At 25.8% G+C, this 50,967-nt stretch carries 49 protein-coding genes, 1 other RNA gene and 1 pseudogene; 17 read left to right on the top strand and 34 right to left on the bottom strand.

The window, feature by feature from the left end:
• Positions 1–251, top strand: a pseudogene (gene glyA / locus CRU93_RS10005) (serine hydroxymethyltransferase); the annotation flags it as partial.
• Between the two features lie 72 nt (positions 252–323).
• On the top strand, positions 324–1,169 hold the full coding sequence (locus tag CRU93_RS10000; RefSeq protein ID WP_129104064.1) for a methylated-DNA--[protein]-cysteine S-methyltransferase: 846 nt from the start codon (positions 324–326) through the stop codon (positions 1,167–1,169).
• A 2-nt stretch (positions 1,170–1,171) separates the two neighbouring features.
• On the opposite strand, the gene CRU93_RS09995 is transcribed toward CRU93_RS10000, so the two are convergent.
• Complete coding sequence (locus CRU93_RS09995) at positions 1,172–3,022, bottom strand: 7TM diverse intracellular signaling domain-containing protein (RefSeq protein WP_129104063.1); 1,851 nt, start codon at positions 3,020–3,022, stop codon at positions 1,172–1,174.
• Positions 3,023–3,128: 106 nt separating this feature from the next.
• Between CRU93_RS09995 and CRU93_RS09990 the strand changes: the two genes are divergently transcribed.
• Together CRU93_RS09990 and CRU93_RS09985 are read left to right on the top strand one after the other, a co-directional pair.
• On the top strand, positions 3,129–3,800 hold the full coding sequence (locus tag CRU93_RS09990; RefSeq protein WP_129104062.1) for a response regulator: 672 nt from the start codon (positions 3,129–3,131) through the stop codon (positions 3,798–3,800).
• A 94-nt stretch (positions 3,801–3,894) separates the two neighbouring features.
• Entirely contained in the window at positions 3,895–7,191 is a 3,297-nt protein-coding gene (locus tag CRU93_RS09985) for a GLUG motif-containing protein (RefSeq protein WP_129104066.1), read from the top strand.
• Between the two features lie 5 nt (positions 7,192–7,196).
• Here CRU93_RS09985 and CRU93_RS09980 read toward each other — a convergent pair whose 3' ends face one another.
• Genes CRU93_RS09980 through CRU93_RS09960 form a run of 5 tightly spaced genes read right to left on the bottom strand, consistent with a single transcriptional unit; the run spans position 7,197 to position 12,652 of the window.
• A complete protein-coding gene (locus tag CRU93_RS09980; protein WP_258238888.1) occupies positions 7,197–8,513 on the bottom strand; it encodes a sensor histidine kinase in 1,317 nt (438 codons plus the stop codon).
• Positions 8,506–9,162 (bottom strand): response regulator, encoded by a 657-nt coding sequence (locus tag CRU93_RS09975; RefSeq protein WP_258238887.1) that lies wholly within the window; start codon positions 9,160–9,162, stop codon positions 8,506–8,508. Before CRU93_RS09975 ends, CRU93_RS09980 begins: the two co-directional genes overlap by 8 nt.
• A gap of 9 nt (positions 9,163–9,171) precedes the next feature.
• Positions 9,172–11,058, bottom strand: a complete 1,887-nt coding sequence (locus CRU93_RS09970; protein ID WP_129104060.1) for a PAS domain-containing sensor histidine kinase — start codon at positions 11,056–11,058, stop codon at positions 9,172–9,174.
• Positions 11,055–11,972, bottom strand: coding sequence for a cytochrome-c peroxidase (locus CRU93_RS09965; protein WP_129104059.1), 918 nt, complete (start codon positions 11,970–11,972; stop codon positions 11,055–11,057). Before CRU93_RS09965 ends, CRU93_RS09970 begins: the two co-directional genes overlap by 4 nt.
• A 50-nt stretch (positions 11,973–12,022) precedes the next feature.
• Complete coding sequence (locus tag CRU93_RS09960) at positions 12,023–12,652, bottom strand: LysE family translocator (RefSeq protein WP_129104058.1); 630 nt, start codon at positions 12,650–12,652, stop codon at positions 12,023–12,025.
• 96 nt (positions 12,653–12,748) lie between these two features.
• Here CRU93_RS09960 and CRU93_RS09955 point away from each other — a divergent pair, with 96 nt between their 5' ends.
• From CRU93_RS09955 to CRU93_RS09945, 3 genes are read left to right on the top strand one after another with little or no spacing between them, the layout of a single operon-like run.
• Complete coding sequence (locus CRU93_RS09955; RefSeq protein WP_129104057.1) at positions 12,749–14,146, top strand: phosphomannomutase/phosphoglucomutase; 1,398 nt, start codon at positions 12,749–12,751, stop codon at positions 14,144–14,146.
• Positions 14,121–14,837 carry a carbon-nitrogen hydrolase family protein gene (locus tag CRU93_RS09950; RefSeq protein ID WP_129104056.1) on the top strand — a complete coding sequence of 239 codons (717 nt, stop codon included), beginning with the start codon at positions 14,121–14,123 and terminating at the stop codon, positions 14,835–14,837. The genes CRU93_RS09955 and CRU93_RS09950 overlap by 26 nt, the downstream gene beginning before the upstream one ends.
• A 4-nt stretch (positions 14,838–14,841) precedes the next feature.
• A complete protein-coding gene (locus CRU93_RS09945) occupies positions 14,842–15,291 on the top strand; it encodes a low molecular weight protein-tyrosine-phosphatase (RefSeq protein ID WP_129104055.1) in 450 nt (149 codons plus the stop codon).
• Positions 15,292–15,461: 170 nt separating this feature from the next.
• Here the strand turns inward: CRU93_RS09945 and CRU93_RS09940 are convergent, their stop codons facing one another.
• The gene (locus CRU93_RS09940; RefSeq protein ID WP_129104054.1) at positions 15,462–15,851 is read right to left on the bottom strand and encodes a hypothetical protein; all 390 of its coding nucleotides are present in this window, start codon (positions 15,849–15,851) and stop codon (positions 15,462–15,464) included.
• Positions 15,852–15,853: 2 nt separating this feature from the next.
• Positions 15,854–16,627: an OmpA family protein gene (locus CRU93_RS09935; RefSeq protein ID WP_129104053.1), complete on the bottom strand. Its 774-nt coding sequence runs from the start codon at positions 16,625–16,627 to the stop codon at positions 15,854–15,856.
• Positions 16,628–16,810: 183 nt separating this feature from the next.
• Between CRU93_RS09935 and hcp the strand changes: the two genes are divergently transcribed.
• On the top strand, positions 16,811–18,136 hold the full coding sequence (gene hcp / locus CRU93_RS09930; protein ID WP_129104052.1) for a hydroxylamine reductase: 1,326 nt from the start codon (positions 16,811–16,813) through the stop codon (positions 18,134–18,136).
• A 19-nt stretch (positions 18,137–18,155) separates the two neighbouring features.
• Here the strand turns inward: hcp and CRU93_RS09925 are convergent, their stop codons facing one another.
• The 5 genes from CRU93_RS09925 to purB all read right to left on the bottom strand — a co-directional run bounded on the left by CRU93_RS09925 (position 18,156) and on the right by purB (position 24,368).
• Entirely contained in the window at positions 18,156–18,914 is a 759-nt protein-coding gene (locus CRU93_RS09925; protein WP_129104051.1) for a nitroreductase family protein, read from the bottom strand.
• A gap of 2 nt (positions 18,915–18,916) precedes the next feature.
• Positions 18,917–19,174, bottom strand: coding sequence for a hypothetical protein (locus CRU93_RS09920; RefSeq protein WP_129104050.1), 258 nt, complete (start codon positions 19,172–19,174; stop codon positions 18,917–18,919).
• Positions 19,175–19,506: 332 nt separating this feature from the next.
• The gene (locus CRU93_RS09915; RefSeq protein WP_129104049.1) at positions 19,507–20,538 is read right to left on the bottom strand and encodes a ribonucleotide-diphosphate reductase subunit beta; all 1,032 of its coding nucleotides are present in this window, start codon (positions 20,536–20,538) and stop codon (positions 19,507–19,509) included.
• A gap of 81 nt (positions 20,539–20,619) precedes the next feature.
• Positions 20,620–23,004, bottom strand: coding sequence for a ribonucleoside-diphosphate reductase subunit alpha (locus CRU93_RS09910; protein ID WP_129104048.1), 2,385 nt, complete (start codon positions 23,002–23,004; stop codon positions 20,620–20,622).
• Positions 23,005–23,039: 35 nt separating this feature from the next.
• Positions 23,040–24,368, bottom strand: coding sequence for an adenylosuccinate lyase (gene purB, locus CRU93_RS09905; protein WP_129104047.1), 1,329 nt, complete (start codon positions 24,366–24,368; stop codon positions 23,040–23,042).
• Positions 24,369–24,495: 127 nt separating this feature from the next.
• On the opposite strand from purB, the gene CRU93_RS09900 reads away from it, so the two are divergent.
• Both CRU93_RS09900 and CRU93_RS09895 read left to right on the top strand, forming a co-directional pair.
• Positions 24,496–25,395 (top strand): RluA family pseudouridine synthase, encoded by a 900-nt coding sequence (locus tag CRU93_RS09900; RefSeq protein WP_129104046.1) that lies wholly within the window; start codon positions 24,496–24,498, stop codon positions 25,393–25,395.
• A 32-nt stretch (positions 25,396–25,427) separates the two neighbouring features.
• Positions 25,428–27,323 carry a cache domain-containing protein gene (locus CRU93_RS09895; protein ID WP_129104045.1) on the top strand — a complete coding sequence of 632 codons (1,896 nt, stop codon included), beginning with the start codon at positions 25,428–25,430 and terminating at the stop codon, positions 27,321–27,323.
• On the opposite strand, the gene CRU93_RS09890 is transcribed toward CRU93_RS09895, so the two are convergent.
• Together CRU93_RS09890 and CRU93_RS09885 are read right to left on the bottom strand one after the other, a co-directional pair.
• On the bottom strand, positions 27,315–27,737 hold the full coding sequence (locus CRU93_RS09890; protein WP_129104044.1) for a YqaA family protein: 423 nt from the start codon (positions 27,735–27,737) through the stop codon (positions 27,315–27,317). The two genes, CRU93_RS09895 and CRU93_RS09890, sit on opposite strands and share 9 nt — an antisense overlap.
• Complete coding sequence (locus tag CRU93_RS09885; protein WP_129104043.1) at positions 27,734–28,651, bottom strand: DMT family transporter; 918 nt, start codon at positions 28,649–28,651, stop codon at positions 27,734–27,736. The genes CRU93_RS09890 and CRU93_RS09885 overlap by 4 nt, the downstream gene beginning before the upstream one ends.
• A gap of 148 nt (positions 28,652–28,799) precedes the next feature.
• On the opposite strand from CRU93_RS09885, the gene ffs reads away from it, so the two are divergent.
• The 3 genes from ffs to CRU93_RS09870 all read left to right on the top strand — a co-directional run bounded on the left by ffs (position 28,800) and on the right by CRU93_RS09870 (position 30,767).
• Positions 28,800–28,896, top strand: an RNA gene (ffs, locus tag CRU93_RS09880) — signal recognition particle sRNA small type.
• 409 nt (positions 28,897–29,305) lie between these two features.
• Positions 29,306–30,322, top strand: a complete 1,017-nt coding sequence (locus CRU93_RS09875; protein ID WP_128991815.1) for a DNA-binding protein — start codon at positions 29,306–29,308, stop codon at positions 30,320–30,322.
• Position 30,323: 1 nt separating this feature from the next.
• A complete protein-coding gene (locus CRU93_RS09870) occupies positions 30,324–30,767 on the top strand; it encodes a type II toxin-antitoxin system death-on-curing family toxin (RefSeq protein ID WP_129104042.1) in 444 nt (147 codons plus the stop codon).
• 94 nt (positions 30,768–30,861) lie between these two features.
• Here the strand turns inward: CRU93_RS09870 and CRU93_RS09865 are convergent, their stop codons facing one another.
• From CRU93_RS09865 to queF, 5 genes are all read right to left on the bottom strand, one after another.
• Positions 30,862–31,623 (bottom strand): class III extradiol ring-cleavage dioxygenase, encoded by a 762-nt coding sequence (locus CRU93_RS09865; RefSeq protein WP_129104041.1) that lies wholly within the window; start codon positions 31,621–31,623, stop codon positions 30,862–30,864.
• A 38-nt stretch (positions 31,624–31,661) separates the two neighbouring features.
• On the bottom strand, positions 31,662–32,231 hold the full coding sequence (locus CRU93_RS09860) for a YceI family protein (RefSeq protein ID WP_129104040.1): 570 nt from the start codon (positions 32,229–32,231) through the stop codon (positions 31,662–31,664).
• Positions 32,232–32,271: 40 nt separating this feature from the next.
• Positions 32,272–32,724 carry a MarR family winged helix-turn-helix transcriptional regulator gene (locus CRU93_RS09855; RefSeq protein WP_129104039.1) on the bottom strand — a complete coding sequence of 151 codons (453 nt, stop codon included), beginning with the start codon at positions 32,722–32,724 and terminating at the stop codon, positions 32,272–32,274.
• Between the two features lie 78 nt (positions 32,725–32,802).
• Positions 32,803–33,411 (bottom strand): DNA-binding protein, encoded by a 609-nt coding sequence (locus CRU93_RS09850; protein WP_129104038.1) that lies wholly within the window; start codon positions 33,409–33,411, stop codon positions 32,803–32,805.
• Between the two features lie 9 nt (positions 33,412–33,420).
• Positions 33,421–33,798 (bottom strand): preQ(1) synthase, encoded by a 378-nt coding sequence (gene queF, locus CRU93_RS09845; protein WP_164967665.1) that lies wholly within the window; start codon positions 33,796–33,798, stop codon positions 33,421–33,423.
• 102 nt (positions 33,799–33,900) lie between these two features.
• Between queF and CRU93_RS09840 the strand changes: the two genes are divergently transcribed.
• Positions 33,901–34,695 (top strand): AraC family transcriptional regulator, encoded by a 795-nt coding sequence (locus CRU93_RS09840; protein WP_129104036.1) that lies wholly within the window; start codon positions 33,901–33,903, stop codon positions 34,693–34,695.
• A 45-nt stretch (positions 34,696–34,740) separates the two neighbouring features.
• A complete protein-coding gene (locus CRU93_RS09835) occupies positions 34,741–35,382 on the top strand; it encodes a LysE family translocator (RefSeq protein ID WP_129104035.1) in 642 nt (213 codons plus the stop codon).
• 3 nt (positions 35,383–35,385) lie between these two features.
• Here the strand turns inward: CRU93_RS09835 and CRU93_RS09830 are convergent, their stop codons facing one another.
• From CRU93_RS09830 to dnaA, 4 genes are all read right to left on the bottom strand, one after another.
• The gene (locus tag CRU93_RS09830; protein ID WP_129104034.1) at positions 35,386–35,907 is read right to left on the bottom strand and encodes a hypothetical protein; all 522 of its coding nucleotides are present in this window, start codon (positions 35,905–35,907) and stop codon (positions 35,386–35,388) included.
• A gap of 64 nt (positions 35,908–35,971) precedes the next feature.
• Positions 35,972–38,284, bottom strand: coding sequence for a DNA topoisomerase (ATP-hydrolyzing) subunit B (gene gyrB / locus CRU93_RS09825; RefSeq protein WP_129104033.1), 2,313 nt, complete (start codon positions 38,282–38,284; stop codon positions 35,972–35,974).
• Between the two features lie 26 nt (positions 38,285–38,310).
• Positions 38,311–39,384, bottom strand: coding sequence for a DNA polymerase III subunit beta (gene dnaN, locus CRU93_RS09820; protein ID WP_129104032.1), 1,074 nt, complete (start codon positions 39,382–39,384; stop codon positions 38,311–38,313).
• Positions 39,385–39,543: 159 nt separating this feature from the next.
• On the bottom strand, positions 39,544–40,860 hold the full coding sequence (gene dnaA / locus CRU93_RS09815; protein ID WP_129104031.1) for a chromosomal replication initiator protein DnaA: 1,317 nt from the start codon (positions 40,858–40,860) through the stop codon (positions 39,544–39,546).
• Positions 40,861–41,095: 235 nt separating this feature from the next.
• Between dnaA and ruvC the strand changes: the two genes are divergently transcribed.
• A complete protein-coding gene (gene ruvC / locus CRU93_RS09810; protein WP_129104030.1) occupies positions 41,096–41,563 on the top strand; it encodes a crossover junction endodeoxyribonuclease RuvC in 468 nt (155 codons plus the stop codon).
• Between the two features lie 79 nt (positions 41,564–41,642).
• Positions 41,643–42,215 (top strand): phosphoribosylglycinamide formyltransferase, encoded by a 573-nt coding sequence (gene purN, locus CRU93_RS09805; RefSeq protein WP_129104029.1) that lies wholly within the window; start codon positions 41,643–41,645, stop codon positions 42,213–42,215.
• On the opposite strand, the gene CRU93_RS09800 is transcribed toward purN, so the two are convergent.
• The 10 genes from CRU93_RS09800 to CRU93_RS09755 all read right to left on the bottom strand — a co-directional run.
• Positions 42,205–42,810 (bottom strand): trimeric intracellular cation channel family protein, encoded by a 606-nt coding sequence (locus CRU93_RS09800; RefSeq protein WP_129104028.1) that lies wholly within the window; start codon positions 42,808–42,810, stop codon positions 42,205–42,207. The two genes, purN and CRU93_RS09800, sit on opposite strands and share 11 nt — an antisense overlap.
• Positions 42,811–42,835: 25 nt before the next feature.
• The gene (locus CRU93_RS09795) at positions 42,836–43,561 is read right to left on the bottom strand and encodes a cytochrome b/b6 domain-containing protein (protein ID WP_129104027.1); all 726 of its coding nucleotides are present in this window, start codon (positions 43,559–43,561) and stop codon (positions 42,836–42,838) included.
• Positions 43,562–43,641: 80 nt separating this feature from the next.
• The gene (locus CRU93_RS09790) at positions 43,642–44,562 is read right to left on the bottom strand and encodes a glutaminase (RefSeq protein ID WP_129104026.1); all 921 of its coding nucleotides are present in this window, start codon (positions 44,560–44,562) and stop codon (positions 43,642–43,644) included.
• Positions 44,563–44,616: 54 nt separating this feature from the next.
• Positions 44,617–44,856, bottom strand: a complete 240-nt coding sequence (gene yedF / locus CRU93_RS09785; protein ID WP_129104025.1) for a sulfurtransferase-like selenium metabolism protein YedF — start codon at positions 44,854–44,856, stop codon at positions 44,617–44,619.
• 10 nt (positions 44,857–44,866) lie between these two features.
• Positions 44,867–46,063 (bottom strand): selenium metabolism membrane protein YedE/FdhT, encoded by a 1,197-nt coding sequence (gene yedE, locus CRU93_RS09780; protein ID WP_129104024.1) that lies wholly within the window; start codon positions 46,061–46,063, stop codon positions 44,867–44,869.
• A gap of 188 nt (positions 46,064–46,251) precedes the next feature.
• Positions 46,252–46,608: a diacylglycerol kinase gene (locus CRU93_RS09775; protein WP_129104023.1), complete on the bottom strand. Its 357-nt coding sequence runs from the start codon at positions 46,606–46,608 to the stop codon at positions 46,252–46,254.
• Entirely contained in the window at positions 46,605–48,215 is a 1,611-nt protein-coding gene (locus CRU93_RS09770; RefSeq protein ID WP_129104022.1) for a phosphoethanolamine transferase, read from the bottom strand. The genes CRU93_RS09775 and CRU93_RS09770 overlap by 4 nt, the downstream gene beginning before the upstream one ends.
• Before the next feature lie 103 nt (positions 48,216–48,318).
• Positions 48,319–49,689, bottom strand: coding sequence for a cell wall metabolism sensor histidine kinase WalK (locus CRU93_RS09765; protein WP_258238889.1), 1,371 nt, complete (start codon positions 49,687–49,689; stop codon positions 48,319–48,321).
• Positions 49,682–50,353 carry a response regulator transcription factor gene (locus CRU93_RS09760; protein ID WP_129104020.1) on the bottom strand — a complete coding sequence of 224 codons (672 nt, stop codon included), beginning with the start codon at positions 50,351–50,353 and terminating at the stop codon, positions 49,682–49,684. The genes CRU93_RS09765 and CRU93_RS09760 overlap by 8 nt, the downstream gene beginning before the upstream one ends.
• Before the next feature lie 63 nt (positions 50,354–50,416).
• A partial coding sequence (locus tag CRU93_RS09755; protein ID WP_129104019.1) for a metallophosphoesterase occupies positions 50,417–50,967 on the bottom strand: 551 nt, incomplete at its 5' end.

Raw genomic sequence — 50,967 nt, 5'->3', positions numbered from 1 at the left:
ATGCAGGTATTACAGTTAATAAAAATACAGTTCCTGGTGAAACAAGATCTCCATTTGTTACTTCTGGTATTAGAATAGGAAGTCCTGCTTTAACTGCTAGAGGAATGAAAGAAAAAGAGTTTGAATTTATTGCAAATAAAATTTGTGATGTTTTAGATGACATTGAAAATAGTGATCTTCAAGTTAGCGTTAACAAAGAACTTGAAGAACTTGCTTCTAACTTTGTTATTTACTCTCAATCTACTTACTAAAATTATCAATAATATATTTAAGGTTTAAGTGGTATACTTCTTACACTTAAACCCTTTTATATAAGATATAAGATGAGTCAAGAAAAACTATATTTACAAAATGAAAACTATAATAAAATTGTCAAAGCTATAAAATATATAGACGAAAATTTTAAAGAACAACCATCCATTGATATTATTGCAAAACATATTGGTATGAGTAAATATCACTTCATAAGAGTATTTAAAGAGTATGTAGGAGTGACTCCTATACAGTTTTTACAATCTGTTACACTAAACTATGCAAAAGAACATCTAAAAGAATCAACATCACTACTTGAAAGTTCTCTTGATTTAGGTCTATCAAGTCCAAGTAGACTACATGACTTGTTTGTAAATATTATTGGAGTAACGCCAAAAGAGTATAAAGATTTGGGACAAAATGTTGAAATAACATATGGTTATGGATATACACCTTTTGGAAATGCTTTAATTGCTACTACAAAAAGAGGTATATGTTTTCTTGGTTTTTATGATAAAGAAAAAGATAGTGTTTATAGAAGATTTAAAGAGATTTGGGCAAATGCAAAAGTTATAAAAGATGATGAAAAAGCCAACTCAATCTTAGATAGTATTTTTATCAAAAAAGATAAAAAATTTAATCTATATGTAAAAGGTACAAATTTTCAAATAAATGTATGGAAAGCACTTATAAATATTCCTGATGGATCTATTACCACATATGAAGATGTTGCTAAGTATTTAGATAATCCAAAAGCAGTAAGAGCAGTGGCAAATGCTATTGGCTCAAACCCTATTGGATACTTAATACCTTGTCATAGAGTTCTTGGAAAATCAGGGGCTATGACAGGTTATAGATGGGGAGTTGAAAGAAAAAAAGTACTTGTTGCATATGAAGCTATAAAAAACAATAAATGACTCTATAGTGGAAGAATAATATCATATTGTAAACCATTATTATTTTTACATATAACTTCACCATTTAGTTGATGAGAGATTAATGCATCAATCAGACTAAACCCAAAACCTTGTTTTAATTTTCTTATATCTGTACCTCTTCCATTGTCTTTATATTTAAAATAGATTTTATTATCACTTTTTATAAAAGATATTGTTATTTTTGCATTTTTATCTTTTGAAAAAGCATATTTTATACTATTTAATAGTAGCTCATTTAAAACAAGTCCAATTGGTATTAGATTTGTTTGTTCAAAAAATAAATCATCTTCAACGTCTATTTCATACTTAAGTTTAATAGAGGTCAAACTATTATCAAACTCTTCTACAACTTTAAATAAATACTGCTTTAAATAAATATTACTATCTGATTCAATTTCCAAAAAATTTTCATATAAAATTGACATTGATTTTATTCTTTTTATATTTATATCAATAAGTTCTTTATCATATTCATCTTTGATTTTGTTTTTATCCATAGATAATAATGCACTTATTATTTGCAAATTATTTTTAACCCTATGAGATAGCTCTTTTAATAAGACATTTTTATTTTCTAATTCAATATCTAATTTATTAGTTCTTTGTTTTACTTTATCTTCTAAATTATGATTTAATTTTATTAGTTCATCTCTTGTATTTTTTATCTCTTTAGTTAAAGATGTATATCTATAAGCTAATGCAATTGAGAATAAAATAGAATCAACAACAATACCAATATCAACTCCTTTAAACAAATACCAATTATAATCTATAATAGAAAGAGCTGTAGAAGCTGTCAAAAATGCACCAATACAACCAAAAAGAGTTGCTAAAATATAAAAAGATGCATTTTTATTTCCTTTTATATAAGAATAAACACCAAGAAAAACCATATATGTATTAACAAAAGGTGTAATGCAACTTGCATAAAAAATAGTATATTTATACCCTAAAAGCACAGTTATGATGATTAAAAAACAATGTACATATATAAATAAATTTGTGTATTTATTTATTAATGGTTGTTTGTCTTTTAACTCCAAAAATGACTTCGCAAAAAGTAGTCCAAACAACAAGTATAAAAGTATAGGTATAGATTGCATCCAACTTTGAATATCAGGATAATTATAAAAAATATACTTAAAAGTATAACTATCATAACCTAAACTCATAGTAAGATATGACAGAAGATACAAACAATAATAAAAATATGGTTTAAATCTAGTAATAATAAAAATAAGAAGATTAAATATTAATATAGCTATAATTATACTATAAGTAGCAGTTTCTACAAAAGACATTTTTCGTAATTTCTTATAAAATGAAACTTCACTTAAAATTGATAAAGGCAAAATAAAAGGATCTTTTGTTTTTACTTGTATATAAACAGTTGATTTACCTTTTGAAAAAGTATGTACTTGATTTAAAAGATTTATTTTCATACTTCTTTGATGAAAAGGCAATGTATTTCCTATTTTATACATTGTTAATCTATTTTTATTATCATAAATATAGATATTTATAGTATCAATCCAAGGAGTATCACTTACAAAATATCTTTTTAATTCACTAGTTGTATTGTTTACTACTTTATATTTAAACCAATAAGTTGAATCTGTAAAAAAAGATATAAATACATCATTTTTTAATCTAGAGAAACTGCTATCTTTAAGTTTTGAAACTTCATCTATACTGTATTTGGAAGATTTATCTTCAATAAAAGTACTATATTCACCAATATATTTAATACTATCTTTTGATAAATCAATAGAGTTTCCCAAAAGAGATTTACTACAAAAAAATGATATAAGAATAAATAAAAAAATTTTCAAAATTTACCTTTAAGATATTAAATAATAAAATACTAATAATGAGTTCAATTATATTTGTTTAAGTATAATACACTAATTTGTTTTATAAAAAGAAAAGATAGAGTAAATGAATATTGTAATTTTAGAAGATGAAGCAATTATGGCAATGTTTTTAAAAGATACCTTAGAAAAAAGGGGTCATGATGTAAAAGCTATGTTTAGTAATGCAAATAAAATCTTTGAATTCATAAAAAAAGAAAAAATCGATTTAATCTTTGTAGATATAATGATAAAAGGTGAAATTGATGGTATCAAAGTAGCAAAGAAACTAAGAGAAGAAGATAATAATATAAAAATTGTATTTATCACTTCATACAAAGATACTCAAACTATCCAAGAAGCAAAAGAGTCTAAGCCAAATGGATACTTAATCAAACCAATAACTCAAGAACACTTAGATGCAATTTTAATGGTATGCGAATCAACAATAGAAGAAAAACCAAAAGAGAAAAATGAGTTATTTATTGGAGATTATATATTTGATAAAAAAACAAAAATATTAAGAAATAATAAAAAAATTATATCTTTAAGTGATAAAGAAGTCATTTGTTTTGAAATTTTATTAAAAAATTGTGGTAATTATGTTTCTCGTGAAACATTAATAAATGCAACATGGGAAGATATAAATGATGAAACCAAAAAATCCCTACGAGAGCTTATTTCTAGGCTTAGAAGAAAACTAAACAAACTTAAAATTAATAATATCACGAACATAGGTTATACTCTAATTGAAAAGTAACTTTAAGCTAATTTTAATTTACTTCTCACACCTTTCTAACAATCCTGTTATACAATTCTACTTAATTAAACTAAATATAAGAATTGAGTAAATGATGAAAAGTATAATAAACACAAAAAATAGTTTTAGAATCTTAAAAGGAGGGAAGATAAGTTTAGTAGTAAGTGCATTACTTACTACTACTTCACTTTTTTCTGCTCCATCTGGTGGTGTTGTTACTAGTGGAACTGCAAATATCTCTCAAAGTGGAAATATTACAAACATCAACCAAAGCACAAATAAAGCTTCTATTAACTGGAACAAATTTAACATTGCTTCAAATGAAACTGTTAATTTTAATCAACCAAATAAAACTTCAATTACTCTAAACAGAGTAATAGGAAATGAAAGAAGTGTTATCAATGGTGCACTTAATGCAAATGGTCAAGTTTGGATTTTAAATTCAAATGGTGTTTTATTTGGCAAAAATGCTAAAGTAAATACTGCTGGTATACTTGCTACTACTAAAAACTTATCTGATTTAGATTTTCAAGCTGGAAATTATAACTTTAAAGGTAATTCTACAGATTCTGTTATAAATCAAGGAACTATAAATATCAAAGATTCTGGTTCTGTTATCTTTGCAGCAAATGAAGTACAAAACTCTGGGAGCATAGAAGCAGTAAGAGGAAGTATACATTTAGTTGGTGCAGATGAATACTCTATCAACTTAAATGGAAACTCTTTAGTTAATCTAAAAGTTGATAAAGGTGTATTAGATTCACTTGTTAAAAACTCTGGAAATATTAAAGCAGATGGAGGAGAAGTTTATCTTACTACAAATGCAGTTGATGAGTTGCTAAAAGGAGTTGTTAACAATACTGGTGTTATTGAAGCTAATTCACTTGATGATGTTACTGGTAAGGTTGAACTATTTGCACATGGTGGTGAAGCTCAAGTTGGTGGAACAATTGAAGCCAAAGATGGCTTTATAGAAACTTCTGGAAAAGAGTTAAATGTATATTCAAATACTTTAATTACTGCAAATAAATGGTTACTTGACCCAGTTAATATGACTATTGAATCAACAGGAGGAAGTGACTTAACAGGAGCAAGTGTAAGTGCAACTGCAATACAAAATGCACTTACAAATGCAGATATAGAACTTCAAGCAGATGAAGATATCACAGTAAATGAAAATATCACTTGGTCTGATGCTACGCAACTTAAACTAACTGCTGGTGATGAGATATATGTAAATGCAGCAATAGAAAATACAAACTCTTCAGATGGTGGAGTATATTTTAATGCATATAATAATTTTGATAAAGTAATATTTGGAACAAATGGAAAAGTTATAGTAAACAATGTAAATCAACTTCAGTGGATAAATACTGCTCTTGCGGGGAAATATGAACTTGGTTCTGATATTGATGCTAGTGATACTAAAAATTGGGATAATGAAGCAGGATTTAATCCTATTGGAAACAGTTCAAGGTATTTTACTGGAAACTTTGATGGTCTTGGGCATACTATTGATAAGCTTTTTATAAATAGGCCTACTCAAAATTATGTAGGTCTTTTTGGAGATACCGAAAACTCAACTATTAAAAACATTGGTCTTACAAATGTTGATATAACTGGAAGATCTTATGTAGGAGGACTAGTTGGATATAATTCTTCTTCTTTTAATGGAAATTCATCTATCTCTAACTCTTATGCCTCTGGTTCTGTTTCTGGAAAGGGAGGTTATGTAGGAGGGCTGGTTGGAAAGAATGATTCTTATTATAATGGAACTACAGCTATCTCTAACTCTTATGCCTCTGGTTCTGTTTCTGGAAAGGGAGGTTATGTAGGAGGGCTGGTTGGACAGAATGATTCTTCTTTTGATGGAACTTCATCTATCTCTAACTCTTATGCCTCTGGTTCTGTTTCTGGAGAGGAATATTCTGTAGGAGGATTGGTTGGAGCTAATTCTTCTTTTAATGGAACTTCATCTATCTCTAACTCTTACTGGGATATAGATACAACAGGTCAAACTTCTTCTGATGGAGGTGGTACAGGAATACATAGTTCAACCGCTACAGTAGATGCTTTCACTGAATCAACTTATACTGGTTTTGATTTTACAAATACTTGGTATATGATAGATGGAGAAACAAGACCATTTTTAAGAAGTGAATACTCTACAAATATTACAAATGACCACCAACTTCAACTTATGGCTATGGATTTAACTGCAAACTATACTTTAGCAAAAGATATTACTTTTACAAAAGATATGTGGAGCAATAAAGGGTTTAATCCTATTGGAAATAGTTCAAACAAATTTACAGGAAACTTTGATGGTCTTGGTCATACTATTGATAAGCTTTTTATAAATAGGCCTAGTCAAAATTATGTAGGTCTTTTTGGACATACAGAAAACTCAACTATTAAAAACATTGGTCTTACAAATGTTGATATAACTGGGAATTTTCATGTAGGAGGACTGGTTGGAGAGAATTTATCTTTTAATGGAACTTCAACTATTGAAAACTCTTATGCCTCTGGTTCTGTTTCTGGAGAGGGAAATTATGTAGGAGGACTGGTTGGACTGAATGCTTCTGCTTCTAATGGAACTTCAACTATTGAAAACTCTTATGCCTCTGGTTCTGTTTCTGGAGAGGGGAATAATATAGGAGGATTGGTTGGAGTTAATGGTTCTTCTAATAATGGAACTTCATCTATCTCTAACTCTTATGCCTCTGGTTCTGTTTCTGGAAAGGGAAATATTGTAGGAGGATTGGTTGGAGTTAATAATTCTTCTTCTATCTCTAACTCTTTTTGGGATATAGAGACATCTGGTCAAACAAATGGTATGGGATATGATAATAACAACCAAACTGTAACAGGTTTAAAAACGGCTCAAATGCAAGATATAAATACCTTTAAAAATGCAGGTTGGAATATAAAACTTGATGAAACTCTTCCTATAAAAAATTACCCAGTACTCATTACTAAAAATGGTGTAACTACTTGGGCAATAGGGAAGTATGTTTTACCAACAACACCAAATAAACCAACACCAAATAAACCAACACCAAATAACCAAAATACTGTAAATAAAATAGTAACACCAATAAACAATAAGACTATCACAAAAGATATAGCAAATACAGTAAAAAACCAAAGCGTAAAAGTTAATAATTTTAATCAAGCAAATATAGCTAATAACAAAACTGTTGTCGCATCTGCTGTTGAAACAAACTCTAATAAAACATTAGTTTCACTATCACAACTAAAAGAGCAAAGTGGATCAACTGATGTTAGAGTTAGACTAAGTGATAACTCTATAATTACTTTAGTTAACAATGCTATTAATTTACCAAATGGTATTGAACAAGAATTTTATATAAGTGATAAAAAGTAGTTAAATCAAAAGCTTTTCTCTAGAAAAATGGTAAATTTCATTCCTTTTTCTAAAGAATAGGCTTTTATTTCTGCATTGAAACTTTTTTCTATTATGAGTTTTACCATATAAAGACCTATTCCAAAGCCTTCTTTTTTTGTAGAAAAATATGGTTTAAAAAGTTTTGAAAAAGTTGTTTTTGAAATACCTTTTCCATTATCAATAATTTCAATTTCTATTAACCCATTTTTAGAAGAGATATTTATATCAATAATAGGTCTTATTTCATCTTTTGAAGCTTCTATTGCATTTTTTAGCAAAACAAGAATAACTTGTGAGAACTCATTTGCAACTCCATATACTTTTGTACCTTCGCTTGTATTAAAATTTATATTTAGCTCTACATTATATTGCTTGATAAGTGATTGGAGTATATTTACTGCACGATTAATTGAATCTATTAGTAAAAAATTTTCTTTTTCTTTATTTGGAGAATAGAACTCTTTAAAATCATCAATTGTTTTGGACATAAAGTGTAATTGTTCTTCTATTTGATTATATTTTGTATAAAAGAACTCTTTTGTTAATTTATCTTTTTCATATTTATTTCTTAAATTTATTAAAATATATGAGATATTATTTAGTGGTTGTCTATATTGATGAGCAATATTACCTATCATTGAGCCTGTTTTTGCAAGTTTTGTTTGCTGTAATAGCATATTTTCATAGTCTTCATTTATATTTTTTAACTCTTTATTTCTATTTTCTAAAGTTATTGTAAATAAAACAGCTTCAAGCATAAAAGCTACAAGAATTAAATCTATATAACCACTTTTAATATAGATACTTTTTACTTGTAAAATAAATAAAAACAAGCATACCAAAGACCATGAAAAGATATGTAGTAGGGATTTTTTTATATTTTCTTTACTATTAAAAATAACAGATAATAGTAGTAATAAATAAATAATTGTATAAGGAAGATATGAAAAAAGCATATAGTGATAAATTACAATAACAATCGCAAAAATAGTCAAAGAACTTATTAAAAATAACTCTTTTTTACTATCAATAGATGGTAAAATTTGCCCTTTAAAAAATCCAAATGCAAATGCAAATGCAAAAAAAGATGCAAATATAATACAAATTTCTTTATAAAAATCAGCAATATCAAAAAAATGGCTATAAATTATAATAAATCCCAAAGAGAATATTTGTGTAAAACAATAAGCTAAATAAAAAAACTCTTTTTGATAAATATACCTAACTAAAGTATATAAAATACTCATAATAAGTATTCCAAATGTAATACCATAAGCTAATACTATATTTATATCATACATCTATTTTATAACCATATCCAGAAAGATTTGTTATACACTCACAATTAAGACTATTTTTTAATCTTTTTACTAAAGATTTTAAAGCATCTTTACTCATAACATCATCTGCCCATACATAATTTTCTATTTCTTGATAAGTAACATAGCGATTTTTATTTTTAAGTAGTAGTTCAAGAAGAAGTATCTCTTTTATAGTTATTTTTATAAGAGTGTTGTCTTTTTTTACAACCTTATTAAACATATCAAAAGTTAAATTATCACAAAAGTTAATAATATTTGAACTACTTTTTTGTAAAAATTCTTTTGATTCTTCTATTGCTTTTAATAATTCATCAAATTTTACAGGTTTAATAAGATATTTTATAAGTCTTAATTCCACAGCTTGAAGGAGATAATCTTTAGTACTATAAGCACTTATTATGATGATTTGAGTATTTAAATCATATCTTCTTACTTTTTTTATAAACTCTAAGCCATTTATCTTTGGCATCTGAATATCTGTGATTATAATATCTGGATGAAATTTTTCATAAAGACTTAAAGCCTCAAGTCCATCTTTAGCACTATATATACTTTCAAAATAATCTTCTAAAAATTCAACTGCATTTACTCTTGCAATTTCATCATCTTCAACATAAAGTATCTTCAATATAACTACCTAATATTTGATTTTTGTAGGTATCTTAATAGTAAACTCTGCACCTTTATACTCAATATTTTCATATACATATGATACATTTTTTACATATATTTTTCCATTAAAATGTTTTGAAATAATTTCATAAGTCATATAAAGTCCAACTCCTGTACCTTGACTTTGATGTTTTGTAGTAAAATAAGGTTCAAAAATTTTATCAATTATCTTATCATCAATTCCATTTGCATTATCTTTTATTTTAATAATTAGATTTTTTGTATCATCACCATAAGCATTCAAAAATATTAGCTTTCTACTTTCTTTTGTTAGGTTTCTTTTTGTTGCATCTTGTGCATTATTAAAAAGATTTACTAAAGATTGTATAAGTTCATGTTCTAGACCTTCAATACTAATATTTTCTATATTTTTAATAAGTTCTATTTTATTTTCATTAAATTTATAACTTAATAGATTAAATACTTTATTTATAGTCTCTTTGATATTAAATAGTCTGTTTTCATTATCTGTTTTAAAAAAATTTTTGAAATCATCAATTGTTTTTGATAAGTACTGAGTATTATCTATAATAGAATCCATAAGTTTATTAAAAGTCTTATCGTCTAAAGAATCAAACTCTTTATTTAATTTTATTCCGCTTGCTGCAGTTGAAATAGCTGATAAAGGTTGTCTCCATTGGTGAGATATACTATCAAGTAATTCATGCAAAGCTACCATTTTTGCTTGTTGCATCAAGATATGTTCTTTGTTTTTTAATTCTTTTTCTATTTTTCTTTCATTTGTTATATCAAGTTTAATAGCTAAAAACTCAAGAATATTACCTTTTTCATCAAAAATAGGAGATATTGAAGCTTTTTCATAAATCAACTCTTTATTTTTTGTTTTATTTATAAACTCTCCCATCCATCTATGCCCTGCATATATAGTTTCATTTAGATTTTTATAAAAACTTTTACTTTGTAGTCCAGATTTTAGAATTGAAGCTTTTTGTCCAATAATTTCACTTCTTTCATATCCACTATAATTTTCAAAATTATCATTTACATACTTTATTATCTTATTATAATCGGTTATCATAATAATATTATCACTATTTTGTACTGCTGTTTTGAACCTATTTAATTGAATTTTTTGATAAGCAATTTTTGAATAATAATATAAAAATATCAATAAACTAACTGCAAATATTATAATAATACTCCATAATACAAGTTTCAAATCATTAATAAATACATATGAATAATTATTGTATTTTTTTTCAAACTCTTCTAATTTTGATTTTAATTCAAGATTTTTTATATTTGTTGTTAGTTTATTAAATCTGTTATAATAAAATAAAATATTTTTAGCATGTTCTATAAATATCTTTTCAAAATCACTTTTAATTTTGATTTTTTCTATGTTTGTTTTAAGTTTATTTATCTCTATTTCACTATTTAGCTCTAAGCCTATTAATTTTGTATATATTTTACTTAATTTAGCTTCTGGTGATTTTTCATATATAGTTTGAATATATCTATAAGAATTATTTAAAACAGCACTTGAAGATTTTAGTTTTTCAATATTTATTATTTTCTTTTCAAATAGTTTATTTATATGTTCAAAATCAGGTTTTAAAGAGTTTAATTCATTGTTTAGAAGTTCACTTTTTTTTATCTGTTTTATTATTGATTTTATTTTAAAAATATCTTTTTGAATTAAATCAAAATTATTATAAGAAATACTACTTGACATAAAAATATTAAAATTTTTATTTGTCAAAACAAGATCAGAGATATTTTTTTGCATCTTAAAAAAATCATCTATTCTACTATTTGAATGAATTGTTGTAAAAATCAATATAAATAACAAAAATATAAAACTAGAAACTATAAAAAATATCTTTTTCATTTATTATCCATTATTTTAGGTTTATGTCCAGTTAAAGTATCCAAAAATTTTACAATTTTATCAACATCGCTCTTTTTAGGTTTTATCCCTAATTGATATTCCATCATTATTGATACTGCTTTTCTTAAAGTTTTTGCTGAAGCATCATGGAAATATGGAGCAGTTTCACTTATATTTCTTAATGTAGGAAGTTTAAAATAGTTTTTATCATCTATATCTTTTGTAACTTCATATCTTCCTAAATCTTTTGTTTTATACTTTTTTAAAATTCCCATTTTTTGAAAAAGGTTTCCACCAATATTTATTCCATTATGACAAGATATACAACCATAATTTTTAAATAGTATATAGCCTTCATACTCTAGTTTACTTAAAGCTTTTTCATCACCTTTTAAATATCTATCAAATTTACAATTAGGTGTTACCAAAGCACTTTCAAACTCTGCAATAACATCAACTAAATTTTTTTTTGTTAAACCATCTTTAAATAGTAGATTGAATTGTTTATTATAATAGTTATCTTCTTTTAGCTTTTTTACTACGTCATTTAAAGATGAATTCATCTCTATTGGATTGTGAATAGGTGCAGAAACTTGTTCTTTTAAGTCTTTTACTCTACCATTCCAAAATTGAGTAAAATTATATTTGCTATTTAATACAGTAGGGGAGTTTACTTTTCCTTTTTTATTACCAACGCCAATAGAAAAATCTCTATTATCATCCCCTCCATTTTCTATATCATGACACGAAGCACAAGATATTGTATTATCTTTACTTAATCTAGTATCAAAAAATAATTTTTTTCCTAATAGAGCCTTTTGTAGATTATAATTTTGCTGTACTTTTATAGGTGAAATTAATTCTTTTGGATATAATGAAAAAATTGTTAAAAATAATAATATTATAATGTTCATATTATTATTTTATCACAATTTTTATAATAATACTAGTATCAAAAGTGTCATTATCTATGGGTAAGAGCCAATTTTATACCAAGGCTTACTAATACAAAAGAGGTTGCAATATTCATATAAGTTACGATTTTTGGTTTTTGAAGCAGTTTTGAACTTAGCATATTTGCAGCAACTCCTATGCAAGAAAAGACAATAACAGTAAGTAACATAAAAATCAATCCCAAGATTATCATCTGTAAAGGTACATTTCCATTTTCAACACTTACAAATTGTGGTAAAAAAGCTAAAAAGAATATTGATACCTTTGGATTTAAGATATTCATAATAAATCCTTTTAAGTATAATGCTTTTAATCCTTTTTTGGAACTATGTGCTGTTAAATCAAGTGGTTCATTTCTATGAATAAATACTTGATATGCAATATAAAGTAAATACGCAGCACCTAAATACTTAACAATATCAAAAGCAATTTGTGAAGTTTTAAAAATTACTGATATTCCAAATGCTGCTGCACTTGTATGAATAATAAGTCCTGTACATAATCCTAAAGTAGTAACCACAGCTGCTTTTTTTGATTTTGTCATTCCTTGAGTTATAACATAAATATTGTCAGGACCTGGCACTAAACACAGTAAAAAAGATGCTAATATAAACATATATAAATTGGATAATTCTATCATTTTTTCTCCTTTAAAAAATTTATTATATCATAAATAAAGTTATTACTATTAAAGCTTCAAACGATATAATTATGAAAAAATATTGCTGAGGGCATTATGATAAAAAAATCGATTTTTAGAGAGTACGACATTAGAGGAATTGTTGATCAAGAATTAAATGAACAAAGTGTGAAACTTATAGGATATTATCTTGGTTTAGAAGTAAAAAAAAGAACAAATGAAAAGCCTTATGTAGTTATAGGATATGATGCAAGAACACACTCGCCATTACTATTTGAGTATTTAACAAGTGGTTTTAATAAAGCTGGAGTAAAAGTTCTAGGAATAGGATTAGTTGCAACTGGAGTTAATTATTTTGCATCTTATCAAGAGTTTAATGGGATTAGACCAAATGCTTCTGTTATGATAACAGGAAGTCACAATCCTAGTGAATATAATGGCTTTAAAATCACTATAAATAATAAGCCATTCTTTGCAGATGATATTTATAAACTTGGTGATGAAATCATTAAAAATCAAGATTTAAAAATAGAAGATCATAAACAATATGAAAAAATTAATGCCAAAGCTTTATATATAAACTATATGGTAAATGAGTTTAAAGATTTAAAAGGTTTTGATGTTCCATTTGCAATTGATTGTGGAAATGGAGTTGCAAATACTGTTTTATGTGAGATATTAGATAAACTAGAATTAAATTATGAAGGTTTATATTGTAAACCCGATGGCACTTTCCCAAATCACCACCCAGACCCAAGTGTTGAAGAAAATTTAAAAGATTTACAAGAAGTACTAAAAGGTGATGCAAAATTTGGTTTTGCTTATGATGGAGATGCTGATAGAATAGCTTTTTTAACTAAAAAATATAATGTAAAAGGTGATATTTTAGCATTACTTTTTGCAAAAACTATGAAAAATCCTATTGTTGTTGGTGAAGTTAAATGTACACAAGTAATGTATGATTTAATAAATGAGATGGGAAAAGCCATCATGTACAAAACTGGACATAGTAATCTAAAAGTAAAACTAAAAGAAGTAAATGCCCACCTTGCAGCAGAAGTTTCAGGACATATTTTCTTTAATGATAGATTTTTTGGTTTTGATGATGCTGTTTATGTAACTTTTAGAATATTAGAACTTCTAAAAAATGGAATGAATATAGACAAAGAGATAGAAAAACTTCCTAAAACATACTCAACAGAAGAGATAAAAGTAAAAACAACTGAAGATGAGAAATTTGCACTTGTAAATAAAATAAAAGAATTACTTGAAAATCCTCCAGCAACATTTCCTAAGATTGTAGATATTATAGATGTAGATGGTGTAAGAATAAACTTTAGACATGGGTGGGGACTTGTAAGGGCATCAAATACAACACCAGTTCTTGTAACAAGATTTGAATCAACAGATGAAAAAACAGCAGTTGAATATGAAGAAGAAGTAAATAAACTTATACAACAAGCAAAAGATGAACTTAGTAACACTTCAAACTAATATAAAAGATGATTTTGAACAAAATCTAAAAAATATTATAAAACAAATAAATACTTGTAAGGATAATGACTTTATTCTTGCAAGTGAACTTGCTTTAACTGGTTACTCTTATGATAATTTAGAAAAAGCAGCAAACTTTAGTGAAAAAGCAATTTTGAAACTACTTGAAGCATCATCAAATAAAAAAATTGGTATTACTTTAATAGTAAAAGAAAATGGCAATTTTTTTAATAGATTTTTTCTTTTTTATAAAACAAAAATTTTATATTTTCAAGATAAATATAGATTATTTGAACTTGGAAATGAGACAAAATACTTTACAAAACCAAAAGATGATAAAAAAATTAAAATATATAAAATTGGTGAATTAAAAGTAGCCACTCTTATATGTTTTGAACTTAGATTTACTAAATATTGGGATAGATTAAAAGGTGCAGATATAATACTTGTACCTTCAATGTGGGGGAAAGATAGAAAAGAGCATTATGAAACACTTACAAAAGCACTTGCAATAGCAAATCAATGCTATGTAATGGCTTCAAATAGTGCATATAAAGCTTACTGTAAAAGTAGTGCAATTATAGATCCCTTTGGAGAATCAATATTAGATGATTCTAAAGAAGTTTTATCTTTAGAGTTTAATAAATACAAAATAGAGCAGATGAGAAAATATCTGAATGTAGGAATATAAATTTATGGAAAAAGTAAAATCAATAATATTTGTGTGCTTAGGTAATATTTGTAGATCACCCATAGCAGAAGGTATTGCAAAAAAATATGCAAAAGATAATAATTTAGACTTGATAATTGATAGTGCAGGAACAGGAAGTTGGCATATAGGAGAAAACCCTTGTGATAACTCAATTAAAGTTGCATTAAATAATGGAATTGATATCTCAAGACAAATAGCAAGACAAGTTAGACTTGAAGACTTCTATGTTTATGATTTGGTTGTTGGACTTGATGATAAAAATATGAAAGATTTGAAAAGAATAGGGTGCAAAAACCCCGTAAAACTAGGTTCATTTGGTTTTAACGATGAAGATGTACCTGATCCATTTTTCTTTGAAGATTTTAAAGGATTTGATAAGGTTTATTCTATGATAGATTGCTGTGTGAAGGAACTAATTAAACAAAAGTGTTAACTTTTGTTTATATAATATTATATCTTTGAAGAAAAAGAATAGTTAAAAACCCAACTAAATGAAATCCTGCTGTTGCCATATACAAATAAGAATACTCAGTTATCATAACTCTTACCTCGTTTTAAAAGATAATATAATTATAATTTATACTGATTTCAATTTAGTTACATTCAAACACTTGTTTTTGAGTAATTTTTAGCTTGTTCTACCCAGTTTTCCTCTTTTATTCTATCATTTATATCAAGATAGTTTTCAATCCACTCACAATTTTTATCTGTCCAGTTTGATATTTGATCAAAATGAAAAATTCCCATATGATTTAACTGTGCTTCAATAAAGGAATCAATCCCTTCTATTTGTTTTAAATCATCTTTTCCAGCTGGTCTTGGACAACTAAATATCAATGGTTTATTATAAATATTTCCAACTTTTTTAGATGATGTATCTACTGATGCATACTCTTGTCTTCTTGTCGCTTTTCCTATTAAAAAACCTATTAAAAAACCTATAAATGCTGCAATAACTAAACATATTACAATTTTTGAAGCTATTTCTATCACAACTATTCTCCTATAATATTAAATTCAATTCTATTAATTAATTTGACTTTATCTTGAATTAAGGGTATTTTACTTCCATAACCTCGCCCTTTCATTCTCCTTTTTGAAATACCTCTTGAAATCAGCTCTTTTTTTATATTTGCTGCTCTCATAACAGATATATATTTATTGTACTTTTCATTATTTTTGTCAATCAATACATGCCCAGCTATTTCAAACTTCAAATTTGGATTATCATTCATTATTTTAATTATTTTATTTAATATCTCATCGTTCTTTTTTGTATATTCAATCTTCTCTTTTCCTACAAATACAAATTTTTCATCTCTCATAATATTATATAATTTATCTTGAATTGCTTTTGACTTTGGTGATAGTTCATAATAGAAAAACTCACCATTTGAACGTCTGTAACCTTTATCTATTCTAATTAATTGTATTGGTTCAGGTTTTTTAATTTCTTCTTTTTTATTTATACTGTCTTGATTAGTTATTTTTTCACTAGAATTATCTAGTTTTTCATCAATAACTTTTTGTTCATCAATATTATTTTTTAGATTTTTTTCTTGATTATCAGATTGTAAAAGGGGTGGCTTTTCTGATTTATTTTCTGTAGGAATAGTTGTTTGAATCTTACTATTCGTTTGATCTTTTACAACTTTAGACTCGGCTATAAGACCTTCATCCATAAACTCTTTAGTATGTCTATATACACATGAAACTATTAGCAATAATAGTAACAAAGTTAATAAAAAAATTTTTTTACCTAAATTCATTTATACCACTCTTTCCATGAAATTTAATTATTATATCTTAAGTTTTCTAAGAGGAGGTAAAAGCAAGAGCTAAAATTAATAAATTACTTTATTATAAAATAAACATTTTAAATGTCATTGATTAAAATCAATGCACTAATTTACCTTAATTAATATAATAAATAAAAAAATTAAGGAAAAAATATGAGTATGTTTTGTTATCAATGTGAGATGAGTCAAAAAAATGGCTGTGGAAGTAGTGGTGCTGTTGTTGGCACTTGTGGAAAAGATGAAAACTTATCAAAATTACAAGATATAATGATTTTTGGACTTAAAGGATTAAGTGCTTATAGAGAGCATTTAAATGAATTAAATCCCCAACAAACAAAACAAATAGATGATGTAATTAGTGAAACTTTATATTTTACGCTTACAAATGTAAATTTTAATTTTAATGACCATATAAATCAACTAATGAAAGTTGGAAGTGCAGCAGTTGAAGTTATGGACAAACTATCAAATAACCATACTTCAAGATTTGGTATACCAACACCTGTAAAAGTTTCTCAAAACAAAGTTGAAGGTAAAGCAATTTTAGTTAGTGGTCACAACTTAGATATGTTAGAAAAACTACTAATAGCTACAAAGGATAAAGGAATTAATATATATACTCATTCTGAAATGTTACCAGCACATGGATATCCGCAACTAAGAAAATATAAACACCTAAAAGGAAATGTAGGAAAAGCATGGTTTGACCAAGCAGAATTAATGAAAAAATTTACAGGTACATTTGTAGTAAATACAAATTGTATCGTTCCTCCAAAGAAAAACTGCGATTATTTAGATAGATTATTTACATATAAAATTGTAGGAGTAGAAGGTGCAAATAAAATAGAAGATGATAACTTCGATGAACTAATCAAAAGAACACTTGAATGTAAAGATGCAAATGGAATTGATTTAAATGAGGATAGTTCATTAGTTACAGGACACCATTATAAAACAATACTAACATTAGCACCTCAAATTTTAGAAGCAATTAAAACTAAAAAAATAAAACAGTTCTTTGTAGTTGCAGGTTGCGATGCACCAGGTAAACCAGGAGAATACTATAGAGAATTAACACAAAATCTTCCAAAAGATACAGTAATTTTAACTTCTAGCTGTGGTAAGTTTAGATTTAATGATATAGATTTTGGAACTATTGAAGGTACTGATATTCCTAGATATTTAGACTTAGGACAGTGTAATGATAGTAATGGTGCAGTAGAGATAGCAAAAGCATTAAGTCAAGCCTTACAAACACCTATAAATGACCTTCCAATATCTATTGTACTTTCATGGATGGAACAAAAAGCAGTGGTGATTTTACTTGCACTTTTCTCACTTGGAGTAAAAAATATTCATTTAGGTCCAAAACCACCTCAATTTGTAAATGAAGATATATTTGAGTTTTTAAGCCAAACATTTAATCTATCTCTTACAACAAATGCAAAAGATGATTTGAAAAAACTATTAATAGCTTAGAAGATAGGTAGCTTTGAAGCTACTTATCACTATCTTCAAAAATGAAACCTTGTTTCTCAAAAGTTTTTTGTACATCTCTTGTATAACTTTTAGTATAAAATCTTGCCATATCAAGATTGTATGAAGTTTTATAATCCATACCATTTGCTTGTCTAAAATCTTTTAGCATTTTTTCATACTCAAAAATACCTTTTTTTGCTTTTTCATCATCATATTTATCTTCAAAAGCAAAAGACTCAAGTGGAATTCTTGGTTTAAGAGGTGCATTTTTTGCACTTTGTGTAGGAACACCTAAAGTTGATCCAACTAATGGATAAGTGTTTTTAGGTAAATCCAAAAGCTTTATAAATTCATCTGGACTTAATCTTACTGCACCAATTGCTGTAGTTGCATAACCTAAAGACTCAGCTGCTGTTTGTAAAGAACTTAACATAATACCAGCATCAACTGAACCAACAATAATACCTTCAGCTGATTTTTGAATCATCTGCTCTTGCCCAATTGAGTCTAAAGCATGAGAGATTCTATTGTAGTCAATTACAAACATAAAAAATACATCACAATTTTTAATATGCTCTTGATTTGCACAAAGTTCACTTATTTTTTTTAATTTTTCTTTATCTCGTGTATAAACTATTGAAATTTGTTGTCCATTTACTGAAGTAGGACATCTTTGTGCTGTTTTTAATATAAGATTTAAGTCTTCATCGCTTACAGACTCACCTGTAAATTCTCTAATGGAATGTCTATTTGATAACTGTTTTATAATTTCATTCATATTTAATCCTCGTATAATAAATCTATCCAAAAATATTTATTTGAAGCACCTTTTTGTACAGGTTTCCACCCATAAGAAATAGAGTGCATATATAAAGTATCATTTACAAGTTTAAATGTAAACTCTTTTTGTATTTTTTTTGAAAAAATCTCATCAAAAATTACATGTAAATACTCACCATCTTCTTCAAATGAGTAGTTAAAATCATTCAAATCCATAATCTGAGCTCTTAAAAAATCTTGTGTTTTTTCTTTTAGCATTTATATCCTTTTAAATATGTGTTATTTTAAACATAAATAGCTTTTAAAGTGATTATTATGTTGATTTAATGGTTTTGTTAAGGTGAGTATTTAAATGGCTTATTTTATAAAGAATAATACTTTTTTATTGAAAAAAGTATTACAAAAAGCAACCAGCTAATTGTTAATTTCTTATTATATATTAAACTAAAAGAGTTTTAGTGATAGTTATTTTTTGAAAGTTCAAGGCTAGAGTGATAATTTTATTAGGAACTTACTATTGTAAGTGAGTGATGAAATTTCCGCGATAACGCAGAAATTTCTAAAAAGAGCTATTAATAAAACTCTTTTTTTTAGAAGTCGTCAAAATTAATCGAACCTTTTGAGTAGTTTACAACATTTCCTTCAAAGAAGTTAGTTCTTTGGTCATTAAATGAAGCATAGCCATCAACCCAAGGAATAGGGTGTTTTACATTATACATTGGTTTATATCCAACTGCTTCTAATCTTTTATCTGCTAAGTGTTGAATATATTGTGTAATAATTGCATCTGTAAATCCTAGAATTTGTCCTTGTGTGATATATGTTCCCCAAGATGACTCAAGTTCTACAGCTTTTTTAAACATGCTTCTTACTTTTTCTTCTAAATCAGAAGTAAATAATTCTGGTCTTTCTTTTCTTGTTGAGTTAATCATATTTTGGAAAAGTAAAAGATGTGTTACTTCATCTCTTTGAATAAATCTAATCATTTGAGAACTTCCAAGCATTTTACCTGATTTACCAAGAGCATAAATTGCTGCAAATCCTGCATAGAAATATAACCCTTCTAAGATTTGATTTGCAAACATTGCCAATACTATTTGTTCGTCTGTAATCATCTCTCCATCGCCTGCTGCTAAGCTTTTATATACATCTGCAATATAGTTGTTTTTTTCTCTTAATTTAAGATCTGTTTTCCACATATCATAAATTTCATCTGTATTATCAGAAATTGATTCTACCATTACTGCGTATGATTTTGAATGATTTGCCTCTTCATAAGATTGTCTTGAAAGGCATGCATTTACTTCTGGTGCAGTGATGTATGGATTGATATTATCCATTAGATTATTTGTTTGTAAAGAGTCCATAAAAATAAGTTGTGAAAGTACTAAATCATACATTCTTTTTTCTGCTGGACTTAGATATTTATAATCTTTAGCATCATTTGTCATTTGAACTTCTCTTGGAAACCAAGTATTAGCTTCCATAGTATCCCAAAGATTCAATGCCCATTGGTATTTCATTTTAGTGAAGTTAATCATACCATCTGGATTTCCACCAAAAATTCTTCTATCTGTTAAGTTCTCTTTTGAGTCTGGGTTATATATCGTTTTTCTATCCATTAGGATTTCCTCTAAAATTTAAAATATGTTTATCTTATAACAATTAATTATACTTTTGTACTTGTAAAGTGTAAGGTTATCTTATTGACAACCTGCACACTCCATACTTCTATCTTCAACGTCATTATTGGCTTCTGGAGATTGACTTCTTAGATAATATGTAGATTTAAGTCCTAGTTTCCAAGCTAATGTATATATATCATGTAGATATTTACCACTTGCTTTATCCAAACTCATAAAGATATTTGTACTTTGACCTTGATCTATCCATTTTTGTCTAATTGAAGCTGCTTTTATAATATCTGTTTGTTCAACTTCATATGCTGGAATATAATATTGCCAAGTTTCTGGACTAAGTTTTGGAACAACAACGGGAATAAGTCCACTTAAGTTCTCTTCATACCATTTTCTTTTATAAACTGGTTCTATTGCTTGAGTTGTACCTACAAGAATAGAAATAGATGACGTTGGAGCAATAGCCATTAGGTAACCATTTCTCATACCATCTTTTTTAACTTGTTCTCTTAATTGCTCCCAATCATAACCACCATCAAATAAATCTTTTGTTACTAAAGCTTGTACTGCTTGAGGTGCATGATCATGAGGCATAATACCTTTTGACCAATTTGAACCTTCAAATGTAGGATAAACTCCTTTTTCAGCTGCAAGTTCACTTGAAGATTTAATTGCATTATATGAAATTGCTTCCATTACTGAATCAATCTTTTTAAAGTGTTGCTCACTACCAAACATAATTTGGTGTTCTGCTAACATTTGTGCTTCACCCATAACACCAAGACCAATACTTCTTGATTTTAAGTTAGTTGCTTTTACTTTTCTTAATGGATAAAAGTTTAAATCAATTACATTATCAAGCATTCTAATTGCAGTTGGTACAACTCTTTCAATATCCTCTTTTGTATTTATTTTAGAAAGATTAATTGAAGCAAGATTACAAACTGCTGTATCTCCATCAATTTTTTCTTTTTCTACAATAAATACTTTTTTACCGTTTATAGAATCAAGTGCAGTTATTTTATTTGCTTTTTTTTCTTGCCCTGCATCTACTTTAATAATATCATTTTCTTCATATGTTTCAATAGTTCCATCTTCAAACTCTAATTTTATTTTATAGTGGTTAGGGTTTGTATTTTGGAATATTTCTGTACAAAGATTTGAACTTCTAATATGTCCAACATGTTGATTTGGATTTACTCTATTTGCATTATCTTTAAAACATAAAAATGGACTTCCCGATTCAAAATATGAAGTTAAGATTTTTTTCCATAAATCTTTTGCTTTCATTGTATCTTTTGTCAAAGTCTCATCTTGTTCATACTCTAAATATTTTTTCTTAAACTCTTCACCATGAAGTTCACTTAAATCTTTTACTTCATATGGATCAAATAAAGTCCAGTGAGAATCTTCTAAAATTCTCTCCATAAATAAATCAGTTATCCAAAGTGCAGGGAATAAGTCATGTGTTCTTCTTCTTTCCTCACCTGAATTTTTCTTTAAATCAATGAAATCAACAATATCCATATGCCAAGGTTCAACATATACTGCAATTGCACCTTTTCTAGTTCCTAGTTGGTCAACTGCAATTGCTAAGTCATTTGTAATTTTTAAGAAAGGAATAATTCCTCCTGCAGCACTTTTGTGGTTATCTATTACTCCACCTAAAGCTCTGATTTGGTTCCAATCCCAACCAATACCACCACCATATTTAGAAAGTAGTGACATCTCTTTATATCCATCAAAAATACCTTCAATATTATCTGGACTTGAACCAATATAACAAGATGAAAGTTGATGTCTATTTGTTCTTGCATTTGATAGTGTTGGAGTTGCTAACATAACTTCAAATTTAGAAATTACGTCATAGAACTCTTTTGCTTTTTGTTGTTTATCTTCTTCATCTTGTGCTAAGAACATAGCTATTGCCATAAACATGTGCTGTGGTAGCTCTATTGGCTCACCTTTTTTGTTTTTAATTAGGTATCTATCATAAAGTGTTTTAATTCCAAGATAATTAAATAAAAGGTCTCTTGAAGGGTCAATATAATCATTTAAATCATCTAAATCATACCCTTCACCAAGTGCAGGAAGTAATCTTTCTGCTTTTTTACCAAATTTTAAATATTCTGAAATATGACAATAAGGATCACCTTTTACACCATGAGTCTCTTTACCAACTCTATGATATAAATCAAACAAAAATAATCTTGCAGCAACAAAAGTCCAATTTGGAACATCAATATCAATTTTTTCAACAGCTGTTTTTATCAATGCATCTTGAATATCTGATGAACTCATACCATCAACAAATTTAATCTTTGCATCTAATTCTAATTCACTCTGGCTTACACCATCTAAATTTTCTGTTGCTTCAATTGTCATTTTTTGAATCTTAGTAATATCTAAGATCTCTTTTCTACCATTTCTTTTTTGAATCATTATTGTCATTATTGTTGCCTTTTTTTGTGTGGAATTATTATAAATTATTTAAAAACTCTGTTAAAAATTGCATCTACATTTTTTGTATAGTAATCATAGTTGAAACATTCTCTAATTTGTTCTTCACTTAATTTAGCTCTTAAATCCTCATCAGATAATAAGTGTTCTAAATATATAGACTCACCTTTATCATTTGTTGTTGGTTTGTCATGTTGAATTTCTTCCCAAACTTTCATTGCATTTCTTTGTACGATTTTATATGCATCTTCTCTACTTACACCTGCTTTTGGTAATTCTAGTAATACTCTTTGAGAGAATACTAATCCACCAGTTAAATTAAGATTTTTCATCATATTTTCTGGCATTACTGTTAAGTTTGAGATAACATTGTTCATTCTGTGAAGCATAAAATCTGTTGTAATAAACGCATCTGGTAACCAAAATCTTTCAGTTGAAGAGTGAGATATATCTCTTTCATGCCATAATGCTACATTTTCCATTGCAGGAGTTGCATATGCTCTGATTATTCTTGCAAGACCTGTAATATTTTCAGTTAAAATTGGATTTCTTTTATGAGGCATTGCTGAAGATCCTTTTTGACCTTTTGCAAAAAACTCTTCGCACTCATAAACTTCAGTTCTTTGCCAATGTCTAACTTGAATAGCAAATTTTTCAATTGAACTAGCTAATAATGCAAGTGCTGAAGCAAGTCTTGCATATCTATCTCTTTGAATAACTTGATTTGACGCAGGAGCTGGTTGAAGACCTAATTCTTCACAAGCATACTCTTCAAGTTCTAAAGGAGCATGTGCAAAGTTACCCATAGCACCAGAAATTTGACCAACACTAATAACTTTCATTGTTTGTTCTAAATTTTCTAAGTGTCTTGCCATTTCATCATACCATACTGCAAGAACAAGTCCAAATGTTATAGGTTCACCATGAATACCATGACTTCTACCTACCATTAAAGTAAATTTATGTTCTTGTGCTCTTTTTTTAATAGATTCCATCATCATTTTTACATCTTTGATGATTAATTCTAAAGAGTCTTTCATTTGTAAAGCGACTGCTGTATCAACAGTATCAGAAGAAGTCATTCCATAATGAAACCATCTTGATTCTTCACCAAGTGTTTCAGATACACTTGTTGTAAAAGCAATTAAATCATGTCTAGTTACTGCTTCAATTTCATCTATTCTTTCAACAGAAAAACCAGCATTATCTACGATTTTTTTTGCATCTTCATCAGGAATTAAACCAATTTTATTCCAAGCTTTAACAACAGCTTTTTCAACATCTAGCCATGCTTGATATTTTGCTTGCATAGTCCATTTTGAACTCATCTCTTCTCTTGCATATCTTTCAACCATATTGTAAGTCCCTTGTTTTCTTTTTTATCAATTTTTATTGCTTTTTAATGTATGATATATTAACTAAGTTACCCAAAATTTTTTATTAAAATTTGGTTAATTTAAACTTAATTTTTAGGAAAAGTTTGTGCCTTTTATTTTAAAAAAATATACCGCAATTAGTGGCAAGAAAATACAATATTTTTTATTACAAAATATCTCTTTAAATCCCAAATTATCGCAAAAGTATCTAAGTAAACATAGAGTTTTTGATGAAAATAAAATCCCATATGAAATTGGAGAAAAAATAAGAGGAGATTTCATATATATAGCGCAGTTTGAAGGACATACAAGAGGTCTAAATCCATTATTAAATTTTAATGATTTTGCCCTTTTTGATAAACCATCAAATCTTATGGTACATCCAATTTCAAAAAATACAAAATACTCTTTATTAGATGAAATAAGATACCATTTTGGAGAATATGCAAACCTTGCTCATAGAATAGATGCAGAAACTTCTGGACTTATTATTGTTGCAAAAAATAAGAAAAGTGAAGTAGAATTAAAAAATATGTTTTTAGAAAAAAAATATAAAAAATCATACCTTGCAATTGTTGAAGGTAAAATTGAAAAAACCATAAAAATAGATAGTAAAATTTTAAAAGAAGGTAAGCAAATTGGGGTTAGAATGACAACATCATATGAAGAAGGAAAAGAGTCTTTAACATATATAAAACCAATAAGCTACAATAAAAAAAAGAATATATCATTAGTAGAAGCTATTCCTCATACAGGTAGACAGCATCAAATAAGAGTTCATCTATATTCAATTGGACATAGAATTGTAGGAGATCCTATTTATGGAGTTGAAGATGAAATTGCTGAAGGATATTTAAATAAAACCTTAGAAAAAGAATTAAGAGCCCAAAAAACAGGAAGTTATAGACTTTGGTTACATGCTAATTATTTAGAATTTTCATATAAAAATAGAATTTATAAGATTTTTTCAAAAAATAACTTATTAAAAAATCACTTTAACATGTGAATTTTTAATTATAATTATATATAATAGTCTTAATGATAAAAAATAATGAAAAAAGAATATTACAAATTATAAAATATGCTCCAATTGTTTTTATAATTTTATTATCAATGTTAATTACATATTTACTCTTATTAAATAATCAAAATTACTATAAAAAAGAAATAAGAAAAATAGAGACAACTTTCACTCAACAAAGTAAAGAAGAGATACAATTAGAAGTAAAAAAATTCTATCAGTATATAATGTATCAAAAAAATAAGAGTGAAGATGAGTTAAGAAAAGAACTTAAAAATAGAGTAGATGAAGCATATACAATAGCATATAATATATATTTAGAAAACAAAACAAAAGATAAAACTGTTATTTTAAAAATGATAAAAGATGCACTAAGGCAGATTAGATTTAATAATGGAAGAGGGTATTACTTTATACATGATATAAAAGGAAATAATCTACTTTATCCATTAAATGAAAATCTTGAAAATAAAAACTACCTACATTTAAAAGATACAAATGGCTATAACTTCGTAAAAAAAATAATCAATACTATAAAAAATAAAACTGAAACATTCGATACATATTATTGGAGCAAACCAAAAAAAGAAAAAGAAAGGATATATAAGAAAATATCATTTTACAAATATTTTAAACCACTTAATATATCAATTGGAACAGGGGAGTATTTATCAGATTTTGAAAACTCTATAAAAGAAGATATTTTAAAATATATAAATAAAATAAACAAATTAAATGAAAGATATCTTTTTGTAATTAACTACAATGCAAAGGTTTTAGGACATAAAAACCTTAAAAAATTGAAGAAAAATTATGAAATAAAAAATAAAGAATTATTTAAAAAGATAGTTAATTTAGCAAAAAAGAAAGAACATGGTTTTTTGACATATAAAGAACACATGACATCAAATAAATTAAAAGAAAAAACTTCATATATTATAAATATTCCTCAATGGAAATGGATAATAGGAATGGGATATTATAAAACAAAATTAGAAAAGTTAATACAACAGAAAAAACAAGAAGCTTTAAAATATAAAAAAGTATATATTACTAATATATTACTAATTAGTTTTTCAATTACAGTTATTTTATTGATTATTTCTGCATATATGTCAAATATAATAAAAAGAATATTTATTGAGTATAAACAGAAAGTATATGAAGAGATTACTAAGAATAGACAAAAAGATACACTATTAACACAACAATCAAAAATGGCAACAATGGGAGAAATGATAGGAAATATAGCTCATCAATGGAGACAACCTTTATCTTTAATATCAACTGCAGCATCAGGAATAAAAGTTCAAAAAGAGTTTGGAGTTTTAAATGATAAAGAATTTAATTCTGATATAAAAATTATAATTGATGCAACTTTACATCTATCAAGAACAATTGATGATTTCAAAAACTTTTTTAAACCAAATAAAAATAAAACAACATTTACAACATCATCTATACTAGAAAAAAGTATTAGTTTAGTTTCTACACAATTTAAATCAAAAAATATTAAGTTGATTAAAAAAATTGAAAATGTAGAGCTAACACAATTAGAAAATGAACTAATTCAAGTACTAATCAATATTTTAAATAATGCAAGAGACCAACTTATGATAAAAAATATTGAAAATAAAATTATCTATATTCAAACATATAAAAAACAAAATAATATTATTTTTAGCATAAAAGATAATGCTGGAGGAATAAAATTAAAAATAATGGAAAAAATCTTTGATGCATATTTTACGACAAAAAAGAATGATAATGGAACAGGAATAGGTCTTTATATGAGTAAAGAGATTATTGAAAAACATATGAATGGTGAAATATTAGTAGAAAATAGTATGTTTGAAGCAAATAATAAAAAATATTATGGGGCGAACTTTATAATTAAAATTCCATTAACTTAAATATAGCGTTAGTAAACATAAAAAAAGATATCTCAAAAATTTAGATATAAAAACAATTAAAAGAAATTTTTTGAAACTATATTTAAAAACACCTGCAATTAAAGTAATTGGATCACCAATAATAGGAGCCCAAGATAAAAATAGAGAATAAAATCCATATTTATCAAAAAAGATTTTGTATTTGTCTATTTTTTTAGAATCTAAAATCTTTTTTTTAATTAAAAACTCTTCTCCTTTTAAACCCAAAAAGTAATTAATTATTGAACCTAGAACATTACCAGTTGTTGCAAACAATAATAATAAATAAATATTGTAACCATCTTTTATATTTAATATAAGTAAAGCCTCACTTCCCATAGGAAAAAGTGTAGCTGAGACTAAACTTACAACAAATAATAAAAGATAAGTACTCATATTTTTTTGAAAAAATTAAATATTTTTTTTGGTATTACAATTTTTATTTGAGATATAAATACTCCAAATAAAATTACCGCTGAAGCACTTATTTCTTGAAATGAAAGTTTTTCTTTTAATATAAAATAAGCTAAAAGAAGAGTAAATACAGGAATTAAATTTATATAAATAGATACTTTTGAGGCATTTATTTTTGTTAATGCAAAATTATATAAACCATACCCACCTAAAGTAACAATAACACCTAAATAAATAATCCATAAAAAGCCTTCCATATTAAACACAAAGTCATGATTTATAACTTCATAAGTTGCAAATGGTAAAAAGAATATTGCACCAATAAAAGCTTGACTTGCAGTAATAAAAAGTGCAGAGAACTTATTTGTTAAATATTTTGCTACTATTGTATATCCCGATGCACAACACATAGCTAAAAACTCTAAGAAATTACCTAATATTGGATTTGGTGCACTAAGAGAAGTTACAGCTTCTAAACTTAACCAAATAGAACCAAAAACAGCTAAAAAAGAGCCAAAAATAAATTGTTTAGATACTAACTCTTTTAAAAATATAACTGCTAAAACTCCTGTTATTAGAGGTACTAAAGAAGTAATCATTCCTGCTTGTGAAGCTGTTGTTAATTGTAAAGCATTTACTTCAAATAAAAAGTATAAACAAGGTTCAAATAAAGATAATAAAACTATATACATTAAATCTTTTTTTGTAAAATCATATTTAATAAACTCTTTTATAAAAATTACAAAACACAATGAAGCAAAAACCATTCTAACAAATATTATTGTATAAGGATTATAATATTCAAGGGCAACTTTTAATCCAATAAAAGAACTACCCCAGATAAACATTGCAAAAATTAATGAGATTATTCCAATAAAGCTGTATTTAGTATTCAATTTCTACTCTTTTATAAAATTATAATGGAGTTATATCTAAAATTTCTTAAATTTTACTTTTTAATTTAAAAGTAGTTTTAAGTTTTTTGATGTATAATACGCTCCTTAAAGAAAAGCACTGAAAATATCAAGGTATTTTGAGTGCTCTTCTTTAGACCCTTGCAATCATTTTTTAAGACAACGCCCCAGGGTGGGAACACAGCAAGGCACCTTACTTAGTGGTGTGCTTGGGTATCTGGAGAAGAGTGCTTTATAGCACTCTTTTTTTTTGTCTACTAATCTTCGAAAATGTAGCTTTCCATTGATAAATTAGAATAAACAATCTCAATTAATTTTATCCAATGTACCATTGATGTAATGATATGAAAAAATTTCTAAAACATTAGTAGATATAAAACTTAAAAATCTCAAGCCTAAATAACTGAAGTTGATGGATTATTGTTAAACCTTCTGGAAAAAACTATGAAAATTTAAATTTGCAAGTTCAAGTCAATCTGACAAAAGGGAAAAGAACAACTTTGAATTAATCGGTGAACAATAGCTAAAATTTGAAAAATAAATTATTATCATTATATAATATTAAAAAAGTATTCATCTAAACTACTTAAAGGTATAATCTAGAAAAGTTTTTTTAATAAAATAAAAAGAGAAAATATGAAAAAAGATTTAACTTCATCAACTACTAATAGACAAAATATTTTAAATAACGGTTATGCCATTGAAAAAATAGAAGAAAACCTAAATTTAGGTGGATTATATTGGAAGAATGAAGCTATTTTTAGTAAAGTTAAAGTAGCAGAAATATTAGATGTAAATGTTCGTACTATTGAAAGATACTTAGAAAATCATAATGAAGAACTAACTAAAAATGGATATAAAGTTCTTAAAGGTTTAGAACTTAAAAGTTTTAAGAATTATCTCTCCGACATTGGTGTCGGTGACATATCACAAAGTCCTTCTTTAGGGTTATTTACCTTTCGTACTGTATTAAACTTAGCAATGTTAGTTACGGAGAGTAAAAGAGCAAAAGAAATAAGAAATAAAATATTAGATATTGTATTGGATGTTATGGCTGAAAAATCAGGTGGACATACAAAATTCATTAATCAAAGAGATGAATCATATCTACCTTCAGCATATAAAGAATTTAGTTATAGAAAAGAATTCACTGATGCATTAGATTTATATTTAGATTCAAATAGTAAATGGAAATATGCAACTTATACAAATAAAATATATCAAATTATTTTTCTAGAAAATGCAAAGGAATATAAAAAAATATTATCTTTAAAAGATAAAGATAGTGTAAGAGACACTATGTATGCAGAAGTTCTTAATGCTATTGCCTCTTTTGAACATGGAATTGCTACTGAAATGAAAGAAAAATTTGAAGATTTAGGAAGAAAATTATCTACAGATGAATTAAATCACCTTTTTGATAAAGCAGCTAAAAATCCATATCTTACTCCACATATTAATGATGCTAGAGCTAAAATGGCAAGTCGGGATTTATGCTTCAGAGATGCATTACATGAAAAACTTGAAAATTACGTGGAATCTGTTCCTAAAGTGGATTTTGATAAATTCTTAGGAGAAAAAAGTAAAACATTAGAAGAAAGACTTTCAGACCCAGAAACACTAGCTATTTTAAAACGACTAAAAGATAGATAATATGAGTTCAACAATATTTTATTTTGATATAAAACATGCTATTGAAGTACATGATTGGATTATAAAAAAAAGTGGTGGCTTGTGTGGAAACAGAGAAATTCATTTACTTGAAAGTGCTTTAGAACATATTCAACATGATTTATATTATCCTACAATTGAAGAAAAATTAAAACATTTAATAATTGCTGTAAATAAATTTCATCCATTTAATGATGGAAATAAACGTTCTAGTTTAGTACTAGGGGCATATTTTTTAGAAATTAATGGATATGATTATTGTATAAAAAGATTTATGTATCATATGGAAGAAATTGTAGTTTGGCTCGCTGAAGGTAAAATAAATGATAAATTATTACTGGAAATTCTAGTATCAATTATTAATGAAGATGAATTAAGTGAATCAACTAAAATGAAAATAATTGAAGCTGTATGGCAAATAAATTAATTTTTTGGTGCTCTAAAAGAAATATTTCTATAAGTACTTATAAAAATTATATAAGAGTCTAAAGAGTGCTTTATAGCACTCTTTTTTTTGTCTGTTAATCTTCGAAAATGTAGCTTTCCATTGATAAATTAGAATAAACAATCTCACTATTAAAACTTTTAGCTTTATAGCTTTTTGAAGTACCTAAAGCAATTAGCATTGGAAGAAAATGCTCTTTAGTGGGGTGGTTTTGCTTAAAGTACTCTATATTTTCATAATTCAATAACTGCTCTTTGTCACCTGTTTTTAAAATTTGTTTTATTTTTTCATTAAAAGTATATGCATACTTTTTAACAGGAGCATCTAAACTTGGGTATAAATCATATAAATTATGAGTTATTGAACCACTAAATATTAGTAGAGCTTCATTTCTTAAACTTCTTAGACTTTGTCCCAATAAAAATAGTTTTTCTGCACTATAACCAAGTGGCAAACTAATATTTATTACAGGTATATCAAGTTTTTTATACATCATTGCTAAAACTGTCCATACTCCGTGGTCAAAGCTATCTTTGTTACTTAATCTAACATCAAAACTTTGTAATTTATCTAATACTTTATTTGTATATTTTAAATCACTTTTTATTTTATATTTGTATTCATATAACTCTTTTTCAAAGCCATAGAAATCATACATTATTTTATTTGCATTAGGACTTATTATCTCTAAACTTCTAGTTGACCAGTGTGCAGAAACAATAACTATATATTTTGGATTTTTTAAAACGTTTGTTATATTTTTTAGACTTTTTTTTGTTGTGTTATCGTGTAAAATTGTATTAGGGCCACCGTGTGATATAAATAAAGATGGAATCATGGCTTTACTCCTAAATATAAAGGGGAAATCCCCTTTAATTATTTAGCTTGGATACCTTCTAATTCGATATTTAATTTAACGTTTTCACCAACCATTACACCACCAGCTTCTAGTGCTTTATTCCAGTTTAATCCAAAGTCTTTTCTATTAATTTTTCCGCTTAATTCTAAACCAACTCTTTGATTTCCCCATGGATCTTTAACAGTTCCATTGTTTTCAAAATCAAAAACTACATCTTTAGAAACACCTTTCATAGTTAATACACCATATGCTTTATCATCTTCAACTTTTTTTAATTTAAAAGTTAATTTAGGGAAGTTCGCTGCATCAAAGAAATCTTTTGATTTTAAGTGACCATCTCTTTTTTTATTTTCAGTGTTAATAGATGCAACATCTACATTACCAGTTAAACTTTTTAATGTTTTTGTTTTTTCATCATATTCAAAAGAACCACTAAATTTATCAAATTTACCTGTAACATTTGAAATCATTAAGTGTTTTACTTTAAAACCAACATTTGAATGCGATGCATCAACATTATATGTTCCAGCGAATAATGAACCTGCTGCTACTATTGAAACTAAACCTAATTTTACTAAATTTTTCATTTTTTTCCTTTGTTCTAATTAGTAATTTTTATTTAAATTTTTAATTTGCTTTATACACTTTATTTAGAAGCTCATATAAGCTATTTAACTCATTATCATCTAAAACTTCAAGGGAATCATGAAGATTTTGGGCATGAGAAGGAAACACACTTTTTATTATATCTCTACCTTTAGACGTAATAGTTAAAATAGAAGCTCTACTATCATTAGGATCTTTAACTGAAGTAATCCAGCCATCTCTTTTTAAGTTCCTAATTACTACTGTAATGTTACCTGGTGTACTCATTGTAAGTTTTGTAATTGAACTTACATTTAAATCACCTCTATGGTACAATACTTCTAAAACTTTAAACTGATTGAATGTAAGGTTGTGATTTGCTAAATAATTTACAGTCATATTATGAAGTTTAAGACTTGCTCTTTCTAGTCTTACAACTGTCTTCATAACTTTATCAGTTCTTTTTCCATAACTTTTAAGACTTGTTTTTTGCATCATTTTCCTTTCATTTGTGAAATTATACTACTAATTAGTACTAAATGTCAAGAGTGAAAAAAGAAAATTTTAAAATTTCTATAAAAAATCCCTAAAATCAGTATCTCTTATTAATATCTTTTTTGTTTTTTTATTATATAAGAACCTAGAATCTTGAGATTTGATAGCTGTAAGGATAATAGTCTTAATCTCTAAGTCATTTTTTCCATATGCTTTCATCATTTTTGCAAACTGTTGTAAAGTAAGATATTTTACTTCACTCATTTTTTGTTCATTTGAAGTTTTTTCTTTAGTTTCTTGCTTATTTTCTATTTGTGGTTTATATATTGAACGCATCTCATTAAATGCGCTTTGCAGAAGTTCAATTTCTCTATTAAATACAGTAATAATCTTTTTTTGATTTCTTTCTAATCTATTTATTTCTGAATTATACTGTTTTCTCATCCATTTCATATTTTTTTTAAGTAGATTAATTTGCTCATCTTTTGCTTTAATTATCTCTTTTATTTCCACTATTTGTGGTTGTTTATCATTTGATTTATCTTCTACATGTTCACTAATATAAACATAAGTTTTGCCAGATTTTTTTATTGATTTTAATTGATTATTTTTAATTCTATAGTGTACACCTTGAAGAGATAAGCCCAATATTTGTGCGGCTTGAGATGTAGTTACTAATCTCTCCAAGACTCATCCTTACATTTTTGCGCTATCTATTTCGATTACAGTATGTACATTACCTCTTGGTTTAAAATCTGCAACAACTTTCATCCATTTTGGTTCTAAATTTTTGTATAGAGTATCAAAAATTTCATTTGCTGAGTTTTCATGAGAAATTGATCTATACATAAATGTATTTATATAAATTTTTATAGCTTTTAACTCAATAAGTTTTTTATTTGGTATATATTCTAATTTTATTGTAGCAAAATCTGGATATCCACTTCTTGGGCATTTCGCCATAAATTCTGGAAGTTCAATATTTATTACATAGCTTTTATCATTGTTATTTGGCCAATAGTGCTCACTACTATTTATATCAAATTCAACAATCTCTTTTTCACCATATTTCATTTCCATTAAATAACCTTTTAAATATTAAATTTTGCCCATTTTATCAAAAAAATACTTACAAAGATAACAATATAAACTTCTTTAGTATATAATACAATAACTATGAGAAAAACAAAAATATATACAGATAAAAACTTACCATTTTTGGAATTAAGATACTCTTTTTCTAATTTATCATATAAAGAGCATTTTCACCATGATATTTTTTCTATTGGCGCAGTTATAAATGGACAAAGAGAATATAAAAATAAAAATAATAAATATATAATTTCTAAAAATGACTTGGCAATTGTAAATCCCAATATAATACATAGCTGTAATTGTAAAGAGCTACAAAATAGTGAGTATTATATGCTTTATTTAAATAAACACTGGATTTGTGATGTTTTAGATTTTAAAGAGTTTGTAAATGTTAAAGATGAATTAATTCAAAATAAAGAACTATTCAATGAGTTTATAAATGTTTGTGAAGCTATTTTTTCAAATATGCTATATCTAGAAAAAGAGTTAATTTTAATTGATTTTATTACTAAAATTTATGAAAATCACTCAAATATCAAACCTTTAAAAATAAAAAATAGTACAAAAATAGATAATTTAGTTAAATTTTTAGAACAAAATGTAAAAAAAGATATAACATTAGAAGAGTTATCAAAAAAATTTGATTTATCAAAATTTTATATTATAAAACTATTTAAAAAAGAGTTTGGAATATCTGTTTATTCATTTTTTCTAAATTTAAAAATAGAACTTGCAAAAAAATTATTGAAACAAAACTATACAATAGTTGAAGTTGCTTTAGAGTGTGGTTTTTATGATCAAAGTCATTTTCATAGAAATTTTTTAAAAATCACTGCATCAACTCCCAAAGAGTATAAAGACAACTTTGTACAATAATTAATTTTTGAATTTTTATAAAATTCTTTTTTTTAAAGGAGTTTTATGAATTTAGATATTTTTTTACAAGGTTTTATTCCTTTAGCTACTGCTCATTTCATTGCTTTATTAAGCCCCGGTGCAGATTTTTTTATACTATTATCTACTTCTTCAAGACAAGGTAAACTTGCTGGAATACTTACAGCTTTGGGAATTGCTATTTCAAACGGTATTTATATTTTACTAGCATTATTTGGTATTATGTTTATTACAAATAATCAATTTTTATTTGAAAGTATAAAATTATTAGGTTCTTTATATTTAATATATATTTCATATCATTTAATTAATTCAAAAAAAAGAGAGCTTTTTGAAAATATACAAACAAAAAAGCATAGAAAAAAAGAGCTTTTTAATAACTTTTTTAAAGGGTTTTTATCTGCTATTTTAAATCCTAAAAATTCAATATTCTATTTTACAATGTTTTCTATTTCATCTAATGAACATATAAATTTAATGTATCAATATTTCTATGCAGGATGGATGTTTTTTGCTGTTTTATTTTGGGATATTTTTATTGTATATTTAGTAAGTCATAAAAAAAATAGAGTTTTTATTCAAAAATATTCAAATAAAATAGAAAAAATATCTGGATTAATTCTTTTATTTATTGCAGTTATTATTTTAATTAATATATTTAGTAAGTAAAATTTACATTTTACTTACTCTAATATTAATAACTCTTTGTATCTCATTTTGAATATTAGCTGCAGATCTTTTTGTACTATTAGCATTTGGAAGAGAAGCAACCACTTTATTGCAATTATCACAAATAAATTCAAGTTTACTAATTGCTAATTTATCATAATTTGAAATAGTATCATCATAATAAACTTCATTAGCACAATAAGGGCAATAACACTGTAAATTTACAATTTTATCTTTTGACCAATCCCATTTCCATTTTAAATTATAAATAACATCTTCTTTATAAGAGCATCTATTTTTTCTAATTTGTTTTATTATAAAATAGATAATAAAAGGTAATAATATTACAAATATTTGTAAATATAATGGATAAATGTTTATATATTTTTCATAAAAAGCTTTTATACTGTTTTTAGTAAATAAAATATCTTCTGAAATATTTATAGGTGCAAAAATAAGTACTAATATAGCAAAAATAATTAAAATAACTTTAGCTTCATAAGATAAGCCTCTTTTTTTTCTCATTAAGTCTCCAAATTATATTTGAAAGGGTAGGTTAAAAAGTAAAAAAGAGGATAAATCCTCTTTTTTATACATCTAAGTGTTCTACGTCTTTTGCGTGTTCTTCTATATAGTTTCTTCTTGGTTCTACTTCATCACCCATAAATAGAGTAAATGTATCACTTGCAACTTCTGCATCTTCAATAGTAACTCTTAATAGTCTTCTATCTTCAGGAGTCATAGTAGTTTCCCAAAGTTGTTCAGGGTTCATTTCTCCTAAACCTTTATATCTTTGAATATAAGCACCTTTTTTAGCTAAATTTTCAATTCCTTCAAGTTCAGTAATTACATCATTTTTAAACAAAGAAATATCTCTTGCTACAAGTCTTGAATAAATATATGTTGCTTCACTAAAATATGGAGATGCAAATAATTCATCATCAATAATTAATTCTTCTAGTCCTTCTGTTGTTTGAACAAAAAGTTGAATCATATGATCATTTATATTTTTTGTTAAGATATTATAACCTTTATTTTCAAGGAACTCTTTAACAATTTCATATAATCCTGAATAATCTAATTTTACTAAATCAGGATTTTCAATTAAATGTCTAATTACAGAGATTAAAGAGTATCTTTTTTCTAATTGTTGAAGCATCTCTCTATATCTTGCAACTGTTTTAAATAAATCAAGTAGATCATTATAACCTAGTCCTTCAAACTCATATGATTCTAAACCATTTTGAATTAAGAAATTTGATAATGCAGTTTCATCTTTTAAGTATGTCTCATTTTTACCTTTTTTATATCTAAATAAAGGTGGTTGAGCAATATATAAATATCCATTTTCAATTACTGGTCTTAAGAATCTAAAGAAGAAAGTAAGTAATAGTGTTTGAATGTGACTACCATCAACATCCGCATCGGTCATTATAATAATTTTATGATATCTAATTTTTTCTTGATCAAAATCTTCACCAATTCCACAACCAAGTGCAGTAATCATATTTCTAATTTCATCAGATTTTAAAATCTTATCAAGTCTACTTTTTTCAACATTTAGAATTTTACCTTTAAGTGGTAAAATTGCTTGATAAACTCTATCTCTACCTTGTTTTGCTGAACCACCTGCAGAATCCCCTTCTACTAGATATAATTCTCTAATTGCAGGATCTTTACTTTGACATTCAGCTAATTTTCCAGGTAGTGTTCCAACTGTCATTGCATCTTTTTTTCTAGTTAAATCTCTTGCTTTTTTAGCAGCTTCTCTTCCACGTGCTGCCATTAAAGCTTTATCCATAATTGCTTTTGCAGCGGTTGGATTTTCTTCAAAATATTTATCTAATTGTTCACCAGTTAATTTTTGAGTAATTGGTTTTACATATGAAGAACCTAATTTACCTTTAGTTTGTCCTTCAAATTGTGGTTCTGGAACTTTTACAGAAACAATTGCAATAAGACCTTCTCTTACATCATCACCTGTAATTTTAGTATCTTTTTCCCTTGCATTTGCGTTATGATTTAAATATTTAACAATACTTCTTGTAAGCCCAGCTTTAAAACCAGCTTCATGTGTACCACCATCAATTGTTCTAATATTATTTACAAAAGATATTGTTTTTTCTGTATATGAAGTATTATATAATAAAGCAATATCAACTTCTACATCTTCTACTTTATCAGAAAACGATACAGGATCACATACAGGTGTCTCTTTGTTTAAATCTGCAACAAATTGAGCAATACCACCTTCAAAGTGATAAATCTCTTTAACCTTAGTTCTTTCATCTTCTAAAGTAATAGAAATCATTGGATTTAAATATGCAACTTCTCTAAATCTTTTAGATAATGTTTCAAATACATATTCTTTTACTTCAAAAATTGAGTCATCAGCTAAAAATTCAATTGTTGTTCCAGTTTTTCTTGTATCACCAATAACTTCTAAAGGAACAACTGGAATACCTTTTTTAAACTCTTGATAGTGAATTTTACCTTCTCTATGAATAGTCATTTTTAAATCGCTAGATAGTGCATTTACAACAGAAACACCAACCCCATGAAGTCCACCAGAAACTTTATAAGTATCTTTATCAAATTTACCACCTGCATGAAGTACTGTTAAAACAACAGTAGCAGCTGATATTTTTTCTGTAGGGTGAATTGAAGTTGGAATACCTCTACCATCATCACTTACTTTAATCCAGTTATCTTTTGTAATTGATACTTTAATATTTTTACAATATCCTGCCATTGCTTCATCAATAGAGTTATCAACAACTTCGTATACCATATGATGAAGACCATTGATATTTGTATCACCAATATACATACCTGGTCTTTTTCTTACAGCTTCAAGACCTTTTAAAACTTTAATATTACTAGCGCCGTATTCTTGACTCATTTATCTATATCCTTATTTTAATTACTTTATTTTTCTAATACAATTGGCATTACTATTGTGAAGAATTTTTCATCTTCTAAATAAAATGGTAAATTAGATTCATTAAATCCAATAGTTATGTCTTCTTTGTTTGTTAAACTTAAAAAGTCTAATAAATATTTTGCATTTACTGCAAGGTAAAAAGATTTATCAATATTTAAATTAATATCAATTTGTGTTTTTGATTCACTATCTTCATCTAAACTTTCAAAGATAATATTATCATTATTAAATGTAATTTTTATGTTTGAGAAAAGTGAAGTAACTAATTTAATTGATTCTATTAGCATGTTTTTTGGTAGAGTAAAATTATATTTTAAACTCTTAGGTATAATTCTATCATAATCTGGGAACTTACCATTAATTAGTTTTGTAAAGAAAGTCATTTTATCATTTGAAATAATTAAATTAGTTTCATCATATGAAATATTTGCATCATCTAAAAATAGTTTTTGAATTTCAATTATTGCTTTTTTAGGAATAATAAATTGATTTTCAGTGTTATTAGATATATTTTGAAGATGAGATACTGCTAATCTTCTTGTATCAGTAGCTACAAAATTTATTTTACTATTTTTTATATCTACTAATGCACCATTTAATTCAAATTTAGGATTGTTATTATCAATTGCAGGAGTAATTTTTCTAATTGAGTTAATTAAATTTAACATACTAATATCTAGTTTACTATTTTCTAAAGCTTTTGGTAATGTTGGATACTCTTCTGGATCATACATTGGTAATTTAAATGTAGATTTATTTTGTCTAATAATTAAATTGTTATTAGATGTTTCTACAATTATTTCTAAATCTTTTAATCTTTTTAATATTCCAAGTAGATTAGTTCCATTTACTGTAGCTTTACCATTTACACTTTCATTTAGTTCTTCGATTTGAGACTCTAAACCTATTTCATAATCTGTTGCTTTTATAATTAATTTATCATTATTTACTTCTAAATATATATGTGAAGTAATAGAACTAGCATCTTTTTTTTCTAAGAACGGTTGCATTGAAGAAACTATGTTTTCAATGATATGTTTTGTGATGATAAATCTCACTTTGATCTCCTCTTATTATTTCTTTTAAGTAGTGGTAGCAGTAGAGCGTGTGAAAAGATGAAAATATTTAGTAAACTTCCATTTCATCGTACGAAATGAAAGTGAACAATAAATTGTTTATATTCACATCTTTTCACACAAGCTTCTAAAACTTATTTTTTACCACTCCTTATTTATGATTTTATTTTTTAAATTTTCGATGATTAATTTAAAGTTTTCATCTTTTTCTATTAACTCATTTGCTTTTCTAATATTATGTGAAATAGAACTGTGATCTTTCATTCCTAAAAATTTAGCAATATCAGGCATAGAGTTATGTGTAAGTTCCCTTGCTAGGTAAATTACTACTCTTCTTGCATTTGCTACAGTTGCAGTTCTTTTTCTTGACTTAATATCACTTGGTTTAATATTTAATTCACTTGCTACCACATTTATAATATCTGGAAGCTTGATATTCTCTTTAGTCTCTTTTATTTGTTCTTTTAACAAACCTTGAACAAGTTCTAGGTTTATTTCTTGATTTAATAGTGAAGCGCTGGCATTAATTCTAATTAAAACACCCTCTATTTCCCTAATTGAGTTATCTAAGTTAGTTGCAATAAAATTAATAATTTCTCTACTTAAATGAATACCATTTAATTCACTTTTTTTCTCAATAATTGCTATTTTTGTTTCAAGTCCTGGAATTTGGATATCAGCTGTTAAACCCCATTCAAATCTAGATTTTAATCTATCAACAAGTCCTGCAATTTGGGATGGAAGTCTATCACTTGTCATTACAATTTGTTTTTTAGCATTGTGTAATTCATTAAAAGTATGGAAAAATTCCTCTTGAGTTTGTTCTTTACCACTTAAAAATTGAATATCATCAATTAATAAAACATCACATTTTCTATATTTATTTCTAAAATGTTCCATATTTTTATTTTTAATAGAGAATGTAAAGTCATTCATAAACTGTTCGATTGTTACATAAATTACAGTTTTACCTTGTTCAATTGCATCATTTCCAATTGCTTGTAAAAGGTGAGTCTTACCAAGTCCCGTTCCACCATAAATAAATAGTGGATTGTATTGAATACCTGGTTTTTTACATACTGCTAAAGATGCATTATATGCCATTTGGTTGGAACTACCAACTACAAATGAATCAAAAGTATAAGATGGATTTAAAATTGTACTTTCAGCAGTATCATTTTTTAATTTTTCAGTTATTATCTCTTTTTTTGTCTTTTTTTCACCAGCAACTTTTATTTCTACTTCAGGTTTTGTTCCGTCAATAGTTTCAAAGCAGTGTTGAATAAGATTTCTATATTTACTCTTTATCCAAGATGCAATATATTTATTTGATACTTCAAATACAGCTATTTTTTCATCAGATGAAATTTTTTTATAAACTAACTGTTTTAAATATCTGTTATAATCTATAGAATTTGATTCTTCTTTTATAATTGATAAAAACTCTTTATTTGTCATATAATATATACTCTTTATTCATAATTGGTAAATATTATATCTAAATAATTATAAAAAAATTAATCAACAAGTGAATAAATTTATAAATTTTAAGTGAAAAACTTTTGACTTTAAGTGAATATTTATAAAAGATTAACGATTATTCCATACTTTTACTATGTGAATAAGATGATTTAAACTAAAGTGAAAACATGAAAACTTTAAAAACATGTGATGAATAAAAGGTGAATAAGTAGTGAAAATATTAGGAATAGATCCTGGAACAAGAAATTGTGGATATGCAATAATTGATAAAAATGGTAGAGATATTAAGCTTTTAGAAGCAGGGCTAATAAAAATAAAAACAAAAATATTACAAGAGCAAATTGTTGAGATGACAGAAGGTCTTAATATGATATTTGAAAAGTTTGATATAGATGAGGTTGCAATAGAAGATATGTTTTATGCCTTTAATCCTAAAACTGTGATTAAATTAGCACAATTTAGAGGTGCGATATCTTTGAAAGTATTGTTAGAATTTGGTAATTTTGCAGAGTATACACCTCTTCAAGTAAAACAAGCAGTAACAGGAAATGGAAAAGCACAAAAAGAACAGGTTGCTTTTATGGTAAAAAGAATGCTTGGAATAAAAAAAGAGATTAAACCTCTTGATATTACAGATGCAATTGCAATTGCATTAACACATTCACAAAGATTAAAATAAAAAATTACTATTTTATAATTTTGAAATTTTTTATAAATTTAAATATAATTCGCGATCAAATAAGTTTTAGGAAAAATTAATGAAAAAAATTGGAATATTATCATCACATAATGGTAGTGGATTTGAATATATACAAAAAGCGTGTGAAGATAAGAGTTTAGATGCAAAAGTTGTAGTAGTAATATCAAATAACAGTAATGCAAAAGTTTTAGAAAAAGCAGCATCATTTAATATTGCAAATTTTGTAGTAAATAGTAAAACTTATGAAAATGAAAATCTAGATTTAATAATTACAAATATATTAAAAGATTATGATTGCGATATTATATTTTTATCTGGTTATATGAAAAAAATTGGAAAAGAGATATTAAATGCATATGAAAAAAGAATTATAAATACACATCCTGCATTGTTACCAAAATTTGGTGGGAAAGGAATGTATGGAAGAAATGTGCATGAAGCAGTAATAAAAGCAAAAGAGAATAGTTCAGGGGTAACTCTTCACTATATTGATGAAAATTATGATGAAGGTGAATATATTCTTCAAAAATCAATAAAATTAAGTAATGATGAAAGTGTAGATTCTTTGGAAAAAAAGATTAAACAGTTAGAAAAACAGACAATTTTAGAAGGGCTAAAAACTATAATTTAGGAAGATGCCATTTTTTATAATATGCAAGTAATCTAAGGCTAGTACCAAAGATAAAAACTAAAGTTAATGAAAAAATACTAACTAAATCAAAAAAATGTAAAATATAAGTTATTAATCCTACAATAATTGATACAGTTGCATAGAATTCAGAAATTAAAATAAATGGTACATTATTTATCAAAATATCTCTAGTTGTACCACCTCCAACAGCTGTTAAAAATGCAAGCATTAAAATACCTAATAAATTAAAATCATTATCAATTGCCACAAGTGAACCTGTAATTGCAAAGGAAGATAATCCTATGGCATCAGATACAATAAATGCAATTTTACCTTCTAAATTATTTATATTATGAAGTTTAAAAATAAATGATAATAAAATAGTTGCTAAAACAAGAATTATAGGTGTTGTATGAGTAAAAATATAAGGAGTTTTATTTGAAATAACATCTCTTATCATTCCACCACCAAGTGCAGTTAAAAAAGAAGAAATAAATATTCCTAAAATATCTAGTTTATAGTGAACTGCTATTAAAAATCCACTGAGTGCAAAAGATATAATACCAATAATATCTGCTAATTGTAATGCACTCATTTTTTACCTTTAATTTTTATTGGAATTATACAAAAAAAGTACTTATTGTAGCTGTATTTATATTTATGTCATTTGATGATACTAAAGTATTATTTGGTTTTATGATATTAAAAAATATAAAAGCAATTAGTAAAATTAACATTATAAGTGCAAATATTTTTTGAATAAGATTTAATTTAATAGTTAGTTTACTTTTACTAATTTTATATCCATTAAAAATAGATATAAGTGCAGATTTTTGTTTATGTAATAATTTGTCTAATAGAACTCCTGTTAAATGTAAACCTATTAAAAATAGTAATAAATTTGCAAAGAACTCATGTATTTTATCCATACTTTTAAAATCTTTTAATACTCCTGTACTTAAAAAACTAAAAAGACCTTTTTTTTCTTCAATACCATATGTAAAAGCTCCTGTAATGATAATTAAAGTAGTAACTATTAACATACCTATCATTATATAAGATGCCACTGGATTATGACCTAAATATTCACTGTTTTTAATAAATAAAGACTTTATAAAAGTTTTCATTGATTTTATATTTAAATCAAAATCTTTAAATTTAGAGAATTTTGGACCCATAAAACCCCAAGAAAATCTAAAAACTAAAAGTATAAATATACAGTATCCAGCTATTGCATGATAAAAAAGCAATTTATCATCATCTGTTAAAAATGCAATTAATATAGTAACTACAAAAAGCCAATGAAAAACTCTTGTAGGAAGAGTCCAAATATATGATTTGTTCATCTAATATTCCTTTATAAATATAATAAATTATAAAATATAAATATGAATAATAAGTGAATTTTATGTTACTAAATTTTCATTTAAAAAATTGATAATCCTGTCATTGTTGTAAAAAGTTCAAGTGCTTTTGTTCCTGCTAAAGAGTTACCTTTAGAGTTTAATTTTGGTGAATATACACAAATTGCCATTTTTTTAGGAACAATTGCAACGATTCCTCCTCCTACACCACTTTTACCTGGTAGACCAACATGAAAAGCAAAATCTCCTGATGCATCATAATGACCACAAGTTAGCATCAAAGAGTTAATTCTTTTTGCTTTTGATGAAGTAATATACTCTTCATTTGTTAATGGATTTTTCCCATGATTTGCTAAAAAAATCATTGAAGTTGCTAATTGTTGAGTATTCATCATAAATGAACAGTGTTTAAAGTATGTTTCAAGTGTGCTATTTATAGGATTTTTTATATTTGAAAAACTTTTCATAAGATTTGCTAATGCTCTATTTCTATGCCCTGTTTTTAACTCTGACATATAAATATCTTCATTAATTAATATTTCATCTGCACAAAGATTATTTATAAAATCATTTATTTTTTTAATTGCAATATTTTTATCTTTAAAGTGAGTTATTAAGCTATCAGTTGTAACAATTGCACCTGCATTTATAAAAGGATTTCTTGGTATTCCTTTTTCATATTCAAGTTGAATTAACGAGTTAAAAGGATTACCTGATGGTTCATACCAAACTCTATTATAAAGTTCTTTGCTATAAATATTAAGTGCCATTGAATAAGTAAAGACTTTAGAAATACTTTGAATAGAAAATTTCTTATCAAAGCAGCCAACATTAAATGTTTGCCCATCTAAAAGTCTTATACTCATTGCAAAATCATCTTCTTTTACATTTTTAAGTGCAGGAATATAATCTGCAACATTTCCTTTATTTAGTTCTGGTTGAATCTGTTCTTTTATATCTTCTAATATCTTTTGATAATTCATATATAATCCTTAAAAAATGAGCAGTATTATACAACAAAATTGTAAATGTAAAGACTATTTTTTTATTATGTATCTAATTGTTGGACCACTACTATCAACATCTAATACTTTATATCCATGTGCTTTTGCATCAGCTGGAATATTATTAATACTTTGTGGACAATCACTTATTACTTCAAGAATTTGTCCTTTTTGCAAATCTTTCATTGCTTCAAGTGCATTAAATGCTGGATAAGGACAAGGTTCACCTTGCATATCAAGTCTAAAATCTGGAATAATTTCTTCTATTTTCATCTACTTTCCTTTATCTATTTATTGATTTATTTAAATATCTTTTTTCTAAAACTAAAATTGCTAAAAAAAGTAAAAATAGTAATCCATAATTTAAAAATAAACCACCGTAATTTCCAAATGATTCTAATAAATTTATTTTTGGCCAGCTTGTTGCTAAACTTAATGATAAATCATCCCATACAAATGCTAAAAGAGTTGAACCAATTACATTACCAATTCCCACAATCCAAAAGTGAACTTGACCTTCAACAGCTCTATACATCCAACCACATTCGCAACCACCTGCAAGTACAATACCAAATCCAAATAGTAATCCACCAATAATTGCATTTGGTCCTGCCCACATAATTTTTGGTGGTTGTCCAAGCGTAATATAAGAAAATACACCAATAGTTGCAACAATCATACCAATTACAATTGCTTTAGCCATTTGGCTTCTTCCTGTAATAAATAAATCTCTAAAAGCTGATGTAAAACAAATTTGTGCTTTTGCAATAATTAATCCAAATGCACTACCAAAAAGCATTGCCATACCAAGTTTTGTACTATGTTGAAAAAAGATTAAATATAAAGCCCATAAAATTATTGCAATAAAAACAATACTTCCTAATTTAAATACATTATTAACTTTTGTTTCATCTTTTTCTAAAGGTTTAACACAAGATACTTTTTTCATTTTCATTTTTGATCTAAACATAGGTAAAAGCGTAAATTTTGCACCAAAATATACACCTATAATCATTGCTATTGTAAAAATCCATGCATGAAGAGAAAATTGAGGAATCCCTGTAAAAAAACTTGCAAGATTACAACCCATACCAAGTCTAGCACCAAAACCTGCAATAATTCCTCCAAAAAGTGCTTGAAATACTCTAATTTTACTTGATGGAATTCTTAATTTTATATTATTACCCCAAAATGCAGCTGCAATACACCCAGCAAACATACCAATAATCATAACCCCATCAACTCTTGTAAATGAGTTACCATCCATGTGCATTATTTGATAATAACCCCATGTTGATAAATCTACACCAAAAGCTTGTAAAATATGTCCTCCCCATCTAGTGAATTCACCAGTAACAGCCCAATATGTTCCTGTTATCCCAAAATAATAAGCAGACAAAATACCAAGTGCAATTACTGCAGGAATTGGTGACCAAAAATTAACTAAAAAATTTTTTTTGAAATTTTTCCAAAAATTCATATATACCCCTACAAAGAGTTAAATTAAGTAGTTTTAGACAGAACTTGAAAGAAGAATCAAGATGTCAATTTGTTACACAAATCTAAGGCAGAATATTAACTAAGATAACATAAAAGTGTATTTAAATATGGTAAAATTTTTTTTACTTTTTTTAAATAAAGCACCTAAAAATAATATTTTATGAAGTTTTATAAATTTAATAGAATACATAGCCAAGTAATTGTACAAATAGATATACTTATAAAAACAATTGCACTTCCAACATCTTTTGCTCTTTTTGCCATATGATGAAATTCTAAAGTTACTAAATCAACAGTTCTTTCAATTGCACTATTTATTATTTCAGCTAATAAAACTCCACTAAAAGTTATAAATAAAAGTAATTTATTTGTTAGTGATTGATCTACTAAAAAAATTATAGGAATTAAAATAACAGAAAGAAAAAGTTCAATTTTAAATGAACTTTCACTTTTTATTAAATCTTTTAATCCTTCAATTGCATATGAAGTATTCTTGAATATATTATATTTTGGTTGGTTTCTCATTTTTCTTCTTTTCTAACAGTAGATAATATATCTAGGTTTTTATCATAAACATCTGTTTTTACTTCAAATAATCCAAGAAGTGTATGAAATAAATTGTCTTGAGATAAGTTTTTATCTTTTATCTTATTTAGTTGTTTTAAATTTAATTCTTTTTTCATACTATCACCAAACCACATAAGTGAAGCAATATGAGTTTGTTCAACTGGAGCCATAAAATAAGGCATTCCATGTAAATAAACTCCATTTTCACCAAGACTTTCTCCATGATCACTCATATAAAACATTGCAGTTTCATATTTTTTAGAATATGGTTTTAGAAAATTTATTACTTTTGATAAGAAATAATCAGTATGTAAAATTGCATTGTCATATGCATTTGAAATCTCTTCTTTTGTACATTTTTCTAATTGATTTGTTTTACAAATAGGTTTAAATTTTTCAAATCTTTTAGGATATCTTTTGTAATATGCAGGTCCATGATTACCCATTTGATGAAGAATAATTAAAATATCTTTTTTCCCACTATTTTTTATAAATTTATCTAATCCTACTAACATCCCTTCATCTCTACATTCACCATCTTCACAAATTGTATTTAATTTAGGTGATTTATAATCTTCATATTTTACTCTTAAGGCAACACCTTTTGATGAAGAGTTGTTATCTCTCCATAAAATATTTACATCTTTTGTATGTTTTAATACATCCAATACATTTTCATTTGAAATTGCTTTATTATGACTATAGTTTTTTCTAGTAAATTTTGAAAACATACAAGGCACGGAGTACGCAGTAGATGTTCCACATGATGACATATTAGAAAAATTATATATATCTTCTTTTTCTAATAAAGGATTTGTATCTTTTTTATAACCATTTAATGAAAATCTATCTGCTCTTGTAGCTTCCCCAACAACCATAATAATTAATTCTTTTTTATCTTCAGGTAATTCATCAATAAGGGCATTTTTTCCTACTTTTTTAATAACAATCTTCTTTTTAAAATATGTTTTATTTGTATAGTTTACTATTGCAAACATCCAATAAGTAGGATTTGCATAATATTTTAATGTTTTATGTTCTCTAAAAAATGATGTATAAAATTTACTTGTACTAAAAAGTGTAATAATAATAAGAAGTAAAATTAGTATTAGAGTTTTTAATTTTTTTAAAATTTCTTTTTTAAATGTGCCATAGTCTATATTTGTTTTATAAATTAAAAAACTTGGAATAATTCCTAAAAAAACAACATATAAAACTAATTGAAAACTAAATAAATCAAGACTTTCATTTAGATTTGTTTCTAAAGCATTTCTAATCATTTCTTTATCAACAACTATATTATATGTATCCATAAAATAAGCAGTAAATGATGAAACCATTAATAAAATAATTAAAAATGGTTTTACATAGTATCTAGAGCTTAATAAAGATAGAACAAAACTAATAAACAAAAATAGTGTAAAGAAAACACTAATAGTATAAATGATATTAATTCCAGTAAAATTATAAGCTAAAAAGAAGTTTTTAAAAAATGAAAAATTGTAAAAAACTGTAAAGAGTAATGATACATAAATGATAAGTTTATATTGGGATATTTTTTTCATATAATTCCTTTAAATTGTTAAAGGAATTATATAGGGTAACCATCAATATTAGGTTAATGTAAAGTTAATAAAAATTTAATGTTTTATGAAAAAAAATTCATATTCATTTTTTGAATTTAAAGAATACTTTAGTTCCTTTATTTTCTTGGCTTTCAAGTTCAATTTTTCCTTTATGTATTTTTACTATTTTTTCAACAATTGACATCCCAAGTCCTGTCCCACCAGACTCTTTATTACGGCTTTTATCAGTTCTAAAAAACTTTTCAAAAATTTTCTTTTGATCATCTTTTGAAATACCAATTCCTTTATCTTCAATACTAATAATATAATACTTATCATCACTATAATTTTTTATGTATACATTTTCATTTTTATAACTAAAAGTAATAGCATTTTTAATGATATTTTTTATTGCAATTTTAAGTAGTTTGTGGTGACCTTTTATTTGAATTGGTTCATCTATTTCACATAAGAGTTTTATCTGCTTTAATTTAGAAAATGAAAGCATCTCTTTATATGCTTCATTTGTAACCTCATCAAGATATATTTCCTCTTTAGTATTTTCTAAAACTTCATACTCTTCTTTTGCCAAAAATAGTAAATCATCAATTGTTTGTTGGATTACTAGAATTTCATCTAAGCAGTTTTCAAAACTATTTTTGTACTCTTTTATTGATCTGTCTTTTCTTAATGCAATTTCTATCTCACCTCTAATAATTGTAAGTGGGGTTTTTAATTCATGGGATGCATCGCTACTAAATTGAGAAGTTTTTTCAAATGATATTTCAAGTCTTTTTAATAGATTATTTATCTCATTTGCTAATAAATCTATCTCATCATTCATATTTTTTGCTTCTAATCTTTTTGATAAATCACTAGCATTTATATTTTTTAGATTATTTAACATTTTTTCTACTGGTGCAAAGGATTTAAGAATCAAAAAATAACCTGCAATAATTGAAATTATTAAAATAATTGGAACTATAAAAAATAGTATATATAATATATTATCCAATGTAGAACTTATTGCATCAAAATTAGTAGCAACTTCAAGAACATAGCTTTTATTATTTATATATATATTTATTTTACTAATTATATAGTTTTTTTGATATCTAAATACAATGCTATTTTTAGATATACTTTTTAAATCTTTAATATTTTCTTTTATATCATTTGGAAATGTTGTTGAGTTTATTATTTTATAATTATCTTCTATTTTTAGAAGTCTAATATACAAAGGTTTAAATTTATACTCTTTTTCTTCATTAAAAACTCTTTTAGTAAGTTTATCTTTATGTTCAACAATATCATCAACAATATCAAGAACAATTACTTTTAAAGTTGCTTCAAGTTTATCTTTAGAAGAAGACTCTAATGTTTTATATAATGAAAAAGAGAATAACAATAAAATTATAGTTTGTATAATTATATTATAAATTAATAGCTTTTTTTTAATAGATAAATTAGTCATCACTTATTTTAAATCCTAACCCTCTTAGTGTTTTGATAAGTTTTTTTTCATAAGGCTTATCAATTTTGTTTCTTAATCTATAAATATATACATTTACAATATTACTAATATTAGTATCATCCATATTACTAAGTGCTGAACTTATAACACTTTCAGATAAAACTCTATCTTTGTTTTTTATTAGATATTCTAAAAGTGCAAACTCTTTTGCTGTTAAATTTATATTATCTCCTGCTCTTGTTGCTGTTTTTGTTAAGAGATTTAATTCTAAATCATCTATTTTAAGTGTTGTGGTTTGATTTGAAAAGTTAGTTCTTAGTTGTACTCTTATTCTTGCAAGCAATTCACTAAATGAAAAAGGTTTTGCTAAATAATCATTTGCACCTATATCTAAACCTTTTATTTTATCTTCAATGGAATCTTTCGCAGTTAACATTATTATTGGGGTATTTATATTTGAATTTCTAAGTGTTTTACAAACTTCTATTCCATCTTTTATAGGAATCATAATATCAAGAAGTATTAAATCATATTCATTTACAGTTGCAAGATAAATTCCTTCATCTCCATTTAAAGAATAATCAACAATATATGATTCTTCTTCCAATCCCTTTTTTAAAAAATTTATAATTTTTTCATCATCTTCAATTACTAAAATTTTCATGAAAACCTCTGTTTTTAGATTATGTATTATAATATAAAAACAATATGAATATTAAATGAATATCTATTTATATATTAATTTAAGTAGTGTAATTTCATTGTTTGCTTTATATCTAAAGTCAAATCCCCAAGTCCCAAGACCTTTATTTACATATATTGCACTACTTGCTTTATAAAAAAGTCCTGCTAAAAATGGTTGAACTAATTTCACGAGATAATGAAAAGGAAATATTTGTCCTCCATGGGTATGACCACATAAAAAAAGATTGGTATTTGTATTTACTGCAAAGTAATAATCTTTTGGTTGATGTGCTAATAAAATAGAATTATTATTTTGTTTTAAAAAATTTAATATTTTTCTTTCATCTCTTTTAATTTTAAAAAATTTAGAAAACCTATCACTAAGTCCAGCTAATGCAATGTCTTTATTATTATATTTAATAAATAGTGTTTTATTATCCATAAAATTAAAGTTATCTAATACTTTTTCTAAATCTTTTATTCCATAAACTAAGTCATGGTTACCACTAATAAAATATACTTTTTTTAAATTATTTAATATTTGTAGTTGCTTTTTTATTTTTTTTACTTTACAATCAATTATATCTCCTGTAA

The sequence above is a fragment of the Arcobacter sp. CECT 8985 genome, from assembly GCF_004116495.1.
Lineage (GTDB): Bacteria > Campylobacterota > Campylobacteria > Campylobacterales > Arcobacteraceae > Malaciobacter.
The sequence above is the reverse complement of the archived record's forward strand: the minus strand, read 5'-3'. Positions and strand labels throughout refer to the sequence as shown.

Bases quoted from the DNA above. Each gene is read 5' to 3' on its own strand.
- CRU93_RS10000 (WP_129104064.1), top strand. From the start codon at position 324: ATGAGTCAAGAAAAACTATATTTACAAAATGAAAACTATAATAAAATT.
- CRU93_RS09990 (WP_129104062.1), top strand. From the start codon at position 3,129: ATGAATATTGTAATTTTAGAAGATGAAGCAATTATGGCAATGTTTTTA.
- CRU93_RS09985 (WP_129104066.1), top strand. From the start codon at position 3,895: ATGAAAAGTATAATAAACACAAAAAATAGTTTTAGAATCTTAAAAGGA.
- CRU93_RS09980 (WP_258238888.1), bottom strand. From the start codon at position 8,513: ATGTATGATATAAATATAGTATTAGCTTATGGTATTACATTTGGAATA.
- CRU93_RS09970 (WP_129104060.1), bottom strand. From the start codon at position 11,058: ATGAAAAAGATATTTTTTATAGTTTCTAGTTTTATATTTTTGTTATTT.
- CRU93_RS09965 (WP_129104059.1), bottom strand. From the start codon at position 11,972: ATGAACATTATAATATTATTATTTTTAACAATTTTTTCATTATATCCA.
- CRU93_RS09960 (WP_129104058.1), bottom strand. From the start codon at position 12,652: ATGATAGAATTATCCAATTTATATATGTTTATATTAGCATCTTTTTTA.
- CRU93_RS09955 (WP_129104057.1), top strand. From the start codon at position 12,749: ATGATAAAAAAATCGATTTTTAGAGAGTACGACATTAGAGGAATTGTT.
- CRU93_RS09950 (WP_129104056.1), top strand. From the start codon at position 14,121: ATGAACTTAGTAACACTTCAAACTAATATAAAAGATGATTTTGAACAA.
- CRU93_RS09945 (WP_129104055.1), top strand. From the start codon at position 14,842: ATGGAAAAAGTAAAATCAATAATATTTGTGTGCTTAGGTAATATTTGT.
- CRU93_RS09935 (WP_129104053.1), bottom strand. From the start codon at position 16,627: ATGAATTTAGGTAAAAAAATTTTTTTATTAACTTTGTTACTATTATTG.
- hcp (WP_129104052.1), top strand. From the start codon at position 16,811: ATGAGTATGTTTTGTTATCAATGTGAGATGAGTCAAAAAAATGGCTGT.
- CRU93_RS09925 (WP_129104051.1), bottom strand. From the start codon at position 18,914: ATGAATGAAATTATAAAACAGTTATCAAATAGACATTCCATTAGAGAA.
- CRU93_RS09920 (WP_129104050.1), bottom strand. From the start codon at position 19,174: ATGCTAAAAGAAAAAACACAAGATTTTTTAAGAGCTCAGATTATGGAT.
- CRU93_RS09915 (WP_129104049.1), bottom strand. From the start codon at position 20,538: ATGGATAGAAAAACGATATATAACCCAGACTCAAAAGAGAACTTAACA.
- CRU93_RS09910 (WP_129104048.1), bottom strand. From the start codon at position 23,004: ATGACAATAATGATTCAAAAAAGAAATGGTAGAAAAGAGATCTTAGAT.
- purB (WP_129104047.1), bottom strand. From the start codon at position 24,368: ATGGTTGAAAGATATGCAAGAGAAGAGATGAGTTCAAAATGGACTATG.
- CRU93_RS09895 (WP_129104045.1), top strand. From the start codon at position 25,428: ATGATAAAAAATAATGAAAAAAGAATATTACAAATTATAAAATATGCT.
- CRU93_RS09890 (WP_129104044.1), bottom strand. From the start codon at position 27,737: ATGAGTACTTATCTTTTATTATTTGTTGTAAGTTTAGTCTCAGCTACA.
- CRU93_RS09875 (WP_128991815.1), top strand. From the start codon at position 29,306: ATGAAAAAAGATTTAACTTCATCAACTACTAATAGACAAAATATTTTA.
- CRU93_RS09870 (WP_129104042.1), top strand. From the start codon at position 30,324: ATGAGTTCAACAATATTTTATTTTGATATAAAACATGCTATTGAAGTA.
- CRU93_RS09865 (WP_129104041.1), bottom strand. From the start codon at position 31,623: ATGATTCCATCTTTATTTATATCACACGGTGGCCCTAATACAATTTTA.
- CRU93_RS09860 (WP_129104040.1), bottom strand. From the start codon at position 32,231: ATGAAAAATTTAGTAAAATTAGGTTTAGTTTCAATAGTAGCAGCAGGT.
- CRU93_RS09855 (WP_129104039.1), bottom strand. From the start codon at position 32,724: ATGCAAAAAACAAGTCTTAAAAGTTATGGAAAAAGAACTGATAAAGTT.
- queF (WP_164967665.1), bottom strand. From the start codon at position 33,798: ATGAAATATGGTGAAAAAGAGATTGTTGAATTTGATATAAATAGTAGT.
- CRU93_RS09840 (WP_129104036.1), top strand. From the start codon at position 33,901: ATGAGAAAAACAAAAATATATACAGATAAAAACTTACCATTTTTGGAA.
- CRU93_RS09835 (WP_129104035.1), top strand. From the start codon at position 34,741: ATGAATTTAGATATTTTTTTACAAGGTTTTATTCCTTTAGCTACTGCT.
- CRU93_RS09830 (WP_129104034.1), bottom strand. From the start codon at position 35,907: ATGAGAAAAAAAAGAGGCTTATCTTATGAAGCTAAAGTTATTTTAATT.
- gyrB (WP_129104033.1), bottom strand. From the start codon at position 38,284: ATGAGTCAAGAATACGGCGCTAGTAATATTAAAGTTTTAAAAGGTCTT.
- dnaA (WP_129104031.1), bottom strand. From the start codon at position 40,860: ATGACAAATAAAGAGTTTTTATCAATTATAAAAGAAGAATCAAATTCT.
- purN (WP_129104029.1), top strand. From the start codon at position 41,643: ATGAAAAAAATTGGAATATTATCATCACATAATGGTAGTGGATTTGAA.
- CRU93_RS09800 (WP_129104028.1), bottom strand. From the start codon at position 42,810: ATGAGTGCATTACAATTAGCAGATATTATTGGTATTATATCTTTTGCA.
- CRU93_RS09795 (WP_129104027.1), bottom strand. From the start codon at position 43,561: ATGAACAAATCATATATTTGGACTCTTCCTACAAGAGTTTTTCATTGG.
- CRU93_RS09790 (WP_129104026.1), bottom strand. From the start codon at position 44,562: ATGAATTATCAAAAGATATTAGAAGATATAAAAGAACAGATTCAACCA.
- yedF (WP_129104025.1), bottom strand. From the start codon at position 44,856: ATGAAAATAGAAGAAATTATTCCAGATTTTAGACTTGATATGCAAGGT.
- yedE (WP_129104024.1), bottom strand. From the start codon at position 46,063: ATGAATTTTTGGAAAAATTTCAAAAAAAATTTTTTAGTTAATTTTTGG.
- CRU93_RS09775 (WP_129104023.1), bottom strand. From the start codon at position 46,608: ATGAGAAACCAACCAAAATATAATATATTCAAGAATACTTCATATGCA.
- CRU93_RS09770 (WP_129104022.1), bottom strand. From the start codon at position 48,215: ATGAAAAAAATATCCCAATATAAACTTATCATTTATGTATCATTACTC.
- CRU93_RS09765 (WP_258238889.1), bottom strand. From the start codon at position 49,689: ATGACTAATTTATCTATTAAAAAAAAGCTATTAATTTATAATATAATT.
- CRU93_RS09760 (WP_129104020.1), bottom strand. From the start codon at position 50,353: ATGAAAATTTTAGTAATTGAAGATGATGAAAAAATTATAAATTTTTTA.